Raw genomic sequence first — 57,671 nt, forward strand, 5'->3', positions numbered from 1 at the left:
TTTCCGGGTTGTCATCGTTACGGCGCGCCAGCGGCGACACTTCCGCCGGGTATTCGGTGATGAATGTCGGCTGGATCAGGTGCGCTTCAGCGGTCTCTTCGAAGATCTCGGTGACCACGCGGCCGAGGCCCCAGCTCTTCTCAACCTTGATGCCGATCGCCCGGGCAATCGCCACCGCTTTATCGAAATCGTCCAGATCGCTCAGCTCGGTTTCCGGGCGATACTTTTTGATCGCTTCACGCATGGTCAGCTTCTCAAACGGCTTACCGAAATCGAAGGTCTCCTCGCCGTAAGGCACCACGGTGGTGCCCAGCACGTCCTGCGCCAGGGTGCGGAACAGGCTTTCGGTCAGCTCGATCAGGTCTTTATAATCCGCATACGCCATATAGAGTTCCATCATGGTGAACTCAGGGTTATGACGCGGCGAAATACCTTCGTTACGGAAGTTACGGTTGATTTCGAATACGCGATCGAAGCCGCCGACCACCAGACGCTTCAGGTACAGCTCCGGGGCAATACGCAGGTACATGTCGATGTCCAGCGCGTTGTGATGGGTGATAAACGGACGCGCAGATGCGCCGCCAGGGATCACCTGCATCATCGGGGTTTCCACTTCCATAAAGTCGCGGCCAACCATAAAGCTGCGGATACCGGCCATGATCTGCGAACGCACTTTAAAGGTGTTGCGCGAGGTGTCGTTGGCAATCAGGTCCAGATAACGCTGGCGGTAGCGGGTTTCCTGATCGTTCAGGCCGTGGAACTTGTCCGGCAGCGGGCGCAGCGCTTTGGTCAGCAGGCGCAGTTCGCTGCAGTGAATCGACAGCTCACCGGTTTTGGTTTTAAACAGCTTGCCGCGGGCACCGACGATATCGCCAAGGTCCCACTTCTTGAACTGCTCGTTGTACACGCCTTCGGCCAGGTCATCGCGCGACGCATACAGCTGAATGCGGCCGCCGACGTCCTGCAGCGTGACGAACGAGGCTTTACCCATGATACGGCGGGTCATCATACGGCCGGCCACGCTGACTTCAATACCCAGCGCTTCCAGCTCTTCGTTCTCTTTATCACCAAATTCAGCGTGCAGCTGCTCAGAGGTGCGGTCACGGCGGAAGTCGTTCGGGAACGGCAGGCCGGTTTCACGCAGCGCCTTAAGCTTTTCGCGACGCGTTTTCAGTTCGTTGTTCAGCTCAAGTGCGGCATCAGCGGCCTGCGGTTGTTGTTCAGACATGTGAGTTCCTTATAGCCCTGCTTTCAAACTTGCTTCGATAAAACGATCCAGATCGCCGTCCAGAACCGCCTGCGTGTTGCGCGTCTCTACGCTGGTGCGCAGATCTTTGATGCGCGAATCGTCCAGTACGTAAGAACGGATCTGGCTGCCCCAGCCAATGTCAGACTTGTTGTCTTCCGCAGCCTGTTTATCCGCATTTTTCTTCTGCATTTCATACTCATACAGTTTGGCGCGCAGCTGCTTGAAGGCCTGATCTTTGTTCTTATGCTGGGAGCGGTCGTTCTGGCACTGCACCACAATGTTGGTCGGCAGGTGGGTAATACGCACCGCGGACTCGGTTTTGTTGACGTGCTGGCCACCGGCACCGGAGGCGCGGTAAACGTCAATGCGCAGGTCGGCCGGGTTGATGTCGATATCGATGTTGTCGTCCACTTCCGGGTAGATAAACACCGAACTGAACGAGGTGTGGCGACGGCCGCCGGAGTCGAACGGGCTCTTACGTACCAGGCGATGCACGCCGGTTTCAGTACGTAACCAGCCGAACGCATAGTCGCCGATGATCTTGATGGTGGCCGATTTGGTGCCGGCAACTTCACCGTCTGACTCTTCGATGATTTCGGTTTTGTAGCCTTTGGCTTCCGCCCAGCGCAGGTACATACGCAGCAGCATGCTGGCCCAGTCCTGGGCTTCGGTGCCGCCGGAACCGGCCTGAATATCCATATAGCAGTCGGCGCTGTCATATTCGCCGGAGAACATGCGGCGGAATTCTAATTCGCCGAGCTTCTTGTCCAGTACGTCGAGTTCCGCCACCGCCTCGTTAAAGGTCTCTTCGTCGTCGGCTTCGACCGCCAGCTCCAGCAGGCCGCTGACGTCTTCCAGCCCCTGGGTCATCAGATCGAGGGTTTCAACGATGGCCTCAAGCGAGGAGCGCTCTTTACCCAGCGCCTGGGCGCGTTCAGGTTCGTTCCAGACGTCCGGCTGTTCCAGCTCGGCGTTTACTTCCTGCAGGCGTTCTTTCTTAGCATCGTAGTCAAAGATACCCCCGAAGAACGTCGCTGCGCTCGGTGAGATCCTGAATGCGGTTTTTTACCGGATTAATTTCAAACATGATTTTGAGATCTTATGTAGTGATCGAAAAGGGCGTGAATGTAACAAAGCAGTTTAACCGAAACGACGGTCGGTTTGTAGCGCTGATGCTTACAGCGCCCAGAGATGGTCAACGATCAGCTGCAGGTTGCGATTGCCGCGAAACTCGTTAACGTCCAGCTTGTAGGCCAGCTCCACCTGTTTGACGCTCGGGTCCGGCCACAAAGCCGTATCAACGTTAAAGGCGATGCCGTCAAGCAGCGGCCCGCCGCCGAGCGGTTCCAGCATCATTTTCAGGTGACGCTCGCCGACCAGCCGCTGCTGCAGCAGTTTGAACTTACCGTCAAAGGTCGGCTCCGGGAACGCCTGCCCCCAGGGTCCGGCTTCGCGCAGCAGTTCGGCGGTGGGCAGCGTCAGCTCCTGCGCCATCAGTTCACCGTCGCTCCACACCACGCCCTGCAGCGCGGCTTCATCCAGCCAGTCCCCGACCAGTTCGGCAAAGCGATCGCGGAACGCCGTGAAGTTGGCCTCCTCCAGCGACAGCCCGGCGGCCATCGCGTGGCCGCCAAACTTGACGATCAGCCCCGGGTTAAGAGTGTCCAGCCGCTCCAGCGCGTCGCGCATATGGAAACCCTGAATAGAGCGGCCGGAGCCTTTCAGCGTGCCGTCACCCGCCGGGGCGAAGGCGATCACCGGCCGGTGGAAGCGCTCTTTCAGGCGTGAGGCGAGGATACCGACCACCCCCTGATGCCAGTCGGGATGATACATGGCAATGCCGAGCGGCAGCGCCTCGCTGCTGGCCTCAAGGCCGTTGCACAGCGTCAGCGCCTCCGACTGCATGCCCTGCTCAATCTCTTTTCGCGTCTGGTTCAGCGCATCCAGTTCGTTAGCCAGCATCCGCGCCTGGGCAAGATCCTCGCTCAGCAGCAGCGCCACACCGACCGACATATCGTCAAGGCGGCCGGCTGCGTTCAGCCGCGGCCCGAGGGCAAAGCCGAGGTCGCTGGCCGCAAGGCTGCGGGCATCGCGGTTGGCGATCTCCAGCAGCGCACGAATACCCGGTCGGCACTTGCCGGCGCGGATGCGGCTCAGCCCCTGCCAGACCAGAATGCGGTTGTTGGCGTCCAGCGGCACCACGTCCGCCACCGTGCCCAGCGCCACCAGATCCAGCCATTCGGCCAGGTTCGGCAGCGTGGTGACGCCGCTGTCGCGCAGGCGCGCGCGCAGCGCCAGCATCAGATAAAAGGCCACGCCAACGCCGGCCAGCGCCCGTGACGGGAACTGACAGTCGCTAAGGTTGGGGTTCACGATGGCGTCGGCATCGGGCAGGGTTTCCCCCGGCAGGTGGTGATCGGTTACCACCACCTGAATGCCTTTTTCATGCGCCAGCGCCACGCCGGCGTGGGAAGAGATGCCGTTATCCACGGTGAGGATCAGCTGCGCGCCGCGCGCCGCCGCCTGCTCCACCACCTCCGGGCTGAGGCCGTAACCGTCGTCGAAACGGTTTGGAACCAGGTATTTTACGTTGCTGCCGCCCATCCCGCGCAGCGCCAGCACCGTCAGCGCGGTGCTGGTGGCTCCGTCCGCGTCAAAGTCGCCGACGATCATAATGCAGCGCTGGTCAGCCAGCGCCTGCTGCAGGATCGCGGCGGCGCGGTCGATGCCGCTCAGGCTGTGAAACGGGTGCAGATTTTTGGCGCCGCGCTCCAGTTCGCCGGCCTTGCGCACGTCGCGGTTGGCGTACAGCCGCCGCAACAGCGGATGCAGTTCGTCAGGCAGAGCACTCTGTTCCGTCGCCTGGCGGCGACGAAGGGTAGTTTCAGGTTTATGCAAAATCAGCCGCCGTTTTTCTGGCTATCGAGCAGTTTTTTCAGATCCTGTGGCCCCTGATAACCCGGCACCATCATGCCGTTTTCCAGCAGCATCGCCGGCGTGCCCTGAATGCCGAACAGCACGCCCAGCTTGTAGTGCTGCGCAATGTCAATTTTGCAGTCGGCAGCGGCCACCTTCTCGCCTTTCATCGCGGCGGTAAAGGCCTTGCGCGGGTCGGCGCTGCACCAGATCGACTTCATCTCTTTCGCCACCTGCCCGTTCAGCCCTTCCCGCGGGAAGGCCAGATAACGCACGGTGATACCCAGCGCGTTGTAGTCAGGCATCTGTTCGTGCAGCTTGCGGCAGTAGCCACAGGTGATATCGGTAAACACCGTAATCACGTGCTGCTCCTTCGGCGCTTTATACACGATCATCTCTTTTGCCAGCGCGTCGACCTTACCTTCCAGCAGCTTATTGGTGACATTGACCGGCTGCGCGCCGCTGACGTCGTACAGTGGCCCCTGGATAAAGTGTTTACCGTCGTCGGTAACGTACAGCACGCCGCTCTCCGACAGCACGGTTTTAAAACCGGCCAGCGGCGAGGGCTGAATTTCGGTCTGCTCCAGGCCCAGTTTTTTCAGCGACTGCTGAATGGCGGCATCGTCAGCCTGCGCAAAGCCGCTGACTGAGGCAATCAGCAGGGAGAGTAACAGGTGCTTTTTCATCTTCTATCCTTATCCGGCCTGCCGTGCAGGCGGTAGTGCTCTGAAATTATGCACGCGGGTGATGCTGCTGATGCAACTGCCGCAGGCGTTCTGTCGCCACGTGCGTATAAATCTGTGTAGTCGATAAATCACTGTGCCCCAGCAGCATCTGTACCACGCGTAAATCCGCCCCGTGGTTTAACAGATGCGTGGCGAAGGCGTGGCGCAGCACGTGCGGTGACAGTTTTTCACCGTCGATACCCGCCAGTGTGGCGTAATGTTTAATGCGATGCCAGAAAGTTTGCCGGGTCATCTGCTGCGCGCGGTTGCTGGGAAACAGCACGTCCAGCGGCTGGCCGTTCAGCAACATCGGGCGGCCATAGGCAATAAACTGCTCAATCCAGTGCACCGCCTCTTCGCCCATCGGCACCAGCCGCTCTTTATTGCCCTTACCGATCACTCGTACCACCCCCTGACGCAGGCTGATATCGCTGAGGGTCAGCCCAACCAGTTCGCTGACGCGCAGCCCGGTGGCGTACAGCAGCTCCAGCATCGCCTTATCACGCAGTTCAATCGGCTGCTCCAGACACGGGGCCTGCAGCAGCCGCTCGACCTGCGCTTCCGACAGATCTTTCGGCAGGCGCTGAGGCAGCTTTGGCGACGACAGCAGTGCGCTGGGATCGTCGCCGCGCAGCGACTCGCGGTACAGGTACTGAAACAGCCGCCGCATCGCGCTCAGCAAACGGGCTGAGCTGGTAGCCTTGTAGCCGCCCTCCAGCCGTTCGGCGAGAAAGCCCTGCAGACTGACCGCATCCACACTGAGCAGCGACAGCTGCTGATGCGCCAGCCAGCCGGTTAGCGAGCGCAGGTCGAGTCGGTAGGAAGCTACGGTGTTCTCCGCCAGATTGCGTTCGATCCACAAGGCATCGAGGAACTGCTCGACAAGATCGTTATCCTCCACCGGTTTGCTCCTGAATATTGCGTTTTCTTGCCAGGCGTGGCGTTTTGTGCGCGCTGAACCGCCGCTTTTCACTGCAATATCAGCATAATGACGCCGTCTGCCGCCGCCTGAATGTCGCCCATTATGCCTTATTCCTGACTAAATCTGGTACAATCGCCGCCATGCTTTAAGGAGAGATGAGTTCGATTAAGATGAACATTGGTCTGTTTTACGGCTCCAGCACCTGCTACACCGAGATGGCCGCTGAGAAAATTCGCGATTTTATCGGCGAAGATCTGGTCACCCTGCACAATCTGAAAGACGATTCGCCGGCGCTGATGGAGCAGTACGACCTGCTGATCCTCGGTATCCCGACCTGGGACTTCGGCGAACTGCAGGAGGACTGGGAGGCGGTATGGAGCGACCTGCCCGGCCTTAATCTGCAGGGGAAGGTGATTGCCCTGTACGGCATGGGCGATCAGGGCGAGTACAGCGAGTGGTTCCTCGATGCGCTGGGCATGCTGCATGACGTGCTGGCCCCGTGCGGCGCACAGTTTGTCGGCCGCTGGCCGCTCGAAGGCTACGAATTTACCAGTAAAAAACCGCTGACCGCGGACGGTCAGCAGTTCGTGGGCCTGGCGCTGGACGATGTGAATCAGTTCGACCTCACCGATGAACGCATCGCCCAGTGGTGCGAGCAGATCCTGACCGAAATGGCCGAACTGCTGTAGTCGCCTGTCGCTCTGTGGGGCGGTAAGCGCGGTGCTTACCACCGCGCAGGATTGAGATCGGTTAAGCCCGGTTATTTCCACAGCCGAAAACGGCCCTCCTCCTGATCCTCCTCAGCCAGCGGCTCAGCGGCGGGCTGGCGCAGAGCGTACCAGTCAATTTTCCGCGTCAGCCCCATCACCGTCGCCAGCGCCACCATCAGCACCCCGGTGCCCAGCAGCAGCGCGCTGTCTTCGGACTGCAGCAGCTGCCACAGCACCGCGTCCAGCAGCAGCAGACCGCCGGTAAACAGTAGCGCGCGCCGTCCACCTAAAATCGCCTGCAGATAGAAGCCGTTCACGGCCGCACAGGTCAGGCTGGCGGCCAGCCAGGCGAGGTTAAAGCCGATATGTTCGGACAATGCCAGCAGCACCAGGAAGAACATCACCAGCGACAGCCCGACCAGCAGGTACTGCATCGGGTGCACGCGCAGCGCGCTCAGGGTTTCAAACAGGAAGAAGGTCATAAAGGTCAGACCGATCAGCAGGATGGCGTATTTTACCGCCCGCTGCGTCAGCTGATACTGATCGACCGGGTTGACCACCGTGGCGCTAAAGGCCGGTAGCAGTTGCGCCTGTATTCTGGCGTCATCGTGAAAACGTGAGTTGAGGTTATTGGCAAACCAGCTGCTTTGCCAGCTGGCGCTGAAGCCCTGGGCGCTCACCTCCCGCCGTTCCGGCAGGAAGCCGCCGGTAAAGCCCGGATGTGGCCAGTTGCTCTTCAGGTCAAAGCGGCTGTTTTTACCCAGCGGCACCACCTGCAGCTGCTGTGTGCCCTGCAGCTTAAGGGTGAAACTGAGTTGCAGCGTCGGCTGTTGCAACAGCGCTGGCGGTAGCACGGCGTGCAGGCCTTCACCGTTACCGTCCAGCTCACTGCCGGGCTGAAAATCGATCGGCTGGCCGCCGGTCTCCAGCGCGCTGACCGCGCTGATACCGCGTGAATCCCCCACCACCAGTACCACCCGCGGCTCGCCGATGACGATCTCCGGTTTCTGCAGATCGCTAAGCCGGCTGCGGTCAAAGCGGGCGTTAACGGTCAGCCCGCTGCGCCACACCTGCCCCTGGTAGATACCGATGGTGCGCGGCTCAACCTGCTGATCGCCGACGATTTTCAGCTCTTCCGGCAGGTAATAGCGCAGATAGTCGAGCCGTTGCGGCTGGGTTTTTTCACCGTCACTGACCAAACGGGTGATGCTGTACGGCACCACGATCAGCGGACCCAGCAGGCGCTGCGGCCCGCTGGTGCTCTGGCTGAGTTTGTCGGCTACCGTATCGCGCCAGGCGCTGCGTTCAGCAATCAGTGAATTGAGCTGGCTAAGCGGCACCAGCAGCAGCAGCAGGCAACCTGCCAGGGTAAGAACTTTCCAGAACAGAGCGGACTTTATCATTAGAGATCTCCTGTGTCAGTGCGCAGAAGATAGCCCCGCCGTGTGGGGTGAAGATGAAGTTGTGTGAAGGGACGGTGAAGTCAGCGGCTATTTTTTAAGGTCAGCAGCGCGCTGACGCCGCCCTGCGGCCGGTTGGTAAGGGCGATGCTGCCCTGATGCAGGCGTGCGACCTCGCGCACAAAGGCCAGACCCAGCCCGCTGCTCTTCTCGCCGTCGCCGCGCGGCAGCGAGTAGAAACGTTCAAAGATATGGCCGATGGCGTAATCGGGGATGCCGCTGCCGTTGTCGCTCACCTGCAGCCAGATCTCATCGGCATCCTGCCCGCCGCTGAAGGTCACGCTGCCGCCGGCGGCGGTGAAATCCAGCGCGTTATCCAGCAGGTTTGCCAGCGCCTGCTCCAGCAACAGCCGGTCGGCGGCCACGTTCAGCCCCTGCAGCGAGTCGCGATCGATCTGCAGATGTTTGCCCTGCGCCTGTACGATGCGGCTGGCGCACAGTGATTCAACCAGCGGCAGCAGCGCCACCGGCTGGCGCACGATCTCCGGCACATTCTCCAGTTGCGCCTGGCGCAGCAGATGGTCAATCAGCCGCTGCATACGCCGGTTCTGCTGCAGGATATTGCCGGAGAAGCGGCGGATCACCCCGGCGGGCGGGCACTCATGGATAATCTCCGCCGCGCCGCGGATCGCCGCCAGCGGGCTCTTTAATTCGTGGGTCAACGCGTAGACGTAATGCTCGATGTAGCGCTTGCCTTCCAGCTTCAGCCGCATGCTCTCCAGCGCCTGCGCCAGCTTGCGCAGCTCGCTGCTGTTCAGCGCCGGCAGCGGCGGCGTGTTACCGGCGCTGACCGCGTCAGCATAACGCGAGAGCCGCCCCAGCGAGCGGTTGATCCACAGCACAAACGCCAGCCCGGTCAGCAGCGCAATCCCCAGCAGCGCCGCCCCGGCCCACAGCACGCGGCGCTCGCTGCGGCGGATCACCGGCAGCATGGTGCTGTTGGCCTTGCCGACGCTGAGCACGCCGACGATGCGGTCGCCCTCACGCACCGGGGCCGCCACGTACATCACCGTGCTGTTCTCATCTTCCGCCACGCTGCGGGTGCTGCGCGCGCCGTACTGGCCGCGCAGGGTCAGCAGGACGTCATTCCAGCGCGAATAGTCCTGCCCCAGCGCCACGCCCGCCGAGTCAAACAGTACGATGCCGCGATGGTCGGTCAGATAGACCCGATACTCGTTACGCCGCTTGACGATGCCGCTGATATTCGCCGCTACCGGGTAGTCGCCAAGCGCGGCAAACGCCTGTGCCAGCTGCCCGTGCGCCGGATGGCCGCTGCGCAGATCGGCACGGGCGAACTGCGCCAGCAGCGTAGCGGTATCCACCAGCGTGCCTTCGGTAGCACGCCGCACGCCGGGCTTAATCTCCTGCAGAAAGATATTCAGCACAAACCAGGCCGCCACCGCCACGATCAGGAAGTAGCCCAGCAGCAGGCGCATGCCGATTTTCATCACCCTACCGCCAGGCTGTAGCCGAGTCCGCGATGGGTTATCAGCACTGCTGCCTCGTCAATCTCCCGCAGCTTGGCGCGCAGAGTTTTAATATGGGTATCCACGGTGCGCTCAAGGCTCTCTTCGGCATCAGTCCACACCTGCGCCATCAGCTGCTGGCGTGAGAATACCCGGTTGGGGGAGTGCAGCAGGGTCTTCAGCAGCAGATACTCGTAGCGCGTCAGCGGCAGCGGCTGCCGGCACCACGTAATGCGCGCGGCTTCATCATCGAGGGTGAAACGGCCGATCGACTGCAGCGACGATGCCGCAATACGCTGCTGCTTCTGCAGACGCTTCAGCAGGGTACGCACCCGTGCGCAGACTTCACGCGGTGAAAAGGGCTTAGCCACGTAGTCATCCGCGCCAATTTCCAGCCCGAGCAGGCGATCGAGCTCCTCGCTACGGGCGGTAAGGAACAGTACCGGCAGATCGGGCTGACGGGCCAGCAGCTGGCGGCACAGCTCAAAGCCGCTGATATCCGGCAGGCCGACGTCGAGGATCGCCAGGTCCGGCGGGCCGTCAGCCAGCGCATCCAGCAGCGGCAGGCCGCGGGCAAACCAGCGGGTGGTAAAGCCCTCCAGCTGCAGCATATAAATCAGGGTATCGGCAATACTGGCTTCATCCTCCACCAGCCAGACCGTGGCGCCGGACATTACACGTCTCCTTCAGGCATCAGCAGCCGCTGACGCAATAATCGCCATGCCGCCGGCGGCATGGCATCGGCAAACAGCCACAGCCGTTCACGCTTCCCGCGTGCGTTACGCAACGTCAACAGGATCGCCCACGGCGTCAGCCAGGGGCCCCCCTGCAGGTGCCAGCGCTGTTCACGCCAGCGCAGCTGCCTGCCCAGCGACCAACCGAGGACTCCTGTTCGACGGCGGATACGCCGCTGGCTGCGCACGCTTTCCAGCAGCGTCAGCGCCAGTAACACCCCCCACCATGGCGTAACCGATGCAGGCCAGTGGGACAGCAGCAACGACATCAGCACCGCGCCGTGCAGCAGCAGAGAGAGGCGGCAGGCGCAGCGCGAGAGCCGTAACTCAGATTGCCACCGGGCCACGTTGCTGGTTCCGCTGCTGGATCAGTAACACCATGCGTTTCAGTTCCGGGTCAGCGGGTTCACCGTGGTTCATCAACCAGTTGAACAGGTCGGGGTCATCACTTTTCAGCAGTTGCACAAACACCTGCTTATCGGCATCTGTTAAGGAGTCAAACTCATGCTGGAAGAACGGCATAATTGCCATATCCAGTTCACGCATGCCGCGACGGCACGCCCAGTGAATACGTGATTTATTACTAATATCCATGTGTCTCAACGTCGTTTAATCAACCAGGCACACAGTGTAACCCGTTTTACCGCCGCTGTTGATGCCCCAGTACACAGCCTGAGTACCCGCCCGCAAATCAGCAACAGCGGTTGCAGGGTTATCACGCGTTTTGTGCCGCTTCTTCAGGAAACAGGTTGCAAAGCCGGGCGGCTCTTTTAACATGAACAGCAACTTTACCTCATTTTCGCTGAATCAGGATGGCACCATGTCGAGTATTACTTTCCCGCCGCGTCCGCCGCAGCCCGCATCGCAGCTGCCGCTCACGTTGATTTCACTGGAAGAGTGGGCGCTGGTCACCGCCACCGGCGCTGACCGGGTCAGCTATCTGCAGGGGCAGCTGACGCTGGACGTGGCCGCGCTGGACGCCACCCGGCATCTGCCCGCAGCCCATTGCGATGCGAAAGGCAAGATGTGGAGTAACCTGCGCCTGTTCCACCGTGGCGAAGGGCTGGCCTATATTGCGCGCCGCAGCCTGCGTGATAACCAGCTGCAGGAGCTGAAAAAATATGCGGTCTTCGCCAAAGTGACGCTGGCCGCCGATGACGACGCGGTGCTGCTTGGCGTTGCCGGCCTGGGCGCGCGCGCGGCGCTGGCCGGGGTGTTCAGCCAGTTGCCCGATGCCGACACCCCGGTGGTGCAGCAGGATGAGACCACCCTGCTGTGGCAGGAGCTGCCGGCCGAGCGTTTCCTGCTGGTGACCAGTGCATCACAGGCGCAGGCGCTGGCTGACAAACTGGCCGCAACGGCACAGTTGAATAACAGTAACCAGTGGCTGGCGCTGGAGATCGAAGCCGGCTTCGCGGTGATCGACAGCGCCACCAGCGCGCAGTTTATTCCGCAGGCGACCAATATTCAGGCGCTGAACGGCATCAGCTTTAAGAAAGGCTGCTACACCGGCCAGGAGATGGTGGCGCGGGCCAAATTCCGCGGCGCCAACAAGCGTGCGCTCTACTGGCTGGCGGGGCAAGCCGGCCGGGTGCCTGAGGCTAACGACGCGCTGGAGATGAAGATGGGCGAAAACTGGCGGCGTACCGGTACTATCCTCACCGCCTGCCGGTTAGAAAATGGTGATGTCTGGGTGCAGGCGGTGCTGAACAACGATCTGGAAGCCGATACGGTACTTCGGGTACAGGGCGATGAAGGCGGCGAACTGAGCATCCAGCCGCTGCCTTATGAAATCACCGCAGGCTGACCAGCCTTAACGGATATAAAAATAAATGGCGAAAAAGTGGCACAGGCTGCCACCGAGTACAAAGCCGTGCCAGATGGCATGGTTGTAAGGAATACGCTTCGCCACGTAGAAGAAAACCCCCAGCGAGTAGACGATGCCCCCGACGGCCAGCAGCCAGACGCTGCCGGCCGGCAGGCGCAGCACCATCTGATACAGCACCACCAGTGACAGCCACCCCATCAGCAGGTAGGTCACCAGCGACAGCGCGGCAAAGCGGTGCGCGAAGGCCAGCTTAAACACCACCCCGGCCAGCGCAAGGCTCCAGATTACCACCATCAGGCCGTGCGCCAGCGGCGACTTCAGCCCCACCAGCAGAAACGGCGTATAGGTGCCGGCAATCAGCAGATAGATGGCGGCATGGTCAATCTTCTTCAGCCAGTACCTGGCCCGCGGATGCGGGATGGCATGGTACAACGTCGAGGCAAGAAACAGCAGGATTATGCTGCCGCCGTACAGGCTGTAACTGGTGATGGCCAGCGCACCGGCACCGGCGTCGCTGGCCTGGCTCAGCAGCAGCACCAGCCCGATAACGCCCAACAGGCAGCCGATGCCGTGGCTGATGCTGTTGACCACTTCCTCTGCCAGCGAATACTCCGGCTCCAGAACGTTCTGTTTCACTCTGTTCAACCGCGATCTCCTGCTCCGCCGACTATCGCCCGATGCGATAGCCTGATTTCCTGACAGCCTAACCGAGAAATATTTCAGAGTACAACTGTAAGCTGAAAAAAGTATGAAACGATGTAACACTTTCTGGCATGTAATACGCAAACGTTCCCCTCACACTGCGGGCGAATTTTTTCAGGGAGGCGGCGCACACCAAAGGCTGGCTGAGTTAGCCACAGCGCGCGGCGGCCAGGCAGGCCCGCCGCGCCGGCAGGTTTACTCGTATTCGCTCATCGGCACGCAGGAGCAGAACAGATTACGATCGCCGTAAACGTCGTCCAGGCGTTTCACCGTCGGCCAGTACTTATTGACGCTGCCTGCCGGGAACACCGCCAGCTCACGGCTGTACGGGTGTGACCACTCGCCAACAATCTCCATCTGGGTGTGCGGCGCGTTGACCAGCGGGTTATCTTCCGCCGGCCACTCACCGCCCGCCACCCGATCGATTTCGCTGCGGATCGACAGCATCGCGTCGATAAAGCGGTCGAGCTCGGTTTTACTCTCCGATTCGGTTGGCTCCACCATCAGCGTGCCCGGCACCGGGAACGACATGGTCGGCGCGTGGAAGCCGTAGTCAATTAACCGCTTGGCAATGTCCAGCTCGCTGATACCGGTTTGCTCCTTCAACGGACGGATATCCAGAATGCATTCGTGCGCCACGTGGCCGTCGGCTCCGGCATACAGCACCGGATAGGATGACTTCAGCCGGGTGGCTATATAGTTGGCGTTGAGGATCGCCACCGAACTGGCCTGCTTCAGCCCTTCCGCCCCCATCATGCGGATATACATCCAGCTGATCGGCAGGATCGAGGCGCTGCCAAACGGCGCGGCGGAAACCGCACCCTGACGGGTCAGCATCCCCTCAATTTCCATGACGCTGTGCCCCGGTACGAACGGTGCCAGGTGCGCCTTCACGCCGATCGGCCCCATGCCGGGACCGCCGCCGCCGTGCGGAATGCAGAAGGTTTTATGCAGATTGAGGTGCGAGACGTCAGCGCCTATATAGCCCGGCGTGGTGATTCCCACCTGCGCATTCATATTCGCCCCGTCCAGGTAAACCTGGCCGCCAAACTGATGAACGATCTGGCAAACCTCACGGATGGTCTCTTCGTACACGCCGTGGGTAGACGGATAGGTGACCATAATGCAGGAGAGCGTTTCTCCCGCCTGCTCTGCCTTGTTGCGCAGATCGTGCAGGTCGATATTGCCCTGTCTGTCGCAGGCCACCACCACAATATCCATGCCGGCCATCTGCGCCGAGGCCGGGTTGGTACCGTGGGCCGAGGCCGGGATCAGGCAGATATTGCGCGAGCACTCATTACGGCTTTCGTGATAGCGGCGGATCGCCAGCAGCCCGGCATACTCACCCTGCGCGCCGGAGTTTGGCTGCATGCAGAGCGCGTCATAGCCGGTCAGCTGCACCAGCCACTGCGAAAGCTGGCCGATCATCTGCAGATAGCCGCCCGCCTGCTCCGGCGGGCAGAACGGATGCAGCTCGGCGAATTCGGGCCAGGTAATCGGGATCATCTCTGCCGCGGCGTTCAGCTTCATGGTGCAGGAGCCCAGCGGGATCATCGCCTGATTCAGCGCCAGATCCTTGCGCTCCAGGCTGTGCATATAGCGCATCATCTCCGTTTCGCTGTGATAGCGGTTAAACACCGGATGGGTAAGAATCGCCTCACGGCGCAGCAGCGCGTCCGGCAGCGAACCGCTCGCTGTGCTGGCCTGCGCATCCAGCGCGTCGATATCCTGGCCGTGATCGTCGCCCAGCAGTACCGCAAACAGCGTCGCAATATCTTCCCGGCTGGTGGTTTCATCAAGGGTGATCCCCACCGCATGCAGCAGATCGGTACGCAGATTAATGCCAAAGCTCAGGGCGCGGTCGAGCACCGCCGCTTTATCGGCTACCTCTATCGTCAGGGTGTCGAACCAGCTCTGATGACGCAGCGTCAGCCCGCCGTTCTGCAGCCCGGCGGCCAGAATATCGGTCAGCCGGTGAATGCGGCTGGCGATGCGTTTTAACCCCTGTGGGCCGTGGAAAACGGCATACAGGCTGGCAATATTGGCCAGCAGCACCTGCGAGGTGCAGATATTGGAGTTGGCCTTTTCCCGGCGAATATGCTGCTCACGGGTCTGCATCGCCATGCGCAGCGCGGTGTTGCCGGCGGCATCGCGCGATACGCCGATAATGCGGCCCGGCATCGAGCGCTTAAACTCATCGCGGGCGGCAAAGAAGGCCGCGTGTGGGCCGCCGTAGCCCATCGGCACGCCAAAGCGCTGCGCGGAGCCAAACACAATATCGGCCCCCTGCCTGCCCGGTGCCTCCAGTAGCACCAGCGTCAGTAGATCGGCGGCGACGCTGACCAGCACCTGGCGTTGCTTCAGTTCCGCGATCAGCTGGCCGTAGTTGTGTACTTCGCCGCCGGTGCCCACCTGCTGTAACAGCACGCCAAATACTCCTTCCAGCTCCAGCACCTTGTCGGCTTTGTCGACCAGCACGTCGAAACCAAAGGTCTCGGCGCGGGTGCGCACCACGTCCAGCGTCTGCGGGTGAACGTCGTCGGCCACGAAGAAGCGGTTGGCGTTTTTCAGCTTACTCAGCCGTTTGGCCATCGCCATCGCTTCTGCCGCCGCGGTGGCTTCATCCAGCAGCGAGGCGGAGGCGATATCCAGCCCGGTCAGATCCAGCGTCAGCTGCTGGAAGTTAAGCAGCGCTTCCAGCCGCCCCTGAGATACTTCAGGCTGATAGGGCGTGTAGGCGGTGTACCAGCCCGGATTCTCCAGCATGTTACGCAGGATCACCGGCGGCGTGAGCACCGGCGTATAGCCCATGCCGATATAGGATTTATAACGCTGATTTTGCGCGGCAATCGCCTTGAGCTCGGCCAGCGCCTGATGCTCGGTCACCGCATCGCCCACCGCCGGCGGGCCGGGCAGCTGAATGTCGGCAGGCACAATTGAGGCAATCAGTTCACTGAGTGAATCGGCTCCAACCGCGGCCAGCATCGCTGCCTGCTGCTCGGATGAAGGTCCAATATGGCGGCCGATAAAGGCGCCGTGATGTTCAAGCTGGCTGAGGGTCTGGTTCATGAGCGGTCAATCCTGCGGGTTAGCAGGCCGGCGTCCACCGGCCACGGGGAGAGAAGGTTATTCGCTGATGGAACTGCTGTAGGCTTCCGCGCTCAGCAGCGTCGCCAGTTCGGCTTCATTGCTGGCTTTAATGCGAAACAGCCAGCCGTCACCGTAGGGCTCACTGTTAATCAGCTCCGGCGAGGTTTGCAGAACGTCGTTGATCGCGATGATTTCGCCACCGATCGGGGCATAGATATCGGATGCGGCTTTCACCGATTCGGCCACCGCACATTCATCGTCTTTGCCATAAACGTTGCCGACTTCAGGCAGTTCAACAAACACCATATCGCCCAGTAGCTCCTGCGCGTGCTCGGTGATGCCGACGGTATAGATACCGTCGGCATCCTTACGCACCCACTCGTGGCTTTCACAGTACTTCAGTTCACTCGGTACATTGCTCATTCACTGGATCTCCAAAAGGTCGGGAATAATCGTTTTAAATCACTGGCTGACCGCCACGCACGAACGCCGGTTTACAGACCCTGACCGGCATTTCACGGTTGCGGATCTGCACAATGGCCTGCTCGCCAATCCCCGCCGGCACCCGTGCCAGCGCAATGCTGTAACCGAGCGTCGGTGAGAACGAGCCGCTGGTAATTACGCCTTCCTGCACGTTGCCGCCGGCATCGGTAAAGCGCACCGGCAGCCCGTTACGCAGCACGCCTTTCTCGGTCATAATCAGGCCGACCAACTGCATCGTGCCCTTCTCACGCTGGCTCTCCAGCGCTTCACGGCCGATAAACGGCCGATCTGCCGGTTGCCAGGCGATGGTCCAGGCCATATTGGCGGCCAGCGGTGAGACACTTTCATCCATCTCCTGGCCGTACAGGTTCATCCCGGCCTCCAGCCGCAGCGTATCCCGCGCGCCCAGCCCGGCGGGCTGTACTCCTGCCGACAGCAGGCGCTGCCACAGATCCACCACCTGCGCCGCCGGCAGGGCAATTTCATAACCGGATTCGCCGGTATAGCCGGTGGTGGCGATAAACCAGTCGCCCGCCTGCACGCCGAAGAACGGTTTCATGCCTGCTACCGCCGCCCGCTGCGCATCATCCAGCAGCGACTGCACTTTTTGTTGAGCGTTAGGGCCCTGCACCGCCAGCAGCGCCAGGTCATCACGCTCGGTCAGCTCAATGCCGTAAGCCTGTGCCTGCTGCGAGATCCATGCCAGATCGTTCTCGCGGGTGGCAGAGTTGACCACCAGGCGGAAGAAATCTTCAGCGAGGAAATAGACGATCAGGTCGTCTATAACGCCGCCCGAGGCGTTCAGCATGGCGGTGTATAGCGCTTTGCCAGGGGAAGTGAGTTTGGCGACGTCGTTGGCCAGCAGGTAGCGGAGAAACTCCCGCGTACGTGCGCCGTGCAGATCAACAATGGTCATATGGGAAACATCGAACATGCCGGCATCGCGGCGCACCGCATGGTGCTCATCAAGCTGTGAACCATAGTGCAACGGCATCATCCAGCCGTGGAAGTCCACCATCCGCGCCTGCGCGGCCTGATGCTGTTCAAACAACGGAGTTTGCTGAGTCATCATTCCTTACCTGATATCCGGTTGCTGACTAACGCCACATGCCACCGATCGCGGCCGGGCGCAAACGTTACCTTCCTGCTGAACTTACCACCGACGTGCGCGGTTAACCATAAGTTAAACAGGGTCGAACCTGTAGAGTGCACGAAAAACCCCGAATAATGATGCAGTTTATTTCACTGCTTTAACGAGAGTTAACCCACATAAACAGCATGCTAAGCACAAAAAGGCAGATTTACCTCAGCAATCCGAGACGGCCGGAGGGAAATCCCTCTTCATTCGGCGCACACCATCATTACTAAAACTAATCCGAACTACGGCGTAAAATTAGAATAAATCAAACGATGCGCAAAAAAGGGGCAATCGTTGCGCCAGAAATGGACAACGTGGGGGGGGAGCAGATAACGAATTAAAAATGGGGGCCGTAGCCCCCACCTTTTTCTTCTGTTTTACAGCATTAACGCAGCCACTCCGGCAGATCGTGCAGGCCCATCGCCTGCTTTAACAGCCGCGGCTTGACGCCGGGCAGCACGTCCGCCAGCGCCAGGCCGACGTCGCGCAGCAGCTTTTTCGCCGGATTGTTGCCGTCAAACAGCTCACGAAAACCCTGCATGCTCGCCAGCATCAGCGCCGCGCTGTGCTTGCGGCTGCGCTCGTAGCGGCGCAGGTAGAGGTGCTGACCGATATCCTTGCCCTGCTGCTGCAGGCGACGCACTTCGCCGATCAGCTCTGCCGCATCCATAAAGCCGAGGTTAACGCCCTGGCCTGCCAGCGGATGAATAGTGTGCGCGGCGTCGCCGACCAGCGCCAGCCGGTGCGCGGCAAAGTTGCGCGCGTAGCGGCCGGCCAGCGGGAAGGTCTGACGCTCGCTTTCGACCTGACACAGGCCGAGGCGCAGATCAAAGGCAACGGCCAGCTGCTGGTTAAACACCTCATCAGGCATCGACTGCAGGCGGCTGGCCTCCTGCGGCGACAATGACCAGACGATGGAACAGAGGTGCGGATCGCTGAGCGGTAGAAAGGCCAGAATGCCGTCGCCGTGAAACACCTGACGCGCCACCGCGCCATGCGGCTGCCCGGTACGGATGTTGGCCACCAGCGCATGGTGCTGATAATCCCAGAAGGTCAGCGGGATATCCGCCTTGTTGCGCAGCCAGGAATTAGCCCCGTCGGCGGCCACCAGCAGGCGTCCCGTCATCATCGTGCCGTCGCTGAGGGTGACGAAGGCTTCATTCTCGCCAAAGGCCACCTGCTGCAGCTCGGCCGGGGCCAGCAGGGTAATGTCGCTGAGGCTCTGCGCCCGCTGCCACAACGCCTGATGAATCACCTGGTTTTCAATGATATGCCCCAGGTGGGTCAGATCCTGCTGACCGTCGTCAAAAGCAATTTCACCAAAGCTGTCGCGATCCCACACCTGCATGCCGTGGTAGGCGCTGGCCCGCGTTGCCAGAATAGTACTCCAGACGCCGAGATGCTGTAGCAGCCGCTCGCTGGCGGCGTTGATCGCCGACACGCGCAGGGCCGGTGGCGCATCCGCCGCCAGCGCTTGCGGCTGTTCGCGCTCCAGCACCGCCACGCGCAACCCGCTGCCCTGCAGGCCACAGGCCACCGCCAGACCGACCATGCCGCCTCCGGCAATAATCACATCATAAGTTTGCATGACTGCTCTCTCCTTAACGCTTAACCCAGCCCAACGTGCGCCCGGCCAGCAAATTACGTAACGGCGGCAGATGGTCCATCGCCATCAGCCCCAGATTGCGCCCGATCACCAGCGGCGCATAGCAGTTAGCAAACAGTCTGACCAGGCCGTCGGTGACGCCGATGGTCGCCGCGGTGTCCGGCCGGCGGCGCTGCTGATAGCGCTGTAACGTAGTGAAACTGCCGACGTCCTGCCCGTCTCGCCAGCTGGCCGCCACGGTTTCAGCCAGCGACATCACGTCACGCATGCCGAGGTTAAAACCCTGGCCGGCGATCGGATGCAGTGTCTGCGCGGCGTTGCCCACCAGCGCCAGCCGGTGCGATACGTGCTGCCCTGCGCGCTGCAGCCGCAGCGGATAGCTGTCGCGCTGGCCGACCTGGGTAATGCGTCCCAGCCGCCAGCCAAACGCCTGCTGCAGCCGGGTGAGAAACTCATCGTCGCCCCAGCCGTCGACCTGCGCCCGGTTTTCCAGCGGATGGCACCACACCAGCGAACTGCGGCCGGCGGACATCGGCAGCAGCGCCAGCGGGCCGTGTTCGGTAAAGCGCTCGAAGGCACGGCCGTTGTGCGCCTGCTGCGTCGAGACGTTGGCAATCACCGCCACCTGCTGATAATCCTCGCTGTGCCATTGCACGCCGCAGGCGGCCGCTACCGGGGAGCGCGCACCGTCCGCCGCCACCAGCAGCTGGCCGGTCAGCGTTTCGCCATCGGACAGCACCACGCTGACGCCCTGCTGCGAACGGTCCACCTGCGCCACCGTGGCCGGGCAGCGCAGCGTGACGCCCGGCGCCTGCTGCAGGCGGGCGAACAGCCGCTGGCCGACATCGTGCAGTTCCACTACCTGGCCGAGCGCGCTGATGCCGTAATCGGCTGCGTCCAGCGAAACAAAGCTGGCATGGCCGCGATCGCTGACGTGCACGTGGCGAATGGCGGTACCGCAGGGAGCCAACAGCGGCCACAGGTCGATCGCCGCCAGCTGGCGACAGGTTCCTTCGGCAAGGGCAATGGCCCGGCCATCATAGCCGGGATGTGCCCGATTGCCAGGTTCCGTGGCCTCCACCAGCGTCACCGGCAGCGCACCGCCGGTCAGATGAGAGATGGCCAGCGCCAGCGTCGCCCCGGCCATCCCCCCGCCCGTAATAATTATGCTCATTGTTGCTTCGCTGCCGCCATCAGTGCTTCAATTTCGTCGGCATCTTTTACCACCGTCGCGGTCAGGTTTTCGTTGCCTTCAGCGGTGATAAGAATGTCGTCTTCAATGCGGATGCCGATGCCGCGGTACTCCGGCGGCACCTCAGCGTCAGGCGCAATATACAGCCCCGGTTCTACGGTCAGCACCATGCCCGGCTCCAGCGGCCGGTCACGATCGACGCCGTAGTGGCCGACGTCGTGCACGTCCAGCCCCAGCCAGTGGCTCAGACCGTGCATAAAGAAGGGACGGTACGCCTGTTCGGCGACCAGCGTAGCCACATCGCCCTGCAGGATGCCCAGCCTGACCAGCCCGCTCACCATCACCTCCACCACCTCAGCGGTCACCGCACGGATGCTGGTGCCGGGGCGATAGAGTTCCAGCGCCCGCTGCAGCGAGGCCAGCACGATGTCGTAAATCGCCCGCTGCGGCGCGCTAAAGGTGCCGCCCACCGGGAAGGTACGGGTGATATCACCGGCATAGCCCTGATACTCGCAGCCGGCGTCGATCAGCACCAGCTGGCCGTCGCGCATCTGCCCCTCATTTTCGGTGTAGTGCAGGATACAGCCGTTGTCGCCGGCACCGACGATAGTGCTGTAAGCGGGAAAGCGTGCCCCGTGACGGTTAAATTCATGCTGGATCTCACCCTCCAGCTGATACTCATACATCCCCGGCCGTGACTGCTGCATCGCCCGGGTATGCGCCAGCGCGCTGATGCGACCGGCTTCACGCATGACCGCCAGCTCTTCCGCCGATTTAAACAGGCGCAGCTCGTGCACCCACGGCCGCCAGTCGGTGACGCTGGCCGGCGCCTGCAGATTTTGCCGCGAGCCGGCGCGCAGTTTATCCAGCGCGGCGAACAGCAGCTGGTCAGCAAAAGCATACTGCCCCTGCGCGTGGTAAACCACATCCAGCCCGTTGAGCAGCAGGTGCAGCTGTGCGCCGAGATCGTCCCAGGGCAGCGCACGATCCACCGCCAGCGCTGCCGGGGCCGCATCCTGCCCCAGACGACGGCCAAACCAGATCTCCGCGGTCAGATCGCGCACGCGGTTAAACAGCACGCTGTGGCTGTGCTTCGCGTCACTCTTGATCAGCAGCAGCAGTGCCTGCGGCTCGTTGAAACCGGTGAAGTACCAGAAGTCGCTGTTTTGCCGGAACGGATACTCGCAGTCGTTACTGCGGGTCACTTCCGGGGCGGCAAAGATCAGTGCCGCACTGCCCGGTACCATTTTTGCTAACAGCGCCTGACGGCGGCGCAAAAACTCTTGCTGGGTCATTGGCATCTCCATGAGTGAGTGATCGGGCCTGGCTGAGCCACAGGGCCGTTTAATCCGTTAGTGCAGGGTCGGCTTGCTCGCTACCGCGTTGACCGGCGGCATCTGACGGGTAAAGGTGTCGTGGCACAGCAGCGCCGCAACGCGCACGTACTCCACCACCTCTTCCAGCGACTGCTCCAGCTCTTCCTGGTCTTCATCTTCATCGTAGCCGAGCTGGGCAATGGTGCGCAGATCGTCAATCGCTTCGCCGGTTTCGCCTTTCACTTTGTCGAGCTTCGGTTGGGTGACGCCCAGCCCGAGCAGGAAGTGGTTAACCCAGCCGGCCAGCGCGTCCGCGCGGTCAAACACGGTGATATCGTCATCTTCCGGCAGGTAGAGCTGAAACAGAAAGCCTTCATCTTCCAGCGATTCACCGATTGCCTGGTGCAACTCCTGCAGCGGAACGCTGAGCACGTGGGAGAAGGCCATGCCTTCATTGGTCAGGTCATGAACCAGTGACTGCCAGCGGCCATCGCGGTTTCCACCGCAGATGATCCCGCTTAGCAGGCCATGCATTTCAGCGGGCGTCATGCCGACACCCTGCTGCGTCAGTACGGAGGCCAGGGCGTTATAACCCGGCATGGTATTAGTCAGTGACATACGTTTACTTCGTCGTTGGCTGATGAGTTCGTGTTATGCTACCACCAGGTGCCTCATCGATTCCAGAAAGGGGTTGTTTCTTCTATTTGGGGTAGTTATAGTGGCGCCCCTCCCGAGCCAACGAATGGCCAGGGTGATAGCGGGCGCAGTAATTCAGTCAGGAAGGTGGCATGTCTGCACAACCGGTAGATCTTCAAATTTTTGGCCGTTCTTTGAGAGTAAATTGTCCGCCGGAACAGCAAGATGCGCTGAACCTGGCCGCAGAAGACCTCAATCAGCGTTTGCAAGACTTAAAAGTTCGCACTAGAGTCACTAATACAGAGCAACTGGTGTTTATCGCTGCCCTGAATGTGTGTCATGAGCTGGCGCAGGAGAAGGTTAAAACCCGCGACTATGCGTCTAACATGGAACAACGCATTCGCATGCTGCAGCAGACCATTGAACAGGCATTGCTTGAGCAGGGTCGCATAACTGAACGTACCGGTGCGAAGTTCGAATAACACTTTGGCGTTACCTGTGATAGAGTGACGATGAAGTAAAAAATTCTCTGAGATGTTTGCAAGCGGGCCAGTCCCCTGAGCCGATATTTCATACCAAACAGAGTCTGGCGCTCTGTAGCCTGTGAGCATGCTCGGTCCGTCCGAGAAGCCTGATGGCTACGACGGCAGTCTCACCTTGAACCAAGGGTTCAAGGGTTACAGCCTGCAGCGGCATCTCGGAGATTCCTACCTTTTTTACCGCAGTCCCCTTTTCCCCGGCTTTAATCTTCCTTACGCTAAGCGACATCCCTCTGTTTACGGAGTCAACCGCGTATGAACCTCAATCTTCACGATCGTCAGGATATTCGTAGACACGTGCGCCATTTACGGCGAGCGCTGAGCGATGAGCAGCAGCGGCAGGCCGCCGATCTGATCGCGGAGCATGCGCTCAGTTTCGCCCCGATTGCCGGAGCAAAAAGTATCGCCCTGTTTCTGTCGGTCGACGGCGAGATCAACACCCGCCCGCTGATTGCCAAACTGTGGCAGCGCAAGCAGCGCGTCTACCTGCCGGTGCTGCATCCGTTCTCCGCCGGCCAGCTGCTGTTTTTGCGCTATGAGCCGCACACCGAATTGCATATCAACCGCCTGCGTATCCCTGAACCGCCGCTGGATATCCGTCAGCTTCTGCCGCTGAGCGAGCTGGACGTGCTGATGGTGCCGCTGGTCGCCTTTGACAGTCAGGGGCAGCGGCTGGGCATGGGCGGCGGGTTTTACGACCGCACGCTGCAAAACTGGCAACAGCACGGTTTTCTGCCGGTGGGGCTGGCGCATGACTGCCAGCAGGTGGAGCAGCTGCCGGTGGCCGGGTGGGATATTCCCCTGCCCGCGCTGATTACGCCATCTTACATCTGGCAGTGGTAGCCTCACCCTTGCACCTGCGCAGCCACAGGAACAGACAGAGCCAGCAGAAAACCCGCCCGGCAGGGCCTGGTGTCTGAAGAGTTAAGTCTGGCGTAATAAAGGTTTTGGGGGAGTTAACGCGGTGTCAGCAGGCCACAGGCATAAAAAAGCCGACTGAAAACAGTCGGCCTTTAACATTACTGGCGCGAAGATCAGTACAGCAGGCGTGCGCGAATAGTGCCAGGAATGGCCTTCATCAGCTGCAGCGCTTTATCCGCCACGTCCTGTGGTGCATCAACGTCAATCACCACATAGCCCATCTGCGGGGTGGTCTGCAGGTACTGCGCCGAGATGTTGATCCCCTGATCGGCGAAGATCAGGTTGATCGCAGTCAGCACGCCCGGACGGTTCTCGTGGATGTGCAGCAGACGGCTGGCGTTAACGCCGTGCATCGGCAGCGAGGCTTCCGGGAAGTTTACCGCCGACAGCGTTGAGCCGTTGTCAGAGTATTTCACCAGCTTACCGGCCACTTCGGTGCCGATATTCTCCTGCGCTTCCTGAGTAGAACCGCCGATGTGCGGGGTCAGGATCACGTTATCAAAGGCGCTCAGCGGGGAGATAAACGGATCGGTGTTGGTCGCCGGCTCAACCGGGAAGACGTCAATCGCAGCGCCGGCAAGGTGCTTGCTGGCCAGCACTTCACATAGCGCCGGGATATCCACCACCGTACCGCGTGAGGCGTTGATCAGCAGCGAGCCCGGCTTCATCAGCGCCAGCTGCTCTGCGCCCATCATGTTCTGCGTCGACTGGGTTTCCGGCACGTGCAGGCTGACCACGTCGCTCATGTTCAGCAGGTCGGAGAGATGCTGGACCTGAGTGGCGTTACCCAGCGGCAGCTTGCTCTCAATGTCGTAGAAGAACACATGCATGCCGAGGCTTTCCGCCAGCACGCCAAGCTGCATGCCGATATGGCCGTAGCCGATGATGCCCAGCTTTTTGCCGCGCGCTTCATAGGAGCCAACCGCCTGCTTGAACCACTCACCGCGGTGCGCTTTGGCGTTGGCCGCCGGCACACCGCGCAGCATCAGCAGCAGCTCGCCGATAACCAGTTCAGCGACGGATCGGGTGTTGGAGAAAGGTGCGTTAAAGACCGGAATCCCGCGGATCGCGGCCGCATTCAGGTCAACCTGGTTGGTCCCGATGCAGAAGCAGCCGACGGCAACCAGTTTTTCAGCCGCGGCGAAGATCTCTTCGGTCAGCTGAGTACGCGAACGCAGCCCGATGAAGTGTGCATCGCGGATGGATTCTTTCAGTGCGTCGCTGTCCAGTGCGCCTTTGTGAAATTCGATGTTGGTGTAGCCTGCAGCACGCAGATTCTCTACCGCGCTCTGATGCACGCCTTCCACCAACAGGAACTTAATCCTGTCTTTCTCCAGTGATACTTTTGCCATTTCCCGACCCTATTTAGCAGACTTCAGATGTGGCGTAATCCTGCTATCCGGTGGTTCTGTCAGCGCAGGCTGGGCGATGAAAACGCCAAAATGCCGCCCGGCACGGAGTGAACTGCCGCGATATAAGATTGCCTTCTGTCAAAATAACAAAATTTACGCCCGCAGCAATACAAACGATTGCTCTGCTCACCAGCACGGGATATCGCGCCTCAGAATATTACGATAGAAAATCGCTACGCCGTAGTCAGCATCAGGAGGATCACACGACTGGAGCCTGCAATGTGACATAAGTCACCAAATTGCAGCGGACGAAGAAAAGATATTTTTTAGTTAAAAAAAACGGGTACCGACGCTATCGGCACCCGCCAGATCATTTTTTGATGGTTTTCACACCATCGGCGGTGCCAATCAGTGCCACATCGGCCCCACGGGCAGCGAACAGGCCGACGGTCACCACACCCGGCAGCGCGTTGATCGCCTGTTCCAGCGCAATCGGGTCGACAATTTTCAGGTTATGTACGTCGAGAATGATATTACCGTTGTCGGTCAGCACGTTCTGACGATACTCCGGCAGGCCACCGAGCTTCACCAGCTGGCGTGCCACGTAGCTGCGTGCCATCGGGATCACTTCCACCGGCAGTGGAAAATTCCCCAACACGTCAACCTGCTTGGTGGCGTCGGCGATACAGATAAAGCGCTCGGCTACCGCTGCGACGATTTTCTCGCGGGTCAGGGCCGCGCCGCCACCTTTGATCATCTGCATCTGGCCGTTAATCTCATCGGCACCGTCGACGTAAACCGACAGCACGTCGATTTCATTAAGGTCGAATACCGGGATCCCCAGGCTTTTCAGCTTCTCCGTCGACGCTTCAGAGCTGGAGACCGCGCCTTCAATCTGGTGCTTAATCGAGCCCAGCGCATCGATAAAGTGCGCGGCGGTAGAGCCGGTCCCGACCCCGACAATTGTCCCCGGCGTGACGTAATCCAGCGCCGCCCAGCCGACGGCTTTCTTCAGTTCATCCTGCGTCATGGTATGCCTAAACCCTGTGATCCACTGTGTGCGCGTAGTATAAAGCAAGGCGGCGGAAAATCACCGCTCAGGACGCGGTAAGATGCCAGGATTGCAGGCTTGCCCACAAAGTGATTGATTCACAAAGTGCCGCAAGCGCCGCCCAAATGCGAAAAAGTGTGGCATAGTGCTGTCACCACACCTGAGAGAAGAGTACTACGATTCATGAAACGCCCGGATTATCGAACCCTTCAGGCGCTGGATGCAGTGATTCGCGAGCGCGGCTTTGAACGTGCCGCACAAAAGCTCTGTATTACCCAGTCTGCCGTGTCACAGCGTATCAAGCAGCTGGAAAATATGTTTGGCCAGCCGCTGCTGGTACGAACCGTGCCGCCACGCCCGACCGAGCAGGGGCAGAAACTGCTGGCGCTGCTGCACCAGGTCGAGCTGCTGGAAGAGGAGTGGCTGGGCGATGATAACAGCGGCACCACGCCGCTGCTGCTGTCGCTGGCGGTCAACGCCGACAGCCTGGCGACCTGGCTGCTGCCGGCGCTGAAAACGGTGCTGACCGACTCGCCGGTGCGTCTGAATATTCAGGTGGAGGATGAAACCCGCACCCAGGAGCGCCTGCGCCGGGGTGAAGTGGTCGGGGCAATCAGTATCCAGCCGCAGCCGCTGCCCAGTTGCCTGGTGGATCAGCTCGGGGCGCTGGATTATCTGTTCGTGGGTTCCAAAGAGTTTGCCGCGCGCTATTTCCCGAACGGTGTTACCCGCTCCGCGCTGCTGAAAGCGCCGGCGGTGGCCTTTGACCATCTGGACGATATGCATCAGGCGTTTTTACAGCAGAACTTTGACCTGTCGCCGGGCAGCGTGCCCTGCCACATCGTGAACTCGTCGGAAGCCTTTGTACAGCTGGCGCGTCAGGGCACCACCTGCTGTATGATCCCGCACCTGCAGATTGAACGTGAACTGGCTGAAGGGGAGTTGATCGACCTGACGCCTGGGCTGCTACAGCGTCGGATGCTCTACTGGCACCGCTTTGCACCGGAGAGTCGTTTAATGCGCCGGGTGACCGATGCGCTGCTGGCACACGGCCACCGCGTGCTGCGCCAGGATACCGGCGAGTAGACGCACTAAACAGGGGGCAGGCAATCTGCCCTGCCCCCGTTCTTTACCCTGTTACGGATTAGCGGCAGCCGGCTGATGGCCGCGCTGCAGTTCAAACACTACGTCAACCTGATCGTCAAAGTGGATGCTCTGTTGCTCGTAGGTCTGGGCCGCTGAGGTCATCGGAGCCGCTTCGGCGGTTTTGTACATGCGCGCCATCGGCATCGGCTGGTAGTTGGCAACGTGATAGCGAATGCTGAACACCGGTCCCAGCGTGGTGCCAAAGCCTTTCGCCAGTTCACCGGCCTGACGGGTCGCGTCCTCAATGGCCGCCTTACGGGCTTTATCGCGATACTGCTCAGGATGTGCCACGCCCAGCTCAACCGTGCGGATTTCGTTCAGACCGGACTTCAGCGCACCGTCCAGCAGTTCATTCAGCTTATCCAGCTGGCGCAGCGTCACTTCCACGGTGCGCACCGCACGATAGCCCTTGAGCACTGACTTACCGTCTTTCAGGTAGTCATACTCCGGCTGGGTACGCAGGTTAGCCGCATTGATGTCTTTTTTCTCAATGCCGCTTTTATCCAGGAAATCAAAATACTGTTGCACGCGTGAATCGGCCTGCTTTTTCGCCTCAGCAGCGTCCTTAGCAGAGACGTTCACTTCAATTGCCAGCGTGGCAATATCCGGGGTGGCATCCACGCTGGACTGCCCGGACGTCACCACGTGCGGGCCGTTCGGCAGTTCATCCGCCTGCGCGGCCAGCGGTAAAGTACTCAGTCCAATCATTGCGGCCAGGGCCAGTTTAGTCAGCTTCACTGCTTCCTCCATAAGGCTGTTATCAGCGCAAAATTGCTGCTGTCAGAAGCATAGCCGACAGCAGCGAATTATTCCGTCAGTTCACGACGATGCAGCACATTTTAGCGTGTGGCATCTCGCCATACTATGACCACAATTCCTAAAGGAAGTTTACTGCCACAGTCCCAGCGCCTGCAGCGCCAGCTTGAGCGCGATGATCCACATCACCAGCCCGACCAGCAGGTTAACTACACGCTGCGCGCGCGGCGTATTCAGCCGCGGCGACAGCCACGCGGCCAGCAGCGCCAGGCCAAAGAACCACACCACCGAGGCACTGACCGAACCGAGCGCGAACCAGCGACGCGCCTCTTCCGGCAGTTGGCCCCCGAGGCTGCCGAGCACCACAAAGGTGTCCAGATAGACGTGCGGGTTAAGCCAGGTGACCGCCATCATAGTGATCACAATGCGCCAGCGCCCCTGCCGCAGCCCCTCACCCGAGGCCAGAGTAATATCGCCGCTGAAGGCGGTGCGCAGCGCGCCCCAGCCGTACCACAGCAGGAACGCCACACCACCCCAGGTCACCAGGTTGAGCAGCAGCGGCGACTGACTCAGCAGCGCGCTGCCGCCGAAGATGCCGGCACAGATCAGCGCCACGTCGCTCAACGTACAGAGCGCAGCGGTCATCAGGTGATACTGACGACGAATGCCCTGATTCATGACAAAGGCGTTTTGAGGCCCTAACGGCAGGATCAGGGCTGCACCTAAGGCAACCCCCTGAAAATAAACGGATAACACAATAAACCCCCTCTGTCAGACTATTTTCGGCCAGTGTATAGCGGCATTATTATTAGGGGAAATTGATAATTTTAATGATTAATCGATTTTTCTTATAACGATAGTATCCAGGCGTGATAGTCGCGCTGCCTGAATAAAGGATTTAATGATGTTTAACTTAGCAAGCGCTGGTGGGGGCATAAGCTGTGGGCTGGACTGTGGGCTGGACTGTAGACTGTGGACTGTGGACTGTGGACTGTGGACTGTGGACTGTGGACTGTGCACTGTGGAATGTGGAATGTGGAATGTGGGTGGATTAATGCATTCTGTGGCGTCAATTAGCTATTACATCCATCTGTTTACAGCAAAACCTCTGCCCTGGGGCAGAGGTTAAAACGCTTACGGTAACGGTTTGGTTAATTGTTGCGGGGCGTCCTGTGCAGCATTCTGTGCCGCCTGTTCAGCCGCCTTAACCTGATGCAGATGCACGTCCATCTGCGGGTAAGGAATACCGATATTGTGCTCGTCCAGCGTGCGTTTGAAGTTCTTCATCAGATCCCAGTAGACCTGCTGCAGATCGCCGGCATTGCTCCAGCAGCGCACCACGAAGTTCAGCGATGAGGCCGCCAGTTCATTCAGGCCAATCTGCACGCCGCGCTCCTGCAGCACGCGCGGGTCAGCATCCACCACCTCACGCAGCAGTTTCAACACCAGATCCACGTCGGCATCGTAGGCCACGCCGATAATAAATTCGTTACGGCGCTCCGGTTCGCGGGAGAAGTTGATAATATTGCCGGCGATAATTTTGCCGTTCGGCACCACCACGTACTTACCGTCGGCGCTGCGCAGGGTGGTCGAGAAGATCTGCACGTTCTGAACGGTGCCCATCACCCCGCCCAGGTCGACGAATTCACCGGTGCGGAACGGGCGGAAGGTGACCAGCAACACGCCGGCCGCGAGGTTAGAGAGCGAGCCCTGCAGCGACAGCGCGAGGGCTAAACCGGCGGCACCCAGTACGGCAATCACCGAAGCGGTTTGCACCCCAACCCGGCCCAGTGCGGCAATCAGGGTAAAGGCGATCACGCCGTAGCGCACCAGCGCGGAGAGGAAGTCGGCCACTGTGGCATCGATATGGCGGGCGCGCAGCACCTTGTTCACGCCGCCGGAGATAAAGCGCGCCACCATCATGCCGACGATAATAATCGCGACGGCCGCCACGATATTGACCACATAGCTCAGCAGCAGCGCCTGGTTGCGCACCAGCCAGCCGCCGGCGCTGTTAATCCCGTGTACCACGTTCAAATCATCCATCTGTTGTTCCTGTTGTTGGCCCAAAGCGGGCGTGCAAATTCTTGCCGCATACACGACAACCGGTGAGTTAAGGGTAAACAATAATGGCGGATGTGCCAAATAAGTGACGGGATTGCTTAGATTTTCTGCGGCAATGGCATAAAAAAAGGCCCCGCGGGGCCTTGTTAATAAGAGCGGCGATTACAGAACGTCGATCGCGTTCAGCTCTTTGAATGCCTGCTCCAGGCGCACAACCATAGAAGCCTGTGAAGCACGCAGCCAGACGCGTGGATCGTAGAACTTCTTATTCGGCTTATCAGCGCCTTCCGGGTTGCCCAGCTGCGCCTGCAGATAACCTTCGTTCTTTTTGTAGTACTGCAGGATGCCGTCCCAGGTTGCCCACTGGGTGTCGGTATCGATGTTCATTTTGATTACGCCGTAACCAATTGACTCTTCGATCTCTGCAGCAGAAGAACCGGAACCGCCGTGGAACACGAAGTCCAGCGAGTTGTGCGGCAGGTTGTGTTTCTTGCTGACGTAATCCTGAGAATCACGCAGGATGGTTGGGGTCAGCTTCACGTTGCCTGGCTTGTACACGCCGTGTACGTTACCGAAAGAGGCCGCGATGGTGAAACGCGGGCTGATTTTGCTCAGCTCGGTGTAAGCGTAATCAACGTCTTCCGGCTGGGTGTACAGCGCAGATGCGTCCATGTGGCTGTTGTCCACGCCATCTTCTTCACCGCCGGTGCAGCCCAGTTCGATCTCCAGGGTCATGTCGAGTTTCGCCATGCGCGCCAGGTATTTAGCAGAGATCTCAATGTTCTCTTCCAGTGACTCTTCAGACAGGTCGATCATGTGAGAAGAGAACAGCGGTTTGCCGGTTTTCGCAAAGTGAGCTTCACCCGCATCCAGCAGACCGTCGATCCACGGCAGCAGTTTCTTGGCACAGTGGTCAGTGTGCAGGATCACCGGCACGCCGTACTGTTCAGCCATCAGATGCACGTGATGGGCACCGGCAATAGCACCGAAAATCGCAGCGGCCTGCGGCTTGTCAGATTTGAAGCCTTTACCAGCGATAAACGCTGCGCCACCGTTAGAGAACTGGATGATGACCGGTGCTTTCACTTTCGCAGCGGCTTCCAGTACGGCGTTGATAGAATCGGTACCCACGCAGTTAACTGCTGGCAGGGCGAATTTGTTCTCTTTCGCTACCTGGAAAATCTTCTGCACGTCGTCACCGGTGACAACGCCTGGTTTTACGAAATCAAAAATCTTAGACATGTTAGCTTGTCCTGTTTTTTGTCGGCCGTTAAGAAGGTTGCCCCGTAGGGCAAATCATACCGGCGGGGCGCAACGGCCCCGCCACTCAATTACTGTTTCGCACGCTCTTCGAGCATGGCTACCGCTGGCAGAACCTTGCCTTCCACGAATTCGAGGAATGCGCCGCCGCCGGTAGAGATGTAGGAAATCTTGTCTTCGATACCGAACAGGTCGATCGCTGCCAGGGTATCACCGCCGCCGGCGATGGAGAACGCCTCGCTGTCTGCAATCGCCTTAGCGACGATTTCAGTACCTTTGCGGAAGTTAGGGAATTCAAACACGCCAACCGGGCCATTCCACAGAATGGTTTTAGCATCTTTCAGCAGGGCAGCCATCGCCAGTGCGGTTTCGTCGCCGAAGTCCATGATCTCTTCGTTGTCCTGCACTTCTGACACTTTCTTCACCGTAGAAGGGGCAGTTTCAGAGAACTCGGTGCCAACGCGGGAGTCAACCGGTACCGGGATACCGTGCTCGTCACGCAGTTTTTTTGCGGCTTCAACGAAATCGGGTTCGTACAGTGACTTACCGACGTTGTTGTCGATAGCCACGAAGGTGTTCGCGATACCGCCACCGACGATCACGGTGTCAGCAATTTTCACCAGCGAGTTCAGCACGTCAAACTTGGTGGATACTTTAGAACCACCAACCACGGCCACCATCGGGCGTGCAGGGTTTTTCAGGGCTTTGCCCAGCGCTTCCAGCTCGGCTGACAGCAGCGGACCGGCACAGGCGACAGGAGCAAATTTGCCCACGCCATGGGTGGACGCCTGCGCACGGTGTGCGGTGCCGAAGGCATCCATCACGAAGATATCGCACAGGGCTGCGTATTTTTTAGAGAGGGCTTCGTCGTCTTTCTTCTCGCCTTTGTTAAAGCGCACGTTTTCCAGCACCACCAGCTTACCGGCCGCCAGCTCAACGCCGTCGAGGTAATCTTTTGCCAGCGAAACGTTGTCGGCACCCAGCTTCTCTTTCAGGTAGTTGACTACCGGCAGCAGTGAGAACTCTTCGTTGTATTCGCCTTCGGTCGGACGACCCAGGTGGGAGGTTACCATCACTTTAGCACCCTGCTTCAGCGCGGCTTCGATGGTCGGCAGAGAAGCACGGATACGTGCATCTGACGTCACTTTCCCTTCTTTAACCGGTACGTTCAGATCGGCACGGATCAGAACACGCTTACCAGCCAGATCCAGATCGGTCATCTTAATTACAGACATGGTGAACCCTCTCGTTGATTCTCAAAGTTTTGACAGGCGCAAGCCGCGCCCTACCTGAAACCGCTTGTGGCCATCGCTAAGGTGGTGTCGATCATCCGGTTAGCGAAGCCCCATTCATTGTCGCACCAGACCAGCGTCTTGATCAGGTGCTTACCGCTGACCCGCGTCTGCGTGCCGTCGACAATGGCACTGTGCGGATCGTGGTTAAAATCAATAGAGACTAACGGTAATTCCGTGTAGTCAACTATACCACTAAATGCCCCTTCTGACGCACTTTGCAGCAGGTCGTTCACCTCGCGCGCCGTGACCGCATCACGCACGCTGACGCTGAGATCGATCGCCGTGACGTTGATAGTCGGAACGCGCACTGCGATCGCTTCAAAGCGATCGTTAAATTTGGGGAAGATGCGCGTGATACCGGCGGCCAGCCGGGTATCCACCGGAATAATGGACTGGCTGGCGGCACGCGTGCGCCGCAGGTCCGGGTGGTAGGCATCAATCACCTGCTGATCGTGCATCGCCGAATGGATGGTGGTTACCGTGCCGGACTCGATGCCCCAGGCGTCATCCAGCAGTTTGATAATCGGAATAATGCAGTTGGTGGTACAGGAAGCGTTAGACACCAGCAGATGCCCGGGTTGCAGTTCCTGCTCGTTCACCCCGAACACCACGGTGGCGTCCAGATCGTTACCGCCGGGGTGTGAGAACAGCACCTTTTTAGCGCCGGCCTGCAGATGCGCTTCGCCATCTGCACGGCTGCCATACACGCCGGTACAGTCCAGTACGATATCCACGTTCAGCTCGCGCCACGGCAGTGAGGCAATATCAGGCACATGCAGCAGACGAATGCTGTCATCACCCACCTGGAGCAAATCGCGTTCCTGACGCACGTCCCAGGCAAAGCGCCCGTGGCTGGTATCGTATTTAAGCAGATGCGCCATTCCGGCGGCGTCAGCCAGCTCATTGATCGCCACTACCGTGATCTCGGCGCGACGTCCGGTTTCATACAGCGCACGCAGCACGTTGCGCCCGATACGACCAAAACCGTTAATGGCAATACGAACCGTCATAGTACCCCTGCTAAAAATTCACCATTAGTCTGAATTGGGAGAATAGCCTGAGCCAGCTGCCGCAATTTGTACAGGGAATTCTTATATTACAGAAACATCTGCCTTGCCGCCGGTCATTTCATTTGTCACGACTGAAACGGTTCAGCCAGAGTAATAAAAATCAATGCCGATAGGAATAGTGGGGGTGAACTACCTGCTAAAGATTGGATCTGCGTCACAAAAAAGAGTTTTAACGCGTAAAATTTATCCGATAATAACGCAAGGTTCATCAGCAGGAAAAAGGCGGGATCAGGCTCTGCCATCCCTGAACCACGCCGCTGGCGGCAGGGTGCCGTCATCATGCAGGCAACGCCCCCCTGAACCGGACACAGCGCAGATCGCTGAAAGGGGCAGAGGTAAAAAAAAGGCGCTGCAATGCAGCGCCTTGTCTGATAACTACCGGTAAACGGCAGCTCAGAGGATTACAGCAGTTCTTTCGCTTTAGCGACCACGTTATCCACGGTGAAGCCAAACAGGTCAAACAGCTGCTCGGCCGGTGCAGACTCACCGAAGCTGGTCATACCAACGATAGCACCGTTCAGACCGGTGTATTTGAACCAGTAATCAGCGATGCCCGCTTCAATGGCCACGCGCGCGCTGACGGCTTTTGGCAGCACGGATTCACGGTAGGCCGCATCCTGCTTGTCGAAGGCATCGGTAGACGGCATGGAGACCACGCGCACCTTACGGCCTTCCGCGGTCAGCTTATCGTAAGCGCCGGTTGCCAGCTCAACTTCAGAACCGGTTGCAATCAGGATCAGCTCAGGCGTACCTTCGCTGTCTTTCAGCACATAAGCACCGCGGGCCACGTTAGCCAGCTGCTCAGCGGTACGATCCTGCTGTGCCAGGTTCTGACGTGAGAGGATCAGCGCGGTCGGGCCGTCTTTACGCTCGATAGCGTATTTCCAGGCAATCGCTGATTCAACCTGGTCACACGGACGCCAGGTGCTCATGTTCGGGGTCACGCGCAGGCTGGCCAGCTGCTCAACCGGCTGGTGAGTCGGGCCATCTTCGCCCAGACCGATTGAGTCGTGGGTGTAAACCATCACCTGCTGAATCTTCATCAGCGCGGCCATACGCACGGCGTTACGCGCATATTCAACGAACATCAGGAAGGTCGCGGTGTACGGCAGGAAACCACCGTGCAGGGTGATACCGTTGGCGATCGCGGTCATACCGAATTCGCGCACGCCGTAATGGATATAGTTACCCGCAGCGTCTTCATTGATTGGCTTAGAACCGGACCACATGGTCAGGTTACTTGGTGCCAGGTCAGCGGAACCGCCCAGATATTCTGGCAGCAGCTTACCGAAGGCTTCGATGGCGTTCTGAGAGGCTTTACGGCTGGCGATTTTCGCCGGGTTAGCCTGCAGCTGTTCAACGAATTTCTGTGACTCTTCAGCCCAGTTTGCCGGCAGCTCATTGTTGACGCGGCGCTTGAACTCGGCGGCCAGTTCCGGGAAGGCTTTCGCGTAGGCGGCGAATTTCTCATCCCATGCGGCTTCTTTCGCCTGACCGGCTTCTTTGGCATCCCACTGCGCGTAGATATCCTGTGGGATCTCAAACGGCGCGTGGTTCCAGCCCAGCTGCTTACGGGTCAGTGCGATCTCATCGTCACCCAGCGGGGCGCCGTGGGAATCATGGGTACCCGCTTTGTTTGGTGAGCCGAAACCGATGATGGTTTTGCACATCAGCAGTGAAGGTTTATCCGTGACTGCTTTGGCCTCTTCCACCGCTTTTTTAATCGATTCAGCATCATGGCCGTCAATGCCGCGCACCACGTGCCAGCCGTAAGACTCGAAGCGGGTCGCGGTGTCGTCGGTGAACCAGCCTTCAATATGACCATCGATAGAGATACCGTTGTCATCATAGAACGCCACCAGTTTGCCCAGCTTCAGCGTACCGGCCAGCGAGCAGACTTCGTGAGAGATGCCTTCCATCATGCAGCCGTCGCCCATAAACACGTAGGTGTTATGGTCTACCACATCGTGGCCAGGACGGTTGAACTGCGCGGCCAGCGTGCGTTCAGCGATAGCAAAGCCCACGGCGTTAGCAATACCCTGGCCCAGCGGACCGGTAGTGGTTTCAACGCCGGCGGTGTAGCCGTATTCCGGGTGACCTGGAGTTTTGGAGTGCAGCTGACGGAAGTTAGCCAGTTCGCCAATCGGCAGATCGTAGCCGGTGAGGTGCAGCAGGCTGTAGATCAGCATCGAGCCGTGGCCGTTAGACAGCACGAAGCGGTCACGATCGGCCCACAGCGGATTTGTAGGGTTGTGATTCAGAAATTCACGCCACAGGACTTCGGCGATATCAGCCATACCCATAGGGGCACCAGGGTGGCCGGATTTGGCTTTTTGCACCGCATCCATACTTAATGCGCGAATGGCGTTGGCAAGCTCTTTACGAGAAGACATTTTCTACTCCAGGTCGGATTTAACGCTTCACCTTTCTCAACCTATTGTAATCAATGAGTTATCAGGCAAAGCAGAACGAAAGTCGCCCATCAATGTACATGAAATACGGGTAACATGTACATGCCGCGGCAGGTAAAAATCCTCACATTATTTGCGTTTTGAGAATGCCCCGACTAGGCAAGCAATGCCGCAGGCGCTATAACTCAGATTACTGCCGGACGATTACCGCAGCCGTATTTTGCCAACTTTCTGATTTTTTTACCTTGTTACCTGAATGGATGAACTGGAATGAAGAAACGTCTCGCCTTTGCCGCGTTGTCGCTGGCAACCCTGGTTTCTGGCTGTCAGAATTTTGACAGCAACGCTCTGATGCAGTCTGGCGCACAGGCTTTTCAGGCGGTCACGCTGAGCGATGAGCAGGTCAAAGAGCTCAGTGCTAAATCCTGTCAGCAGATGGACGCGGAGAATCAGGTCGCCCCGGCAAGCAGCCCCTACACCCAGCGCCTGAATAAAATTGCCGCCTCGCTGGGCGACAATATTAACGGTACACCGGCCAACTATAAGGTTTACCTGACCAAAGACGTTAACGCCTGGGCGATGGCTAACGGCTGTATTCGCGTCTACAGCGGCCTGATGGACCTGATGACCGACAACGAAGTTGAAGCGGTTGTCGGCCACGAAATGGGCCACGTGGCGCTGGGGCACTCGCGCAAGGCGATGCAGCTGGCTTATGCCACCACCGCCGCGCGTACCGCCGCCGCCTCCGCCGGTGGCGTTGCGGCCTCGCTGTCGCAGTCCCAGCTGGGTGACCTCGGCGAGAAACTGATCGGTGCACAGTTCTCGCAAACGCAGGAGACTCAGGCCGATGACTATTCATTCGACCTGCTGAAAAAACGCGGTGTGAATCCAAACGGTCTGGTAACCAGCTTTGAGAAACTGGCGAAGATGGAAGGCGGCAGCGGTGGCGGCAGCCTGTTCGACTCGCACCCGGCGTCACAGGAGCGGGCCGATCATATTAAGGCGCGTATCGCGGCAGGTAAATAATCCTCACCCGCCTTACGCCCGGTAGCGATTGCCGGTATTAACAAGGGCAGCGCCTGCGGCCTCCTGCCCTTCACAGGCTGAAGGCGTTCAGCCCCTGTTTTCAGTAAAGTGTTTTCTGCGGTGGCCCGGCAAAGTGCAGCGGGCCGATCTCCTGCATGGCCACTTCAATCAGCGACGGGCCTGGCTGCGCCACCGCTTCACTCAACGCGGCGTGAAAACCGGCCGCGGCCGTCACCCTGCGGGCGTTCAGCCCCATCGCCCGGGCCAGCAGCGTGAAGTCCGGCGTATGCAGCCGGTTATAAAACTGCCGCCCTTCAAAGTATTTGTCCTGAATGCCGCGCATTACGCCATAACCGCCGTCATTCATGACCAGCAGCGTGACGTTGGCGTTTTCCTGCACCAGGGTTGCCAGCTCACCTAATCCCAACGCCAGGCCACCGTCGCCGACCAGCGCGACCACCCTGCTTTCCGGGTTGGCCAGTGCAGTACCAATCGCCATCGGCAGCCCCATGCCGATCGCCCCGGCCAGCGAATGGACCCGCGCTCCCGGGCGACCGGTGGGCAGCAAGCGGCTGCCCCACAGACTGCCGGATACGGTGATATCACGGACAAAAATGCCCGATGGTGGCAGAACGGCAGCCACCGCATCGCTCAGCCCGGCATACACGCCACATTGATCGCGCAGATCGGTTTCCGCCGCGCTCACCGCCTGCGCAATTTCGCGATCCCATGCCGGATCGGGACGTTCAGCGGGGACATAAATGGCTGCCAGCGCGCTCAGCAGGGCGGCGCAGTCATAACTGAGCACCTCGTCCGCCGGATAGTTACGGCTGGCGGCAGCAGGGTCGAGGTCAATCTGCAGCAACGGTGACGGCAGCGGCAGCGTCCAGCTGCGGGTTTCGTTGCTGCGCAACCGTGAGCCGGCCACCAGCGTCAGGTCGCAGCGGCGCAACAGCGCCTCAACAGACGGGGAGTTATGAAATGCCCGCAGGCTGCGCGGGTGACTGTCAGCCAGGATGCCGCGCCCGTGCGTGCTGGAGATCACCGCCACGCCGGCATCTGCCAGCTGGCGTACCGCATCGGCGGCCTGCAGCGCCCCGCCGCCCACCCACAACAGTGGCCGTTGAGCCGCCCGCAGACGCTGTGCCAGCGCCGCCACCACGTCGGCTGGCGGTGATGCGGGCTGCAGCGGCCGCACGGCGGGGGTCACCAGACTTAACGGTACCCGGCTGTTCTGGATATCGATCGGAATTTCCAGCGAAACCGGGCCACAGGGTGGCGTTTGCGCCAGCTGAATCGCCCGGTGCAGCATGGCCACCGCCTGCTGTGGGGAGTGCACGCGCAGCGCCTCCTTGCCGCTGGCGCGCAGAAATCCCAGCTGATCGCGGGCCTCATGGATAAAGCTGCAGTCGGCATCCAGGTAAGCTTTCTCCACCTGGCCGGTGATATGCAGCAGCGGCGTACCGGCGTTAGCGGCTTCCAGCAGCGCGCCGACGGCATTGCCGGCACCGCAACCGGTGCTGGTCAGCGCCACGCCCAGGCCACTAAACCGACCGTGCGCATCCGCCATGCTTACCGCCCCGGCCTCACCGCGGCTGGTGACAAAGCGCAATCTTCCACGCCGCCCGACCGCATCCGCGATCGGTAAATTATGAATCGAAATAATCCCGTACATCGTGCTGACGCCATACTGCTCAAGGGTGCGGGCCAGCGCTTCACCTACCGTAATGGTTTCACTCATCGTTTGCTTCCCATCAGTTAATCGCTCCAGTGGTTAATTGTTGGGGCAGTGGCCAGATAGATGCTTTTCTGCTGCATCCAGGCACGCAGCCCCTGTAGCCCTTTTTCGCGCCCGAGGCCGCTCTGTTTAACACCACCAAACGGCGTAGAGACTGAAAATACTTTGTAGGTGTTAATCCACACCGTGCCGGCCTCAAGCCGCGCGGCCAGCGCCAGCGCCCGGGTAACATCCCGCGTCCAGATCCCGGCAGCCAGGCCGTAGACCGAATGGTTGGCCGCGGCGATCAGCGTCTCTTCATCGTCAAAGGGCATCGCCACCAGCACCGGGCCGAAAATCTCCTCCTGACAGACCTGCGCGGCGTTGCTTAAGCCGGTGATAATGGTTGGCTGGAACCAGTTACCCGCCGCCAGCGCCGGGTCGGCGGGGATCTCACCGCCACATAAGATTTCCCCCCCCTCACGGCGCGCCAGCGCCACATAGTCAGCAACTGACTGCCGGTGCTGCGGGGAGATTAGCGGCCCCATATGAATCCCGGCCTGCAGCGGATTCCCGAGGCGCAGTCCCCGGGTCAGTTGCAGCAGACGGTCCAGCAGCGGCCGCCAGACGGAACGGTGCACAAACAGCCGCGCACCGGCAATGCACGCCTGGCCTGCCGAGCTGAAGATGCCGTAGCAGATCCCCCGCGCCGCCTGTTCGATATCTGCATCTGCCAGCACGATGGTGGGTGACTTCCCGCCTAACTCCAGCGAGGTGCCAATCAGCCTGTCGGCCGCAATATGCGCCAGCGCCCGCCCGGTGCGGGTACCGCCGGTAAACGAGATTTTTTTCACCAGCGGGTGGCGCACCAGTGCATCACCCACAATGCTGCCCTTACCCGGCAGCACGCTGAACAGTCCAGGGGGAAGGCCCGCCTCCTCAAAGATTGCCGCCAGCTGCAGCGCCATCAGCGGCGTAGCCTCAGCCGGTTTCAGCATTACCGCGTTACCCGCCGCCAGCGCCGGCGCGACTTTCTGCATCTCACTGGCTATCGGTGAGTTCCACGGGGTGATAGCCGCCACCACCCCGATCGGCTCCCAGGTGCTGAAGGTCATCACCTCGCGGCTGCGCTGAGGCGGCAATTCCCCCTCGAGCACCTCACAGGCGGCGGCAAAATAGTGGGCGGTGGCTGCCGCACTGGCCACCAGCCCGCGCGTTTCCGCCAGTGGCTTGCCGTTATCGCGGGTTTGCAGTTCGGCCAGTGGCTCCAGCCGTGCGGCGATCAGATCGCCCGCCCGATGCAAAATGGCTGCACGCTGATGGCCAGGCATGCTGCGCCAGTGCGGATCGCGCCAGGCACGCTCACCCGCCTCTACCGCCAGCTCCACATCCTCCAGACTGGCAGCCCGCAGCCAGCCATTGACTGAACCGTCGGCGGGAAAGGTACTGCAGAAGCGTTCTCCGCCCCCTTCGCGCCAGCTTCCGGCCAGGTAGAGTTTCAGATTTTCCATGAGGACTCCTTCAGAGATCCAGCAACTGGCGACAGGCCTGAACAGCACTCAGCGCCGCGAGCATTGACGTTTTCGGACTGGAAGGCAGCGGATGAGCGTGGATCTCCAGGTACAGTTCGCCAAATCCACCACCGGCATGGATGCGGTGACAGTTGCACTGCGTGTCAGGATCAACGATCAGCTCAACCCGTGTGCGATCCAAACCGATCCCCGCCAGCGCAATCGTGGCAGCCACGTTGGCATTGGCCGGAAAACGCAGCGCGGCTTCCCGGGCGCTGCCGCGAAAAAACACCTCCCGATGGCGGACTGCGTCGAGATCGATCAGCGTCTCTGCCAGGCTTCCGCGCCAGCTGAGCGGGTTTTTACAGGACTGATAAAGCACGCTATCCAGGCCGCCCTCTCGTGCGCTGGTCAACCCGTCAAGGCCCGCTACCGCCCCGGAAAGCAGCGTCAGGCGCCCCCCCCCGGCGCTGGCCGCCTGGCGCAAACGCCGATACAGGGCATCGTCTGCCAGCGCACCGGTAGAGATCACCGCCAGCCCCCAGCCGCGTTGCAGCACCCCCTGGCCGAAGTCAGCAACCGCCTGCTGGCTGGCGCACTCCAGCACCAGATCGGGCCTTCCCGGGCACGCAAGGGGCGACAGCAGGGGAGTAACCTCACCGCCAAAGCGCAGGCGGATAGCGGCATGATGGTGTTCGCGTGCCACAATCCAGCCGACGCAAACGCCCTCCGGCAGGCGGGCAATCAGCTCCTGCGCCATCGCGCCGTAGCCAATCAACACTATTTTTTTCATCGGCGATCCCTATAGCTGGCGGGCGAAGCCGCCGGACACATCCAGCGCGGCACCGGTGGTAAAGGAAGCCAGCGGTGAAGCCAGGAACAGCAACGCCTGCGCCGCTTCCTCCGGTTTCCCCAGCCGCCCCATCGGAATACCGCGTTCTGTGGCCAGCTCCGCAGTCCAGGCTTCCCAGCTCTGCACCGGATCCTGACGCTGCTGATAGCGACGACGCCACTGACCGGACTCCACCATGCCCAGTAAAATCGAATTGATCCGCACGCCCTTAACGATCAGCTCGTTAGACAGGTTCAGCGTCATATTCAGCAACGCAGCCCGTGCCGCCGACGTGGCGATCATGTGCGGTTCAGGCTGGCGTGCCAGCAGCGAATTCACGCAGGTCACAGACGCGATATCCGACTGCTCGAGCAGTGGCAGAAACGCCTGCAGCGGGTGGATTACCCCGAACAGTTTCAGCCCCGCCTCCCGTAGCCAGGCCTCATGTGGCGTGGCGTCAAAGTGAGCGACATAGCCCTGCCCGGCGTTGTTGATCAGCATATCCACCGCGCCAAACTCGCGACCCACCTGCTGTGCAAAGCGGCCGACCTGCTGCGGATCCAGCACGTCACAGCAGTAAGGCAGCATCTCAGCATGAGGGAACGCCTCGCGCAGCGCCACCTCGGCACTGGCCAGCCGCTCCCGATCGCGGTCGCAGAAGGCGACTTTTGCCTCTGCCGCCAGCAGCAGTTTCACGGTGGCAAACCCAATACCGGAGGAGCCACCGGTGACGACCGCCACCCGCCCCTTAATCTGTAAATTCATCACCTTCTCCTGTGAGCAGCCTCAGCAGCTGACGGTTGAAAAACGCCGCGCCGTCGAGATAGCTGGCATGGCCGGCCAGGGGAATAGTCACAAATGGTACCCCCCAGCGGTAAGCCAGCGCCTGTGCGCCGGCAGGCGGCGTAATCGCATCACGATCGCCGCACCACACCTCGACAGGCAGCCGGATTTCTGCCAGCCAGCGGTGAATATCACCCTGCGCCAGCAGCGAGACCGCCTGCAGAAAGCCCGCCACGTTCAGCCGCCGCATGCCTTTGGCCACCGTGGCAACATCGCACTCATCGGCCTGCGGGCGTAATAAGGCGGGGGCGCGCTGCTGCGCCATCTGTTCCAGCCCGCCCGCCAGCTGTTGCTGACGCTGATGAATAATCTCCTGCTGCTTTGCAGGCGGTGCACCGCCATATCCCTGTGCCGGATCGGCCAGCACCAGACGGCTGACCCGCTCCGGGTAACGCACCGCAAACGCACAGGCGATCAACGCCCCCAGCGAATGCCCGACCACCACCGCCTGCCCGACCCCTGCCGCATCGAGCATCCGCGCCAGCGCTCCGGCATAGCAGGCCGCCGTCGGTTTTTCTGCCGCCAGGGGAGCGCTGTCGCCGTATCCGGGGGCGTCCCACGCCAGTATGCGGCAGCAACGTTGCAGCCGCGGATCGTTCAGCTGCCTGTGCCAGCTGGCGCTGCCGGAGCTGATGCCATGCAGCAGCACCAGTGCCGGCCCCGTTCCGCTCTCCTGCCAGGCGGTCATGAGGCGACCGGATTACGCTTAACACCCGCCAGCGGATGATCGGCGGGATAGGTGGGGATACGCGGTTTAGCGCAGCCGAGCATGACGCACATCAGCGCTTCCTCTTCACCGTGATTTAATAAGCCACGGTACACCCCGGCAGGCACCGAGATCAGATCGCGTTCGTTAAGTACGGTTTCGCAGTAGTTATCGCCCTCTTTCACCATCAGCGTGATGCTGCCTTTCAGCATAAAGAACACCTCTTCGACATCGTCGTGCAGATGCAGCGGGCCTTCACATCCGGCTGGCAGCACCATGGTAGAGAAGGTGAAATGTTCTGCCTCCACGGTATTGCCATCAGCCGCAACGCCGGTTGCCCCGGTTCCGATGTAACGCATCTGCGCCCGGCGGTATTTCGGATCGAAATCTGCCTGGAACTTCAGCGCACTCCAGTCATATTTACGCCCGCTAAAACGCGCGATACGTGATTCCACCCAGGCATCCATCGGGATGCCTGCCGGTTTGACGGCCGTTTTTTCAGTCTCTGACATAGCTTGTCACTCCTCAGTAACGTTGCAACAGCGGCAGCAACAGCACGCATCCCAGCGCGGCCATCACCACCAGAAACATCAGTCCGCTATCCATGCTGTGCGTGGAAGCAATCAGCATGCCCATCACCAGCGGGGCCAGCGCGCCGGCAACATTTCCCAGCCCGTTGAAAATGCCACCGGCAGTCGCGCTGACCTCCGGCGGGGTGGCTTTCGCCAGCAGAGCAAAGATATTGGGTGCCCCGGCTCCCCACAGAAAGGTGCTGACACTCATCGCGGTGATTAACAACCCGGTCTGCCGCAGGTGCAGCACCGTCAGCAAACCAAGCGCTGCGCCAGCCAGTGAGATAAAACAGGCCAGCGCCCGGCGATCGATACGGTCGGAGATCCAGGCACCCACGCCTTCCCCGATCAGCATGGCGATAAACGGCAACGATGAAAGCCAGCCCACCTGCCCCAGGTTGATACCCCTTCCCTCCACCAGGTAGCTGGGCAGCCAGCCGTTGATCCCCCACAGGTAGGTAAGAAACGCGATATTGAACAGGCAGATCAGCCAGAAGTGACCGTTACGGTACAGTACGGAACGCGCCATCCTGCGTGGCCGGGCCAGCGCCGGAGAGACTTCGCCACGCTTAAGGTTACGCAGCGCCAGGCGGATGCACACCAGCACCGGCACGGTCAGCAGCGACATACAGAAGAAGGTCCACTGCCAGCCGAAATGGTTGAGGATAAACAGCGACAGCGGGAAGCCAATCGCCGCCCCGAGTGGCGTACCCAGCAGCCATAACATGGTGGCGCGTGCCTGCAGGTGACGGGGGAAATTGTGGCGCACCACCGCAAAAGCCAGCGGAAACAGTGGCCCCTCTGCCACGCCAAGCGTAATGCGCAGCAGCAGCATGATACGGTAAGAGTGGCACAGGCCCATCGCCAGCATCAGCAGGCACCACAGCACCATGAGCCCACTCAGCAGCTTCAGTGGATCAACGCGATCGCCCAGCCCGCTCAGCAACATCGACGAGCAGCCGTAGCTGAGCAGAAACGCACTCAGCAGCAGCCCCAGGCGGGTCGTGTCGAAGTTCAGCCCCATCGCCTGCTGAAAGTGAGTATCGGAAAACAGCGCGGCAATACTGACTTTATCGAAGAAGGCCAGCAGTACGCAGGCAAACAGCGCCAGCGGTATCGACCAGCGAACCGGTTCGCTGTCAGCAACGCTACCCTGAGCGGGGTTTAACGGATGTTCAGTGGCGATCATAGCTCCTCCCCGTTCAGCGCAGCGTCATCAGCGAAAACGCCGGATCGGCAAGCTGCTGCGCATCCAGTGGCCGCTGCGTACCGATCCAGCGTTTCGCCAGCTTAATGCTGCGCGCGTCATTAAAGCTCACCAGCTGCTGCAGGCAGTTGTCCTCGCCCAGGCGGAACCACAGCGTGCTGTCACTTTGCTGGCGTACCACGGTTTTGCCTTGCCCCTGCGGCAGGCCGAGGATCTGCATGTTGATGCCATACTGATCTGACCATAACCACGGGATCTCGTCGTAACCCGGTGCAGCGGGGTCGAGTAGTGCTCTCGCGGTGGCAATCGCCTGATTCTGCGCAAAAGCCCAGGACTGCAGTGAGAAGCCAAAGCGCGGATGTCGCGCCACGTCACCCACGGCATAAATCGCCGGATCGCTGGTTTGCCCGCGATCGTCGATCACAATGCCGTTGCCGACCTCCAGCCCCGCCTGCTGCGCCAGTTCCAGATTGAGTTCCACCCCGACCCCGACCACCACCCGATCAAACGACCGTAGCGGTACCTGGTCACAGCTGATTTGCGGCAATCCGTGCTGATGAGCGAGCCGCATCTCGCCACAATCGCAATGAATGCTGACCCCCTGTTGCTGGTGCAACGTCAGTAAAGCCTGTGAAACAGCCGCATCAACACTACGCTGGCAGAGCCTGGGCTGGCGTTCATACAGCGTCACCGCAATCCCGAGGCTGCGCGCCGACGCGGCAATCTCCAGGCCGATCCAGCCTCCCCCGACCACCGCCAGCTGCCGGCATTCAGCCAGAGCGGACTTCAGGGACAGCGCGTCATGCCAGCTGCGCAGGGTATGAACGCGCGGATGGTTCTGCCACTCGCGCCCCGGCAGACGCGGACGGCTACCGGTAGCAATCAGCAGACGGTCGTAGGGCACGGACTGACCGTTACTCAGCAGCACCGATTTCTGCTGCCGCTGGATACGCTCCGCACGCAGCGGACGATACCAGGTCAGATCCAGCGCCGCCTGCTGCTCTTCACTGAACAGGCGACTCAGCGGGGCATCGGCTTCCAACAGTGCTCGTTTGGAGAGCGGAGGCCGCTCGTAAAAATCCCAGGGTTCATCGCTGATGACACTAATCGTTCCCTGATAACCGCTGTCGCGCAGCGTTTTCGCCGCCCAGCCTGCGGCCTGGCCACCGCCGATAATCACCATCCCGGCGCTCATCGTATATTCTCCTTCTGCTGGCGACGCGTGGTGTAGTCGATCCCCCCCTCCACCGCCCATTCAGTAAACGAGGTCAGCGAGTGCTCCAGCTCCCGTGGCTGCCAGTTTTCTGTCAGCCAGTCTTCGTTGGTGTAGTACTCAAACGCACCGCCCGTCGGGCTGTTGACGTACCAGAAATAGGCCGAGGAGACCGGGTGGCGACCCGGACCAATGAAGGTGCTCCACTGCTGCTTATTCATCGCCAGGCCACCGCCGATCACTTCATGGATATCGCGCACGGTGAAGGCCACATGATTCAGCCCGCGTTTGCCGCCGGGCAGTTGCAACAGAAACAGATTGTGATGGCCGCCGTGAATACCACAGCGTAAAAACACGGCGCGATCGACATAGCGGTCTGAAACCTGGAAGCCCAGCAGCTCACGATAGAAGCGCTCAGTTTGTGCCAGGTCAGTGACGAAGAACACCACATGACCGATATTGACCGGAGTGGCCTGCTGGTACACCGGACTGGGCCGATCCACCCGGCGTATATCACCCCACTGATTGATCGGCAGCACCGGCAGGCTGACCGGCTGCTGGCGGCCAATCGCCACCCGCAGGGTCATGCCGTTCGGGTCGCAACAGCTGAGCACACCGTCCTGTTCGCTAAAATCAGGCTGCTCACACAGACGCTGGCGCACGGCGGCGAGCGCCGCCACATCGGTTACTCCCCAGGTGATGCGACGCAGCGTGGAACCGGCCTCAAACGCCGGGGGCAGTTGCGGATCGTCGATCGGGTAGAATGCCACCTGTGCGCCACTCAGCGTCTGATAGTGGTGACTGCCGGCTTCACCCGCGGCCGACAGGCCAAAATCGGTAATAAATTTGCTGCACAGCGCCGGGTCTTCCACGCCAAATTCAAGCTTTTCGATGCCGGTGATGCTCATAATTAATTGCCTCAATAATCGTCAGTTTTCAGAATTTCGGCGTGCAGACGCCCCCGGCGCGCGGCGCGCGCCCGATAGTCATCCGGAACAGAGCTACTCTGCGGGCGGGTGGTGCCCCAGTAAGCCCGATATTTTTGCGGCGGCCTCCGCCACCAGCTGTTGTAATCGCGGCCGGTCACCGGCCGGGATCTCATCGACCGGCACCATAATGCTGATCACTGCCACCACGCTGCCCGCACGGTTAAATACCGGATAGACAATGGATGAGATGCCGCGGCGAAAGAACGATTCACCAATCACATAGCCGCGTACCCTGTCGTCCTGCACCATCTGCCATAACCCTTCGCGATCCTGCACATCGCCGTGCGCATTGCCCGGCAACATCGGGCGCGGAAACAGCTGCTCAAAGTCATCGCGGCTGACGCCGGTCAGCAACATACGCCCCAGCGAGGTACGCTGTACCGGCAGCCGCGTACCGATACTGACCTGATTCACCCTGGCATTGGCGGCACTGACCCGGGCGATGTAGATCAGGTCACAGCCATCGCGAATCGCCAGGTGGCTGCTGCACTGGCTGAGGTCTCGCAGCCGTTCAATCACCGGCTGGCCGAGCTGCGCGACGTCCAGTGACGCGATATATTCGAACCCCAGCCGCAGGATCATGATGCCCGGCTTGTAGGTGCCATTACGCGGGTTACGCTCAATGAAGCCAAGGTGTTCAAGGGTCTGTACCACACGCCAGGCACTGGCTTTTGGCATATCCACCAGCCGGTGCAGCTCGGCAAAGGTCATCTCGCGATGCTGTTCACCAAATGCCAGCAGCAGCTGCAACCCCCGCTGCAGGCCAGGCATCAGATAACGGCAGCCCTGCGGTTGTTCGTCCATGACAGCCTTCGCTCCCTAGTTAAAGACAAAACCGCCGTTGACCGGCAGCAGCTGCCCGGTCACAAAGCCGGACATCCCGGAGAGCAGCCACACCACGCTGCCGCTGACATCCTGCGGATGCTGCTCCCCGGCCAGGGCCCGCCCCTGTTCGTAGAGCTGATGGCGCGCAGCGGGGACATAATCGGTGGCTGAAACCCGCGTCAGGCCTGGCGCAATGGCATTCACCCGCAGCCGGCGTTCGCCCAGTTCCCGCGCCATTGAGCGGGTCATGGCAATAATCGCCCCCTTGCTGGCAACGTATGCCAGCAGACGGGGTGCCCCCCACAGCGCCGTATCAGAAGCCACATTGACGATGGCACTCCCTGACGACATCAGCGGCACAGCTGCCCGGCTCACCAGCCAGGTGCCACGCACGTTGACCTGCATCACGCGATCCCACAGTTCGATATCGTGATCCAGCAGGTTTTTACCGCCGACACCGGTTGCCAGCCCGGCATTATTGACCAGGCCATCAATTCCACCGCCACGGGCAAGGGTGGCAAATGCCGCCGTCACCGATCCGGGGTCTGAGATATCCACGCTAAGATACTCAGCCTGGTACCCCTGCTGGAGCAGATCGGCACAACGGCGCTGCAGCTCATCCGCCAGGATATCGAGCATCACCAGCGTTGCCCCCTGTGCCGCAATATCCTGCGCAAACTGCCAGCCCAGTCCGCGTGCCGCCCCGGTCACCACGATGCGTTTTCCCGCCAGTAGCCCGCTCATCACCGTGGCTCCCTGACTTCCGGATGTTCGGCCAGCTGCCCCAGCTGCTGCCGTGCAGCCTTCTGCATCATGCGGCGCAGGCGGGAGAGCCCGACATCGTGCTGATACAGGAACTCATGCTGGCGGGCATCCGGGGCCAGGTTTTCCAGCACCACACGATCCTGCTCCAGCACGTCCCAGTGCAGCCCTTCCAGCCGGTTGCGGTAGAGGAAGCGCCACATATCGCGCTGCCAGCCGCTGACCTGGCGGATACGCCAGAAGAACACCCGGCAGCGGTTCTCATCTTCCGGCACCACCATGCCGACGATCCAGAAATGCCCGCCTGGCCCGAAGCGTTTCCGGTAAGGGATCGACAGCCGCATCCACTGCGCGCCACTTTCGCCAAACTCCACCCAGTCGAAGTTGACCCCTTTCTGCCCCTCTTTCTGAAAAATAAAACCGGTGTCGGTGGGCTGGAGTGACATTTCAGCCTGACGTTCGCCTTCGGCCATCGAGTGTGAAGAGGAGTGGAGGTAGGTGCCGTGCATCGGGTCCATCACGTTTTCCAGCGCATACTGGTAGTTACAGTTCCAGGCTGCGGTGCACAGAAAGTTGCTGTAGTGCTCACCATCAGCCAGTTCTTCCGGGAACACCAGTTCACTGGCCGGCCGCTCTGCCGTAACACCAAACCAGATAAAGATTGCACCATGCGCTTCCTGAATCGTATACGTACGCACACACTGCCGGCCCGCCAGCGGACAGCCTGCTACCGCAGGCACATCTTTTACCGTACCGCTGCCGGCAACTTCGATACCGTGATACCAGCAGGCAATACGGTCACCGAGGTTCCAGCCCATCGATAAGCGAGCACCGCGGTGCGGGCAGCGATCTTCCAGCGCCTGCAGTTCGCCCTGTTGATTACGCCAGACGACGATCTGTTGCCCAAGGCGAGTGATACCGACCGGAGCCGACTGGACTTCCCAGCTGGCCAGCACCGGATACCACAGCCCGCGCAACCCCTGATTAAGATAGTGTTCTGTATCGCCCATGATGACCTCCGCTCAGTAGCCGTTAATACGTAAGAAATCGCAGAAGCTGGCTTCCGTCCAGGCGCTGCCGCTACGGTCAAATACGCGTTGCTGATTCAGCGCCAGAACCAGCCCTGCGACGGACTCCTGGCCCTGTTCAAACAGCGACTCCAGTGCAGCGATCAGCGCGATTTCAAACTTGTCAGGCTGCCGCTGGCGGGTCTGCCAGATAATATTCTGATAATTGCCCGGATGATGGATGGCACCATTACCGCCCTCTCCTGGCGGCAAAAACTGGGCGCTGCCCGGCAGATAAGGATTAAAATCGGTATCACTGCTCATCACTGTTCCTCCCCGATTAATGCAATCTGGATCTGGTTATCCACCACCCGCAACGGATAAATCTGCAGGTCGCGTCCGCCGGGTTCACGCAGACAGCGCCCGGTTTTGATATCAAATACGGCTTCGTGCAGCGGGCACTCCACTTTCCCGTCCTCGACAAATCCCTGGCTCAGCAGAGCCCAGGCGTGCGGACAGATATCTTCCATGGCATAAAACTCACCCTCAACCTGATAAATACCGATCTCTTTACCGCTGACATTACCCGCGTAGGGAAAATCCTCCCGTACCTGCGAGAGACTGCATACCGTTTTCCAGTTCATTATTTCCTGCCCCCGCCATCAGTTTCATATTTGAAACGCTGTCTCACATTCAACACGGCCAATATATAACCAGAGGAGGAATAAGCAATATGCAAAACTGGCAATAAACAGGATTGACGAGAATATCTGGAGTAACTGTGCAAGAGATCACGAAAATATAAAACAAATCAGAATCAATAGAATAAACAAACAAAAAAACAAAACAACCTTAACCATTAAAAACAATGGATTAAAAAAAATTACTGCAAATAAAACATTTAGAAAACGCCAAAAAAACAACTTCAAAATAGTAAAAGACATCATTTAAAAAACAACAAAAACATGTAATGGCAAAAAATATCTCACCTTAAATACAGAAAAACCGCCAGTACCCGTCGAAAAAAATCATTTAAAATAACAAACTCACCTTTTAGCCTGCCAGAATGATTAGAAAAAATAAAAAATATCAGAGACTGTCCAGTTGCTGTCAGCATTGGGAAACACGGGATCCGGGTTGTTGACTCAGGGGAACTAAGGGATGAAACGGCGCAGTTCAGGAGAATGGGAGTGAAAATCAGACAGTGCGCGGACCCGGAACAGCAGACCGCATAATCATGGTGAGAGGCCAGCAAGAGAGATAAAACGGGGCAGTGGCTGGCTGCCCCGTTACGATCGGCAGGGTGTCGCGTTACAGGCTCAGCCCTTATTGGCCGCCTGCACGTGCAGCATATCCAGCGCCAGGCTGGCAGCCGCCAGCGCGGTGATATCTGACTGGTCGTAGCCAGGCGCCACTTCCACCAGATCCATGCCGACGATATTCAGCCCCTGCAGGCCGCGCACCAGTTTGCTGGCTTTATCGCTGGTCAGGCCGCCAATCACCGGCGTACCTGTGCCCGGCGCGTGCGCCGGATCCAGGCAGTCAATGTCGAAGGTCAGATAGACCGGCATATCACCGACGATCTTCTTCACCTCGGCGATGATGTCATCAACGCTGCGATCGTTGACCTGCGCGGCATCCAGCACGTTAAAGCCCAGTGACTTATCGAACTCGGTGCGGATACCGATCTGCACCGAATGCGCCGGGTCGATCAGCCCTTCCTGCGGCGCGGTCCAGAACATGGTGCCGTGGTCAAAGGTTGGGCCGTTGGAGTAGGTATCGGTATGCGCATCGAAGTGGATCAGCGCCATTTTGCCGAAGGTTTTTGCATGCGCGCGCAGCAGCGGCAGCGTGATGTAATGATCGCCGCCGAAGGTCAGCATGCGCTTGCCGCTGGCCAGCAGCTTCTCGGCGTGCGCCTGCAGCTTGTCGCTGAAGTCCTGCGCGTCACCGAAGGCGTACACCAGGTCACCGCAGTCGATCACGTTCAGGCGCTGGCGCAGGTCAAACTCCCACGGCCAGCGGCAGCCTTCCCACGCCAGGTTCGTTGAGATCTGGCGGATTGCGCCCGGCCCCAGGCGGCTGCCCGGACGGCCTGAGGTGGCAGCATCAAACGGCACGCCGGTGATCACCCACTCGGCGTTGCTGTCATACGGCTGGAAGTTCAGCGGGAAACGCAGAAAACCGAAGGCGTTGGACACCAGCGAGTTGTCGTACTGATTGCCTAACGTGTTGGTATTCATAACCACTCCTTTCTTTCTTAAGCACCGGTTGGTTGCGGTGCGGATGTGCTTATTGCGCTAAAAAAATCCCCACCGCGTCGTTAACCCGACGAGGAAGGGATAGTGTGTTTACCGGCGGGATCGCCCGCCGCCGTTAGTGATAAAATTCTGTTACTCGTCTTCCAGGTAAGTATACCCGTACAGCCCGGCCTCAAACTCTTCGAGGAACTGCGCACGCAGATCGTCGTCAAGGTCGCTCTGCTTAATCTGGTTGCGGAAGTGGGTCAGCAGCTCGTCCGGCTTCAGCTGCACGTACTCCAGCATATCGGCGACCGTATCACCTTCGTCTGACAGCTGCACTTCGATCGAACCGTCGGCGAAGGCAAACACGTCCACCGCTTCGGTATCACCGAACAGGTTGTGCATATTGCCGAGGATCTCCTGATAGGCACCGACCATAAAGAAGCCGAGCATCGGTGGGTTTTCCACGTCGTACTCCGGCATCGGCATGGTGGTGGCAATGCCGTCACCGTCGATATAGTGATCGATGGTGCCGTCAGAGTCACAGGTGATATCCAGCAGCACCGCACGGCGCTCCGGCACCTTGTCCAGGCCTTCCAGCGGCAGCACCGGGAACAGCTGATCGATGCCCCACGCGTCCGGCATGGACTGGAACAGCGAGAAGTTGACGTATATCTTATCGGCCATGCGCTCCTGCAGCTCGTCGATCACCGGGCGGTGCGCGCGGTTGCTCGGGTCCAGGTGCTGCTGGATATAGTGACAGATGCTGAGATAAAGCTGCTCGGCCCAGGCACGCTGGGTCAGATCGTAGGTGCCCTGTGAGTAGCCGGTATGGATGTCGAACAGATCCATCTGGCTGTCATGCAGCCATTCGCGCAGCGAGCGGCGGTTATTCGGCTCGTGCATCTCCTGCCAGGTATCCCACAGGCTGGCGATCGGGCGCGGTGAGTCGGCGGCCGGAGCCTGCGGCTCGCTGAACTCGTTGCGCTCAACGCCGATAATATTGGAGACCAGCACGGTGTGGTGCGCGGTGACCGCACGGCCGGACTCGGTGATCACCGTCGGGTGCGGCAGGTTATGCTCTTCGCAGGCGTCACCGATAGCCCAGATCACGTTGTTGGCATATTCGTTCAGGCCATAGTTGACCGAGCAGTCGCTCTGCGAACGGGTGCCTTCATAGTCGACGCCAAGGCCACCGCCGACGTCAAAGCACTGAATGTTGACGCCCAGCTTGGCCAGCTCAACGTAGAAACGTGCCGACTCGCGCACGCCGGTGGCGATGTCGCGAATATTGGCCATCTGCGAACCGAGATGGAAGTGCAGCAGCTGCAGGCTCTCGATACGCCCGGCTTCGCGCATAATATCCACCAGCTTCAGTACCTGGGTGGCTGACAGGCCAAACTTGGATTTTTCACCGCCGCTCGACTGCCACTTACCAGAGCCCTGCGACGCCAGGCGCGCACGAATGCCCAGCCGTGGCACCACGTTCAGGCGCTCGGCTTCTTCCAGCACCAGCTTAACTTCGGTCATCTTCTCCAGCACCAGATAGACCTTGTGGCCCATCTTCTCACCGATCAGCGCCAGGCGGATATATTCGCGGTCTTTGTAGCCGTTACAGACGATCACCGAACGGGTCATGCCGGCATGCGCCAGCACCGCCATCAGCTCGGCCTTCGAGCCGGCTTCCAGCCCCAGCGGTTCGCCGGAGTTGATCAGCGATTCAATGACGCGCTTGTGCTGGTTAACCTTGATCGGATAGACGAGGAAGTAGTCGCCGCGGTAGCCGTATGACTCGCGCGCGCGCTTAAACGCCGCGTTGATGGAGCGCAGGCGGTGCTGCAGGATCTGCGGGAAGCAGAACAGCGCCGGCAGGCGCTGGCCTTCGGCCTCGCGCTCTTTGACCAGCTTCGCCAGGTCGACGCGAGCTTCCGGCACGTCCGGATCGGGACAAACGCTGATATGCCCCAGTTCGTTAACGTCGTAGTAGTTATTGCCCCACCAGGCAATATTGTAGGTGCGCAGCATTTTGCTGGCATCGCGATCGCTCATGGCCACCTCCTGCATTGAGCGGAGTGCACCCTGTTCGCCAGCTGACGAACCCTTGATTGTTTTCATGTCGTCAGACATCGCAGACCTCAAATGGTAATGAATCAATACAGCTTACCGCGGCAGCACCCTGCTGCTGCGGCCACTTACCCATAGCGCAAATTTTCAGCCAGGCGGACTGAAACACCGCAAAACTCGGTTTCTGCAGTATAACATTGTAAAACACGTGGCGGACTCCGTAGTACGAGTCAGAGAAGCACAGCGACAACTCTCAGGATAATCTGAGAGAACCGGGTCACACTGTCGAGAAGATTAGCCTGCGCCAGTGTCGGGATTATGACCAACGCGCACAAAACATCGACAAAAAGAGCGAAAAGACGATCGAAATGAAGGGGCGGAGAGTACGCCGGCGTGGCGTAAATGACCTGACTGGATAACATCCTGGTTCATTACTGTTATCACCTCCACACACACCGGACGGCGTGCGGTAAAGACAAAATCTGCGGGTGAAAGCCAGCACGAGGGGTTCGTCGCTGACGGGCCGGGTGCCGAAACAACGTCATCGTCACGGGCAACGGCGTTTTATACAGCCCGGCGGCATCAATTGCAAAATGAAATTATGTCAAATGCGCCTTCTGTCAGGATTTTTTGCCACTTTTCAGCCCGGCGAAAACCGTCCTTCCATCAAAAAATGCTGGCAATCCGCTTAATGACTAACCTAGAATAGCCGTCCAGATGTTAATCCGTCTATACTGGTTAACTTCTAAGCGTCCTGTTTTTACCGTACATCTGTACTGCTCATGGCTTTGCCTGTGGGGGCGCTGAGTCTGAGTCTCCGGGCTGGTTTCCAGTCTTCGCGCTATGCAGTCGATTTTTAACCCGAATATTCAAGGTAAAGAATAAAATGGCTAAACACCTTTTTACATCCGAGTCCGTATCAGAAGGACATCCCGATAAAATCGCCGATCAGATCTCTGATGCCGTGCTTGATGCCATCCTCGAGCAGGACCCGAAAGCCCGTGTGGCCTGCGAAACCTATGTGAAGACCGGTATGGTTCTGGTTGGCGGTGAAATCACCACCAGCGCATGGGTGGATATCGAAGAGATCACCCGTCAGACCGTGCGCGATATCGGCTATGTTCATTCTGATATGGGCTTTGATGCCAACTCCTGCGCGGTTCTGAGCGCGATTGGCAAGCAGTCCCCGGATATCAATCAGGGCGTTGACCGCAGCGATCCGCTGGAGCAGGGTGCCGGTGACCAGGGCCTGATGTTTGGCTACGCCACCAACGAGACCGACGTGCTGATGCCAGCGCCGGTGACCTACGCGCACCGTCTGGTGCAGCGCCAGTCAGAAGTGCGTAAGAGCGGCAGCCTGCCGTGGCTGCGCCCGGACGCGAAAAGCCAGATCACCTTCCAGTACGATGACGGCAAAATTGTCGGTATCGACGCGGTGGTGCTGTCAACCCAGCATTCTGAAGACGTGTCGACCAGCGATCTGCGTGAAGCAGTGATGGAAGAGATCATCAAGCCGGTTCTGCCTGCGGAGTGGATCAACGCCAGCACCAAATACCACATCAACCCAACCGGTCGCTTTGTGATCGGCGGCCCGATGGGCGACTGCGGCCTGACCGGGCGTAAAATCATCGTTGATACCTACGGCGGCATGGCCCGTCACGGCGGTGGTGCGTTCTCCGGTAAGGATCCGTCAAAGGTTGACCGTTCTGCAGCCTACGCCGCGCGCTACGTGGCGAAAAACATCGTGGCCGCCGGCCTGGCCGACCGCTGTGAGATCCAGATTTCCTACGCGATTGGCGTGGCTGAACCCACCTCCATCATGGTGGAAACCTTCGGTACCGGTAAAGTTCCCAGCGAGCAACTGACCCTGCTGGTTCGCGAGTTCTTTGAACTGCGCCCGTATGGCCTGATCGAAATGCTCGACCTGCTGCACCCGATCTACCGCGAAACCGCTGCCTACGGCCACTTTGGTCGCGAGCATTTCCCGTGGGAAAAAACTGACAAAGCCGCGCTGCTGCGCGATGCGGCTGGCCTGAAGTAAGTTCCGGCCGGTCATCAGGGCGCCTGCGGGCGCCCTTTTTTTTGCCTGCCGCTCACCGCTCTCCCCCCTTTTCTCACCGATAAACTGCTGGCCTGCCTCAGCGGCAGGTCACTTGTTCCTTGCCGCTTAATGGGTTTTCACTGGCCGATCGGTACAGGAAATTCTTAAAATGAAAATGGTAACGGTTACACTAACTATTTTCCTTATTTTTCCTGTCATTAACATTACTAAAATCGCAGACTTTACCTTAAAATGCGCCATTTTCAGCGCCATCTGCCAGGCGCTCTGCAGGTTAAGCAGCGAAGCAATAAGCTGCTATGGTTTAACTTCATTTTCACGCCGGGTGTGCTTTGGCAAGGTGTTTTCAGATATTTCAGCTTGTAACCGATTACATCAGTGTGATCTGTCGCACGCGATACGCACCCCGGTTTTCTACGCTTAAAACAACCTATAACAGTTTTATTTAACGGAGGCGCTATGCCTGATAATAACAAACGCAGCAGAACGTCAAACAAGACCATGACCCTGTTTGTCTGCTTCCTCGCCGCGCTGGCCGGCCTGCTGTTCGGCCTGGATATCGGCGTGATTGCCGGCGCACTGCCGTTCATCGCGAAAGACTTTTCCGTCACGGCCCACCAGCAGGAGTGGATCGTCAGCTCAATGATGTTTGGTGCGGCGATCGGTGCGGTCGGCAGCGGCTGGCTCTCCTCCTACCTCGGGCGTAAGAAGAGCCTGATGATCGGGGCGGTGCTGTTCGTGATCGGTTCCCTGTGGTCGGCGATGGCGCCGAACCCTGAAATGCTGATCGTCGCCCGCGTGCTGCTGGGGCTGGCGGTTGGCGTGGCCTCCTACACCGCGCCGCTGTACCTGTCTGAAATCGCGCCCGAGAAAATCCGCGGCAGCATGATCTCGCTGTACCAGCTGATGATCACCATCGGCATACTGGCCGCTTACCTCTCCGACACCGCCTTCAGCGCCAGCGGCGAGTGGCGCTGGATGCTCGGCATCATTACTATTCCGGCCCTGCTGCTGTTAGTCGGCGTGTTCTTCCTGCCCAACAGCCCGCGCTGGCTGGCGGCGAAAGGCAACTTCCGCGATGCCCAGCGCGTGCTGGACCGGCTGCGGGATACCAGCGAGCAGGCCAAACGCGAGCTGGATGAGATCCGTGAAAGTCTGAAAATCAAACAGTCCGGCTGGCAGCTGTTCCGCAGCAACGGCAACTTCCGTCGGGCAGTGTATCTGGGCGTCGGTCTGCAGGTGATGCAGCAGTTTACCGGCATGAACGTGATCATGTATTACGCGCCGAAAATCTTTGAAATTGCCGGCTTTGCCAACACCACCCAGCAGATGTGGGGCACGGTGATCGTCGGCCTGGTTAACGTGCTGGCGACCTTTATCGCCATTGGTCTGGTGGACCGCTGGGGACGTAAGCCGACGCTGAAGCTGGGCTTCCTGGTGATGGCACTGGGCATGGGTATCCTCGGCACCATGCTGCATATCGGCATTCACTCCGCCGGCGCGCAGTACTTTGCCGTGGCGATGCTGCTGATGTTTATCGTCGGTTTTGCCATGAGCGCCGGTCCGCTGATCTGGGTGCTCTGCTCTGAGATCCAGCCGCTGAAGGGGCGTGACTTCGGTATTACCGTCTCTACCGCCACCAACTGGATCGCCAATATGATCGTCGGGGCCACCTTCCTGACCATGCTGAACACGCTGGGCAACGCCAACACCTTCTGGGTCTACGCCGGGCTGAACGTGCTGTTTATCCTGCTGACCATCTGGCTGATCCCGGAGACCAAGAACGTCTCGCTGGAGCACATCGAGCGCAACCTGCTGAGCGGCAAAAAGCTGCGCGATATCGGCCAGCGCGACTAATCCTCGCTCTTTCAGCCTGCTGCCGGAACGTCACTCCGGCTGTCAACGGGCCAGCTTAACCGCTGGCCCGTTTTAGCAGGCGCTCCCGCTGTACAATTGCACTGCCCGCCCGCCAGGCTCTTCCCCACCCCGCCTGTTCTCGTCGGTTACTTACGTCCGCGCCGCTCAGCACTCGCCCCTGCATCCCTGACGCTTCCCCG

Annotated in this window: 52 protein-coding genes, 1 other RNA gene and 1 pseudogene; 9 read left to right on the top strand and 45 right to left on the bottom strand. The window is 59.7% G+C overall.

Annotated elements, in window-relative coordinates:
- The 5 genes and pseudogenes from lysS to xerD form a co-directional block, all read right to left on the bottom strand.
- Positions 1 to 1,228: pseudogene (lysS, locus tag NV64_RS03525) on the bottom strand (lysine--tRNA ligase); the annotation flags it as partial.
- A 9-nt stretch (positions 1,229 to 1,237) separates the two neighbouring features.
- A protein-coding gene (prfB, locus tag NV64_RS03530; RefSeq protein WP_101505333.1) for a peptide chain release factor 2 occupies positions 1,238 to 2,336 on the bottom strand; the annotation gives its coding sequence in 2 pieces (ribosomal slippage) (positions 1,238 to 2,260 and positions 2,262 to 2,336; 1,098 coding nt in all).
- An 89-nt stretch (positions 2,337 to 2,425) separates the two neighbouring features.
- Positions 2,426 to 4,147, bottom strand: coding sequence for a single-stranded-DNA-specific exonuclease RecJ (gene recJ / locus NV64_RS03535; protein WP_101505334.1), 1,722 nt, complete (start codon positions 4,145 to 4,147; stop codon positions 2,426 to 2,428).
- Positions 4,148 to 4,149: 2 nt separating this feature from the next.
- Complete coding sequence (gene dsbC, locus NV64_RS03540; RefSeq protein ID WP_056231920.1) at positions 4,150 to 4,851, bottom strand: bifunctional protein-disulfide isomerase/oxidoreductase DsbC; 702 nt, start codon at positions 4,849 to 4,851, stop codon at positions 4,150 to 4,152.
- Positions 4,852 to 4,897: 46 nt separating this feature from the next.
- Entirely contained in the window at positions 4,898 to 5,791 is an 894-nt protein-coding gene (gene xerD / locus NV64_RS03545; RefSeq protein WP_101505335.1) for a site-specific tyrosine recombinase XerD, read from the bottom strand.
- 191 nt (positions 5,792 to 5,982) lie between these two features.
- Between xerD and fldB the strand changes: the two genes are divergently transcribed.
- Complete coding sequence (fldB, locus tag NV64_RS03550; RefSeq protein ID WP_056232341.1) at positions 5,983 to 6,501, top strand: flavodoxin FldB; 519 nt, start codon at positions 5,983 to 5,985, stop codon at positions 6,499 to 6,501.
- A gap of 71 nt (positions 6,502 to 6,572) precedes the next feature.
- Here the strand turns inward: fldB and creD are convergent, their stop codons facing one another.
- The 6 genes from creD to NV64_RS23340 form a co-directional block, all read right to left on the bottom strand.
- Positions 6,573 to 7,925, bottom strand: coding sequence for a cell envelope integrity protein CreD (gene creD, locus NV64_RS03555; protein WP_101505336.1), 1,353 nt, complete (start codon positions 7,923 to 7,925; stop codon positions 6,573 to 6,575).
- 80 nt (positions 7,926 to 8,005) lie between these two features.
- Positions 8,006 to 9,430, bottom strand: coding sequence for a two-component system sensor histidine kinase CreC (creC, locus tag NV64_RS03560; RefSeq protein WP_056231913.1), 1,425 nt, complete (start codon positions 9,428 to 9,430; stop codon positions 8,006 to 8,008).
- Positions 9,430 to 10,122, bottom strand: a complete 693-nt coding sequence (creB, locus tag NV64_RS03565; RefSeq protein ID WP_056231911.1) for a two-component system response regulator CreB — start codon at positions 10,120 to 10,122, stop codon at positions 9,430 to 9,432. The genes creC and creB overlap by 1 nt, the downstream gene beginning before the upstream one ends.
- Positions 10,122 to 10,529: a protein YgfX gene (locus tag NV64_RS03570; protein WP_101505337.1), complete on the bottom strand. Its 408-nt coding sequence runs from the start codon at positions 10,527 to 10,529 to the stop codon at positions 10,122 to 10,124. Before NV64_RS03570 ends, creB begins: the two co-directional genes overlap by 1 nt.
- On the bottom strand, positions 10,510 to 10,776 hold the full coding sequence (gene sdhE / locus NV64_RS03575) for an FAD assembly factor SdhE (RefSeq protein WP_056231907.1): 267 nt from the start codon (positions 10,774 to 10,776) through the stop codon (positions 10,510 to 10,512). Before sdhE ends, NV64_RS03570 begins: the two co-directional genes overlap by 20 nt.
- A gap of 15 nt (positions 10,777 to 10,791) precedes the next feature.
- Complete coding sequence (locus NV64_RS23340) at positions 10,792 to 10,968, bottom strand: hypothetical protein (protein WP_158239872.1); 177 nt, start codon at positions 10,966 to 10,968, stop codon at positions 10,792 to 10,794.
- Positions 10,969 to 11,002: 34 nt separating this feature from the next.
- Here NV64_RS23340 and ygfZ point away from each other — a divergent pair, with 34 nt between their 5' ends.
- On the top strand, positions 11,003 to 11,989 hold the full coding sequence (ygfZ, locus tag NV64_RS03580; RefSeq protein WP_101505387.1) for a tRNA-modifying protein YgfZ: 987 nt from the start codon (positions 11,003 to 11,005) through the stop codon (positions 11,987 to 11,989).
- A gap of 6 nt (positions 11,990 to 11,995) precedes the next feature.
- Here ygfZ and NV64_RS03585 read toward each other — a convergent pair whose 3' ends face one another.
- From NV64_RS03585 to NV64_RS03620, 8 genes are all read right to left on the bottom strand, one after another.
- The gene (locus NV64_RS03585; protein ID WP_056232335.1) at positions 11,996 to 12,646 is read right to left on the bottom strand and encodes a hemolysin III family protein; all 651 of its coding nucleotides are present in this window, start codon (positions 12,644 to 12,646) and stop codon (positions 11,996 to 11,998) included.
- A gap of 261 nt (positions 12,647 to 12,907) precedes the next feature.
- The gene (gene gcvP / locus NV64_RS03590; RefSeq protein WP_101505338.1) at positions 12,908 to 15,781 is read right to left on the bottom strand and encodes an aminomethyl-transferring glycine dehydrogenase; all 2,874 of its coding nucleotides are present in this window, start codon (positions 15,779 to 15,781) and stop codon (positions 12,908 to 12,910) included.
- Between the two features lie 57 nt (positions 15,782 to 15,838).
- Positions 15,839 to 16,225: a glycine cleavage system protein GcvH gene (gcvH, locus tag NV64_RS03595; RefSeq protein WP_056231901.1), complete on the bottom strand. Its 387-nt coding sequence runs from the start codon at positions 16,223 to 16,225 to the stop codon at positions 15,839 to 15,841.
- Between the two features lie 34 nt (positions 16,226 to 16,259).
- On the bottom strand, positions 16,260 to 17,354 hold the full coding sequence (gene gcvT, locus NV64_RS03600) for a glycine cleavage system aminomethyltransferase GcvT (RefSeq protein ID WP_056231898.1): 1,095 nt from the start codon (positions 17,352 to 17,354) through the stop codon (positions 16,260 to 16,262).
- A gap of 454 nt (positions 17,355 to 17,808) precedes the next feature.
- Complete coding sequence (ubiI, locus tag NV64_RS03605; protein ID WP_056231886.1) at positions 17,809 to 19,011, bottom strand: FAD-dependent 2-octaprenylphenol hydroxylase; 1,203 nt, start codon at positions 19,009 to 19,011, stop codon at positions 17,809 to 17,811.
- 13 nt (positions 19,012 to 19,024) lie between these two features.
- On the bottom strand, positions 19,025 to 20,203 hold the full coding sequence (gene ubiH, locus NV64_RS03610) for a 2-octaprenyl-6-methoxyphenyl hydroxylase (protein ID WP_056231883.1): 1,179 nt from the start codon (positions 20,201 to 20,203) through the stop codon (positions 19,025 to 19,027).
- Positions 20,200 to 21,516, bottom strand: a complete 1,317-nt coding sequence (pepP, locus tag NV64_RS03615; protein WP_056231879.1) for a Xaa-Pro aminopeptidase — start codon at positions 21,514 to 21,516, stop codon at positions 20,200 to 20,202. Before pepP ends, ubiH begins: the two co-directional genes overlap by 4 nt.
- A 57-nt stretch (positions 21,517 to 21,573) precedes the next feature.
- A complete protein-coding gene (locus NV64_RS03620) occupies positions 21,574 to 22,155 on the bottom strand; it encodes a YecA family protein (RefSeq protein ID WP_056231877.1) in 582 nt (193 codons plus the stop codon).
- Between the two features lie 170 nt (positions 22,156 to 22,325).
- Between NV64_RS03620 and zapA the strand changes: the two genes are divergently transcribed.
- From zapA to NV64_RS03635, 3 genes are all read left to right on the top strand, one after another.
- The gene (zapA, locus tag NV64_RS03625) at positions 22,326 to 22,655 is read left to right on the top strand and encodes a cell division protein ZapA (protein WP_056231872.1); all 330 of its coding nucleotides are present in this window, start codon (positions 22,326 to 22,328) and stop codon (positions 22,653 to 22,655) included.
- Positions 22,656 to 22,696: 41 nt separating this feature from the next.
- A non-coding RNA gene (gene ssrS, locus NV64_RS03630) (6S RNA) lies at positions 22,697 to 22,881 on the top strand.
- A gap of 86 nt (positions 22,882 to 22,967) precedes the next feature.
- Positions 22,968 to 23,555 carry a 5-formyltetrahydrofolate cyclo-ligase gene (locus NV64_RS03635; RefSeq protein ID WP_056231869.1) on the top strand — a complete coding sequence of 196 codons (588 nt, stop codon included), beginning with the start codon at positions 22,968 to 22,970 and terminating at the stop codon, positions 23,553 to 23,555.
- Positions 23,556 to 23,746: 191 nt separating this feature from the next.
- Here the strand turns inward: NV64_RS03635 and serA are convergent, their stop codons facing one another.
- Positions 23,747 to 24,985, bottom strand: a complete 1,239-nt coding sequence (gene serA, locus NV64_RS03640) for a phosphoglycerate dehydrogenase (RefSeq protein ID WP_056231866.1) — start codon at positions 24,983 to 24,985, stop codon at positions 23,747 to 23,749.
- A gap of 370 nt (positions 24,986 to 25,355) precedes the next feature.
- The gene (gene rpiA / locus NV64_RS03645) at positions 25,356 to 26,015 is read right to left on the bottom strand and encodes a ribose-5-phosphate isomerase RpiA (protein ID WP_056231863.1); all 660 of its coding nucleotides are present in this window, start codon (positions 26,013 to 26,015) and stop codon (positions 25,356 to 25,358) included.
- A 204-nt stretch (positions 26,016 to 26,219) separates the two neighbouring features.
- Here rpiA and NV64_RS03650 point away from each other — a divergent pair, with 204 nt between their 5' ends.
- Complete coding sequence (locus NV64_RS03650) at positions 26,220 to 27,122, top strand: LysR family transcriptional regulator ArgP (RefSeq protein WP_056231861.1); 903 nt, start codon at positions 26,220 to 26,222, stop codon at positions 27,120 to 27,122.
- 51 nt (positions 27,123 to 27,173) lie between these two features.
- Here the strand turns inward: NV64_RS03650 and NV64_RS03655 are convergent, their stop codons facing one another.
- The 8 genes from NV64_RS03655 to tkt form a co-directional block, all read right to left on the bottom strand.
- A complete protein-coding gene (locus NV64_RS03655) occupies positions 27,174 to 27,932 on the bottom strand; it encodes an oxidative stress defense protein (RefSeq protein WP_101505339.1) in 759 nt (252 codons plus the stop codon).
- 138 nt (positions 27,933 to 28,070) lie between these two features.
- The gene (argO, locus tag NV64_RS03660; protein WP_056231855.1) at positions 28,071 to 28,694 is read right to left on the bottom strand and encodes an arginine exporter ArgO; all 624 of its coding nucleotides are present in this window, start codon (positions 28,692 to 28,694) and stop codon (positions 28,071 to 28,073) included.
- 378 nt (positions 28,695 to 29,072) lie between these two features.
- Entirely contained in the window at positions 29,073 to 29,984 is a 912-nt protein-coding gene (gene mscS / locus NV64_RS03665) for a small-conductance mechanosensitive channel MscS (RefSeq protein ID WP_056231851.1), read from the bottom strand.
- 180 nt (positions 29,985 to 30,164) lie between these two features.
- Entirely contained in the window at positions 30,165 to 31,244 is a 1,080-nt protein-coding gene (gene fbaA, locus NV64_RS03670) for a class II fructose-bisphosphate aldolase (RefSeq protein WP_056231848.1), read from the bottom strand.
- An 89-nt stretch (positions 31,245 to 31,333) separates the two neighbouring features.
- On the bottom strand, positions 31,334 to 32,497 hold the full coding sequence (gene pgk / locus NV64_RS03675) for a phosphoglycerate kinase (RefSeq protein WP_101505340.1): 1,164 nt from the start codon (positions 32,495 to 32,497) through the stop codon (positions 31,334 to 31,336).
- A gap of 50 nt (positions 32,498 to 32,547) precedes the next feature.
- Entirely contained in the window at positions 32,548 to 33,567 is a 1,020-nt protein-coding gene (epd, locus tag NV64_RS03680) for an erythrose-4-phosphate dehydrogenase (protein ID WP_101505341.1), read from the bottom strand.
- A 125-nt stretch (positions 33,568 to 33,692) separates the two neighbouring features.
- Positions 33,693 to 33,908, bottom strand: a complete 216-nt coding sequence (locus NV64_RS23070; RefSeq protein WP_146005442.1) for a hypothetical protein — start codon at positions 33,906 to 33,908, stop codon at positions 33,693 to 33,695.
- Between the two features lie 120 nt (positions 33,909 to 34,028).
- Positions 34,029 to 36,020, bottom strand: coding sequence for a transketolase (gene tkt / locus NV64_RS03685; protein ID WP_056231839.1), 1,992 nt, complete (start codon positions 36,018 to 36,020; stop codon positions 34,029 to 34,031).
- A gap of 288 nt (positions 36,021 to 36,308) precedes the next feature.
- Here tkt and NV64_RS03690 point away from each other — a divergent pair, with 288 nt between their 5' ends.
- Positions 36,309 to 37,064: a M48 family metallopeptidase gene (locus tag NV64_RS03690; RefSeq protein ID WP_056231836.1), complete on the top strand. Its 756-nt coding sequence runs from the start codon at positions 36,309 to 36,311 to the stop codon at positions 37,062 to 37,064.
- A 100-nt stretch (positions 37,065 to 37,164) separates the two neighbouring features.
- Here NV64_RS03690 and NV64_RS03695 read toward each other — a convergent pair whose 3' ends face one another.
- The 16 genes from NV64_RS03695 to speA form a co-directional block, all read right to left on the bottom strand.
- Complete coding sequence (locus NV64_RS03695; protein WP_101505342.1) at positions 37,165 to 38,805, bottom strand: thiamine pyrophosphate-binding protein; 1,641 nt, start codon at positions 38,803 to 38,805, stop codon at positions 37,165 to 37,167.
- A 17-nt stretch (positions 38,806 to 38,822) separates the two neighbouring features.
- Complete coding sequence (locus tag NV64_RS03700; protein WP_101505343.1) at positions 38,823 to 40,292, bottom strand: aldehyde dehydrogenase; 1,470 nt, start codon at positions 40,290 to 40,292, stop codon at positions 38,823 to 38,825.
- Between the two features lie 10 nt (positions 40,293 to 40,302).
- Positions 40,303 to 41,085 carry an aspartate dehydrogenase gene (locus NV64_RS03705; protein WP_101505344.1) on the bottom strand — a complete coding sequence of 261 codons (783 nt, stop codon included), beginning with the start codon at positions 41,083 to 41,085 and terminating at the stop codon, positions 40,303 to 40,305.
- Between the two features lie 9 nt (positions 41,086 to 41,094).
- Positions 41,095 to 41,889, bottom strand: a complete 795-nt coding sequence (locus NV64_RS03710) for an SDR family oxidoreductase (protein WP_101505345.1) — start codon at positions 41,887 to 41,889, stop codon at positions 41,095 to 41,097.
- Entirely contained in the window at positions 41,873 to 42,655 is a 783-nt protein-coding gene (locus NV64_RS03715) for an alpha/beta fold hydrolase (protein WP_056231823.1), read from the bottom strand. Before NV64_RS03715 ends, NV64_RS03710 begins: the two co-directional genes overlap by 17 nt.
- Entirely contained in the window at positions 42,652 to 43,185 is a 534-nt protein-coding gene (locus tag NV64_RS03720) for a cupin domain-containing protein (RefSeq protein WP_056231820.1), read from the bottom strand. The genes NV64_RS03715 and NV64_RS03720 overlap by 4 nt, the downstream gene beginning before the upstream one ends.
- Positions 43,186 to 43,198: 13 nt before the next feature.
- On the bottom strand, positions 43,199 to 44,434 hold the full coding sequence (locus NV64_RS03725; RefSeq protein WP_056231818.1) for an MFS transporter: 1,236 nt from the start codon (positions 44,432 to 44,434) through the stop codon (positions 43,199 to 43,201).
- Between the two features lie 13 nt (positions 44,435 to 44,447).
- Entirely contained in the window at positions 44,448 to 45,647 is a 1,200-nt protein-coding gene (locus NV64_RS03730; RefSeq protein WP_101505346.1) for an NAD(P)/FAD-dependent oxidoreductase, read from the bottom strand.
- Entirely contained in the window at positions 45,644 to 46,573 is a 930-nt protein-coding gene (locus tag NV64_RS03735) for a VOC family protein (protein WP_101505347.1), read from the bottom strand. The genes NV64_RS03730 and NV64_RS03735 overlap by 4 nt, the downstream gene beginning before the upstream one ends.
- Positions 46,574 to 46,666: 93 nt before the next feature.
- A complete protein-coding gene (locus NV64_RS03740) occupies positions 46,667 to 47,458 on the bottom strand; it encodes an IclR family transcriptional regulator (protein WP_101505348.1) in 792 nt (263 codons plus the stop codon).
- 15 nt (positions 47,459 to 47,473) lie between these two features.
- Positions 47,474 to 48,223: an SDR family oxidoreductase gene (locus NV64_RS03745; RefSeq protein WP_056231807.1), complete on the bottom strand. Its 750-nt coding sequence runs from the start codon at positions 48,221 to 48,223 to the stop codon at positions 47,474 to 47,476.
- Positions 48,223 to 49,251 (bottom strand): aromatic ring-hydroxylating dioxygenase subunit alpha, encoded by a 1,029-nt coding sequence (locus NV64_RS03750; RefSeq protein WP_101505349.1) that lies wholly within the window; start codon positions 49,249 to 49,251, stop codon positions 48,223 to 48,225. The genes NV64_RS03745 and NV64_RS03750 overlap by 1 nt, the downstream gene beginning before the upstream one ends.
- 12 nt (positions 49,252 to 49,263) lie before the next feature.
- A complete protein-coding gene (locus tag NV64_RS03755) occupies positions 49,264 to 49,572 on the bottom strand; it encodes a recombinase-like helix-turn-helix domain-containing protein (protein ID WP_056231802.1) in 309 nt (102 codons plus the stop codon).
- Positions 49,572 to 49,892 carry a non-heme iron oxygenase ferredoxin subunit gene (locus tag NV64_RS03760; protein ID WP_056231801.1) on the bottom strand — a complete coding sequence of 107 codons (321 nt, stop codon included), beginning with the start codon at positions 49,890 to 49,892 and terminating at the stop codon, positions 49,572 to 49,574. Before NV64_RS03760 ends, NV64_RS03755 begins: the two co-directional genes overlap by 1 nt.
- Before the next feature lie 675 nt (positions 49,893 to 50,567).
- A complete protein-coding gene (speB, locus tag NV64_RS03765) occupies positions 50,568 to 51,491 on the bottom strand; it encodes an agmatinase (RefSeq protein WP_056231798.1) in 924 nt (307 codons plus the stop codon).
- Between the two features lie 150 nt (positions 51,492 to 51,641).
- Entirely contained in the window at positions 51,642 to 53,618 is a 1,977-nt protein-coding gene (gene speA / locus NV64_RS03770; RefSeq protein ID WP_056231796.1) for a biosynthetic arginine decarboxylase, read from the bottom strand.
- Between the two features lie 823 nt (positions 53,619 to 54,441).
- Here speA and metK point away from each other — a divergent pair.
- The gene (gene metK, locus NV64_RS03780; protein ID WP_056231790.1) at positions 54,442 to 55,596 is read left to right on the top strand and encodes a methionine adenosyltransferase; all 1,155 of its coding nucleotides are present in this window, start codon (positions 54,442 to 54,444) and stop codon (positions 55,594 to 55,596) included.
- 477 nt (positions 55,597 to 56,073) lie between these two features.
- Complete coding sequence (locus tag NV64_RS03785; RefSeq protein ID WP_056231787.1) at positions 56,074 to 57,471, top strand: sugar porter family MFS transporter; 1,398 nt, start codon at positions 56,074 to 56,076, stop codon at positions 57,469 to 57,471.
- Positions 57,472 to 57,671: the final 200 nt, after the last annotated feature.

Origin of the sequence: Erwinia sp. B116, assembly GCF_002865965.1 — a bacterium.
Lineage (GTDB): Bacteria > Pseudomonadota > Gammaproteobacteria > Enterobacterales > Enterobacteriaceae > Erwinia.

Bases quoted from the DNA above. Each gene is read 5' to 3' on its own strand.
- dsbC (WP_056231920.1), bottom strand. From the start codon at position 4,851: ATGAAAAAGCACCTGTTACTCTCCCTGCTGATTGCCTCAGTCAGCGGC.
- fldB (WP_056232341.1), top strand. From the start codon at position 5,983: ATGAACATTGGTCTGTTTTACGGCTCCAGCACCTGCTACACCGAGATG.
- creD (WP_101505336.1), bottom strand. From the start codon at position 7,925: ATGATAAAGTCCGCTCTGTTCTGGAAAGTTCTTACCCTGGCAGGTTGC.
- creC (WP_056231913.1), bottom strand. From the start codon at position 9,430: ATGAAAATCGGCATGCGCCTGCTGCTGGGCTACTTCCTGATCGTGGCG.
- creB (WP_056231911.1), bottom strand. From the start codon at position 10,122: ATGTCCGGCGCCACGGTCTGGCTGGTGGAGGATGAAGCCAGTATTGCC.
- sdhE (WP_056231907.1), bottom strand. From the start codon at position 10,776: ATGGATATTAGTAATAAATCACGTATTCACTGGGCGTGCCGTCGCGGC.
- ygfZ (WP_101505387.1), top strand. From the start codon at position 11,003: ATGTCGAGTATTACTTTCCCGCCGCGTCCGCCGCAGCCCGCATCGCAG.
- gcvP (WP_101505338.1), bottom strand. From the start codon at position 15,781: ATGAACCAGACCCTCAGCCAGCTTGAACATCACGGCGCCTTTATCGGC.
- gcvH (WP_056231901.1), bottom strand. From the start codon at position 16,225: ATGAGCAATGTACCGAGTGAACTGAAGTACTGTGAAAGCCACGAGTGG.
- gcvT (WP_056231898.1), bottom strand. From the start codon at position 17,354: ATGACTCAGCAAACTCCGTTGTTTGAACAGCATCAGGCCGCGCAGGCG.
- ubiI (WP_056231886.1), bottom strand. From the start codon at position 19,011: ATGCAAACTTATGATGTGATTATTGCCGGAGGCGGCATGGTCGGTCTG.
- ubiH (WP_056231883.1), bottom strand. From the start codon at position 20,203: ATGAGCATAATTATTACGGGCGGGGGGATGGCCGGGGCGACGCTGGCG.
- pepP (WP_056231879.1), bottom strand. From the start codon at position 21,516: ATGACCCAGCAAGAGTTTTTGCGCCGCCGTCAGGCGCTGTTAGCAAAA.
- NV64_RS03620 (WP_056231877.1), bottom strand. From the start codon at position 22,155: ATGTCACTGACTAATACCATGCCGGGTTATAACGCCCTGGCCTCCGTA.
- zapA (WP_056231872.1), top strand. From the start codon at position 22,326: ATGTCTGCACAACCGGTAGATCTTCAAATTTTTGGCCGTTCTTTGAGA.
- NV64_RS03635 (WP_056231869.1), top strand. From the start codon at position 22,968: ATGAACCTCAATCTTCACGATCGTCAGGATATTCGTAGACACGTGCGC.
- serA (WP_056231866.1), bottom strand. From the start codon at position 24,985: ATGGCAAAAGTATCACTGGAGAAAGACAGGATTAAGTTCCTGTTGGTG.
- rpiA (WP_056231863.1), bottom strand. From the start codon at position 26,015: ATGACGCAGGATGAACTGAAGAAAGCCGTCGGCTGGGCGGCGCTGGAT.
- NV64_RS03650 (WP_056231861.1), top strand. From the start codon at position 26,220: ATGAAACGCCCGGATTATCGAACCCTTCAGGCGCTGGATGCAGTGATT.
- NV64_RS03655 (WP_101505339.1), bottom strand. From the start codon at position 27,932: ATGGAGGAAGCAGTGAAGCTGACTAAACTGGCCCTGGCCGCAATGATT.
- mscS (WP_056231851.1), bottom strand. From the start codon at position 29,984: ATGGATGATTTGAACGTGGTACACGGGATTAACAGCGCCGGCGGCTGG.
- fbaA (WP_056231848.1), bottom strand. From the start codon at position 31,244: ATGTCTAAGATTTTTGATTTCGTAAAACCAGGCGTTGTCACCGGTGAC.
- pgk (WP_101505340.1), bottom strand. From the start codon at position 32,497: ATGTCTGTAATTAAGATGACCGATCTGGATCTGGCTGGTAAGCGTGTT.
- epd (WP_101505341.1), bottom strand. From the start codon at position 33,567: ATGACGGTTCGTATTGCCATTAACGGTTTTGGTCGTATCGGGCGCAAC.
- NV64_RS23070 (WP_146005442.1), bottom strand. From the start codon at position 33,908: ATGATGACGGCACCCTGCCGCCAGCGGCGTGGTTCAGGGATGGCAGAG.
- tkt (WP_056231839.1), bottom strand. From the start codon at position 36,020: ATGTCTTCTCGTAAAGAGCTTGCCAACGCCATTCGCGCATTAAGTATG.
- NV64_RS03690 (WP_056231836.1), top strand. From the start codon at position 36,309: ATGAAGAAACGTCTCGCCTTTGCCGCGTTGTCGCTGGCAACCCTGGTT.
- NV64_RS03695 (WP_101505342.1), bottom strand. From the start codon at position 38,805: ATGAGTGAAACCATTACGGTAGGTGAAGCGCTGGCCCGCACCCTTGAG.
- NV64_RS03700 (WP_101505343.1), bottom strand. From the start codon at position 40,292: ATGGAAAATCTGAAACTCTACCTGGCCGGAAGCTGGCGCGAAGGGGGC.
- NV64_RS03705 (WP_101505344.1), bottom strand. From the start codon at position 41,085: ATGAAAAAAATAGTGTTGATTGGCTACGGCGCGATGGCGCAGGAGCTG.
- NV64_RS03710 (WP_101505345.1), bottom strand. From the start codon at position 41,889: ATGAATTTACAGATTAAGGGGCGGGTGGCGGTCGTCACCGGTGGCTCC.
- NV64_RS03715 (WP_056231823.1), bottom strand. From the start codon at position 42,655: ATGACCGCCTGGCAGGAGAGCGGAACGGGGCCGGCACTGGTGCTGCTG.
- NV64_RS03720 (WP_056231820.1), bottom strand. From the start codon at position 43,185: ATGTCAGAGACTGAAAAAACGGCCGTCAAACCGGCAGGCATCCCGATG.
- NV64_RS03725 (WP_056231818.1), bottom strand. From the start codon at position 44,434: ATGATCGCCACTGAACATCCGTTAAACCCCGCTCAGGGTAGCGTTGCT.
- NV64_RS03730 (WP_101505346.1), bottom strand. From the start codon at position 45,647: ATGAGCGCCGGGATGGTGATTATCGGCGGTGGCCAGGCCGCAGGCTGG.
- NV64_RS03735 (WP_101505347.1), bottom strand. From the start codon at position 46,573: ATGAGCATCACCGGCATCGAAAAGCTTGAATTTGGCGTGGAAGACCCG.
- NV64_RS03740 (WP_101505348.1), bottom strand. From the start codon at position 47,458: ATGGACGAACAACCGCAGGGCTGCCGTTATCTGATGCCTGGCCTGCAG.
- NV64_RS03745 (WP_056231807.1), bottom strand. From the start codon at position 48,223: ATGAGCGGGCTACTGGCGGGAAAACGCATCGTGGTGACCGGGGCGGCA.
- NV64_RS03750 (WP_101505349.1), bottom strand. From the start codon at position 49,251: ATGGGCGATACAGAACACTATCTTAATCAGGGGTTGCGCGGGCTGTGG.
- NV64_RS03755 (WP_056231802.1), bottom strand. From the start codon at position 49,572: ATGAGCAGTGATACCGATTTTAATCCTTATCTGCCGGGCAGCGCCCAG.
- NV64_RS03760 (WP_056231801.1), bottom strand. From the start codon at position 49,892: ATGAACTGGAAAACGGTATGCAGTCTCTCGCAGGTACGGGAGGATTTT.
- speB (WP_056231798.1), bottom strand. From the start codon at position 51,491: ATGAATACCAACACGTTAGGCAATCAGTACGACAACTCGCTGGTGTCC.
- speA (WP_056231796.1), bottom strand. From the start codon at position 53,618: ATGTCTGACGACATGAAAACAATCAAGGGTTCGTCAGCTGGCGAACAG.
- metK (WP_056231790.1), top strand. From the start codon at position 54,442: ATGGCTAAACACCTTTTTACATCCGAGTCCGTATCAGAAGGACATCCC.
- NV64_RS03785 (WP_056231787.1), top strand. From the start codon at position 56,074: ATGCCTGATAATAACAAACGCAGCAGAACGTCAAACAAGACCATGACC.